This is a genomic window from Actinoplanes sp. ATCC 53533, from assembly GCF_003947245.1.
Map to the genome: position 1 here is coordinate 1 of NZ_QHHV01000032.1, position 49,196 is coordinate 49,196.

44 protein-coding genes are annotated in these 49,196 nt (G+C 71.6%); 19 read left to right on the forward strand and 25 right to left on the reverse strand.

Annotated elements, in window-relative coordinates; all coding sequences use genetic code 11:
- The 4 genes from DMB66_RS12845 to DMB66_RS12860 form a co-directional block, all read right to left on the reverse strand.
- On the reverse strand, window positions 1-664 hold a 664-nt coding region (locus DMB66_RS12845; RefSeq protein ID WP_148112732.1), incomplete at its 3' end, for a substrate-binding domain-containing protein.
- A gap of 23 nt (window positions 665-687) precedes the next feature.
- Window positions 688-1,677, reverse strand: coding sequence for an ABC transporter permease (locus DMB66_RS12850; RefSeq protein WP_125804294.1), 990 nt, complete (start codon window positions 1,675-1,677; stop codon window positions 688-690).
- Window positions 1,670-2,695 carry an ABC transporter permease gene (locus tag DMB66_RS12855; RefSeq protein WP_125804295.1) on the reverse strand — a complete coding sequence of 342 codons (1,026 nt, stop codon included), beginning with the start codon at window positions 2,693-2,695 and terminating at the stop codon, window positions 1,670-1,672. The genes DMB66_RS12850 and DMB66_RS12855 overlap by 8 nt, the downstream gene beginning before the upstream one ends.
- Entirely contained in the window at window positions 2,692-4,218 is a 1,527-nt protein-coding gene (locus tag DMB66_RS12860; RefSeq protein WP_125804296.1) for a sugar ABC transporter ATP-binding protein, read from the reverse strand. Before DMB66_RS12860 ends, DMB66_RS12855 begins: the two co-directional genes overlap by 4 nt.
- A gap of 167 nt (window positions 4,219-4,385) precedes the next feature.
- On the opposite strand from DMB66_RS12860, the gene DMB66_RS12865 reads away from it, so the two are divergent.
- From DMB66_RS12865 to DMB66_RS12900, 8 genes are all read left to right on the forward strand, one after another.
- Window positions 4,386-5,414, forward strand: coding sequence for a LacI family DNA-binding transcriptional regulator (locus tag DMB66_RS12865; protein WP_233624507.1), 1,029 nt, complete (start codon window positions 4,386-4,388; stop codon window positions 5,412-5,414).
- 107 nt (window positions 5,415-5,521) lie between these two features.
- Window positions 5,522-7,552 carry a bifunctional aldolase/short-chain dehydrogenase gene (locus DMB66_RS12870; RefSeq protein WP_125804298.1) on the forward strand — a complete coding sequence of 677 codons (2,031 nt, stop codon included), beginning with the start codon at window positions 5,522-5,524 and terminating at the stop codon, window positions 7,550-7,552.
- Window positions 7,549-8,958, forward strand: a complete 1,410-nt coding sequence (locus DMB66_RS12875; RefSeq protein WP_233624508.1) for a rhamnulokinase family protein — start codon at window positions 7,549-7,551, stop codon at window positions 8,956-8,958. Before DMB66_RS12870 ends, DMB66_RS12875 begins: the two co-directional genes overlap by 4 nt.
- 1 nt (window position 8,959) lies before the next feature.
- Window positions 8,960-9,697, forward strand: coding sequence for a (Fe-S)-binding protein (locus tag DMB66_RS12880; RefSeq protein ID WP_125804299.1), 738 nt, complete (start codon window positions 8,960-8,962; stop codon window positions 9,695-9,697).
- Window positions 9,694-11,112, forward strand: coding sequence for a lactate utilization protein B (locus tag DMB66_RS12885; protein ID WP_125804300.1), 1,419 nt, complete (start codon window positions 9,694-9,696; stop codon window positions 11,110-11,112). The genes DMB66_RS12880 and DMB66_RS12885 overlap by 4 nt, the downstream gene beginning before the upstream one ends.
- Window positions 11,109-11,708, forward strand: coding sequence for a lactate utilization protein C (locus DMB66_RS12890; protein ID WP_125804301.1), 600 nt, complete (start codon window positions 11,109-11,111; stop codon window positions 11,706-11,708). Before DMB66_RS12885 ends, DMB66_RS12890 begins: the two co-directional genes overlap by 4 nt.
- Window positions 11,701-13,122: an L-fucose/L-arabinose isomerase family protein gene (locus tag DMB66_RS12895; protein WP_125804302.1), complete on the forward strand. Its 1,422-nt coding sequence runs from the start codon at window positions 11,701-11,703 to the stop codon at window positions 13,120-13,122. Before DMB66_RS12890 ends, DMB66_RS12895 begins: the two co-directional genes overlap by 8 nt.
- 76 nt (window positions 13,123-13,198) lie before the next feature.
- Window positions 13,199-15,676, forward strand: a complete 2,478-nt coding sequence (locus DMB66_RS12900) for a DUF4118 domain-containing protein (protein ID WP_125804303.1) — start codon at window positions 13,199-13,201, stop codon at window positions 15,674-15,676.
- A 13-nt stretch (window positions 15,677-15,689) separates the two neighbouring features.
- Here DMB66_RS12900 and DMB66_RS12905 read toward each other — a convergent pair whose 3' ends face one another.
- From DMB66_RS12905 to DMB66_RS12915, 3 genes are all read right to left on the reverse strand, one after another.
- Window positions 15,690-17,351 carry a Na+/H+ antiporter gene (locus DMB66_RS12905; protein WP_125804304.1) on the reverse strand — a complete coding sequence of 554 codons (1,662 nt, stop codon included), beginning with the start codon at window positions 17,349-17,351 and terminating at the stop codon, window positions 15,690-15,692.
- A gap of 85 nt (window positions 17,352-17,436) precedes the next feature.
- Window positions 17,437-18,897 (reverse strand): adenosylhomocysteinase, encoded by a 1,461-nt coding sequence (ahcY, locus tag DMB66_RS12910; RefSeq protein ID WP_125804305.1) that lies wholly within the window; start codon window positions 18,895-18,897, stop codon window positions 17,437-17,439.
- 178 nt (window positions 18,898-19,075) lie between these two features.
- The gene (locus tag DMB66_RS12915) at window positions 19,076-20,191 is read right to left on the reverse strand and encodes a phytanoyl-CoA dioxygenase family protein (protein WP_125804306.1); all 1,116 of its coding nucleotides are present in this window, start codon (window positions 20,189-20,191) and stop codon (window positions 19,076-19,078) included.
- 73 nt (window positions 20,192-20,264) lie between these two features.
- Between DMB66_RS12915 and DMB66_RS12920 the strand changes: the two genes are divergently transcribed.
- From DMB66_RS12920 to DMB66_RS12930, 3 genes are all read left to right on the forward strand, one after another.
- Entirely contained in the window at window positions 20,265-21,302 is a 1,038-nt protein-coding gene (locus tag DMB66_RS12920) for a LacI family DNA-binding transcriptional regulator (protein WP_233624509.1), read from the forward strand.
- A 68-nt stretch (window positions 21,303-21,370) separates the two neighbouring features.
- Window positions 21,371-21,706 (forward strand): YciI family protein, encoded by a 336-nt coding sequence (locus DMB66_RS12925; protein ID WP_125804308.1) that lies wholly within the window; start codon window positions 21,371-21,373, stop codon window positions 21,704-21,706.
- Between the two features lies 1 nt (window position 21,707).
- Window positions 21,708-22,898, forward strand: a complete 1,191-nt coding sequence (locus tag DMB66_RS12930) for an RNA polymerase sigma factor (RefSeq protein ID WP_125804309.1) — start codon at window positions 21,708-21,710, stop codon at window positions 22,896-22,898.
- Between the two features lie 33 nt (window positions 22,899-22,931).
- Here the strand turns inward: DMB66_RS12930 and DMB66_RS12935 are convergent, their stop codons facing one another.
- The 3 genes from DMB66_RS12935 to DMB66_RS12945 are packed head-to-tail and all read right to left on the reverse strand — an operon-like array spanning window position 22,932 to window position 25,539.
- The gene (locus DMB66_RS12935; protein ID WP_125804310.1) at window positions 22,932-23,765 is read right to left on the reverse strand and encodes a TIM barrel protein; all 834 of its coding nucleotides are present in this window, start codon (window positions 23,763-23,765) and stop codon (window positions 22,932-22,934) included.
- The gene (locus tag DMB66_RS12940; RefSeq protein ID WP_125804311.1) at window positions 23,762-24,763 is read right to left on the reverse strand and encodes a Gfo/Idh/MocA family oxidoreductase; all 1,002 of its coding nucleotides are present in this window, start codon (window positions 24,761-24,763) and stop codon (window positions 23,762-23,764) included. Before DMB66_RS12940 ends, DMB66_RS12935 begins: the two co-directional genes overlap by 4 nt.
- A 14-nt stretch (window positions 24,764-24,777) precedes the next feature.
- Entirely contained in the window at window positions 24,778-25,539 is a 762-nt protein-coding gene (locus tag DMB66_RS12945) for an SDR family oxidoreductase (protein WP_125804312.1), read from the reverse strand.
- Window positions 25,540-25,744: 205 nt separating this feature from the next.
- On the opposite strand from DMB66_RS12945, the gene DMB66_RS12950 reads away from it, so the two are divergent.
- On the forward strand, window positions 25,745-26,875 hold the full coding sequence (locus DMB66_RS12950) for a M48 family metallopeptidase (protein WP_125804313.1): 1,131 nt from the start codon (window positions 25,745-25,747) through the stop codon (window positions 26,873-26,875).
- 121 nt (window positions 26,876-26,996) lie between these two features.
- Window positions 26,997-27,533, forward strand: coding sequence for a peptide deformylase (def, locus tag DMB66_RS12955; RefSeq protein ID WP_125804314.1), 537 nt, complete (start codon window positions 26,997-26,999; stop codon window positions 27,531-27,533).
- A gap of 419 nt (window positions 27,534-27,952) precedes the next feature.
- Here def and DMB66_RS12960 read toward each other — a convergent pair whose 3' ends face one another.
- Window positions 27,953-29,164, reverse strand: a complete 1,212-nt coding sequence (locus DMB66_RS12960; protein ID WP_125804315.1) for a cytochrome P450 — start codon at window positions 29,162-29,164, stop codon at window positions 27,953-27,955.
- 207 nt (window positions 29,165-29,371) lie between these two features.
- On the opposite strand from DMB66_RS12960, the gene DMB66_RS12965 reads away from it, so the two are divergent.
- Window positions 29,372-29,791, forward strand: a complete 420-nt coding sequence (locus DMB66_RS12965) for a helix-turn-helix domain-containing protein (protein WP_125804316.1) — start codon at window positions 29,372-29,374, stop codon at window positions 29,789-29,791.
- A gap of 29 nt (window positions 29,792-29,820) precedes the next feature.
- On the opposite strand, the gene DMB66_RS12970 is transcribed toward DMB66_RS12965, so the two are convergent.
- The 6 genes from DMB66_RS12970 to nhaA all read right to left on the reverse strand — a co-directional run bounded on the left by DMB66_RS12970 (window position 29,821) and on the right by nhaA (window position 36,053).
- A complete protein-coding gene (locus DMB66_RS12970; RefSeq protein WP_125804317.1) occupies window positions 29,821-30,966 on the reverse strand; it encodes an MAB_1171c family putative transporter in 1,146 nt (381 codons plus the stop codon).
- Window positions 30,963-31,475 (reverse strand): hypothetical protein, encoded by a 513-nt coding sequence (locus DMB66_RS12975; protein ID WP_199752287.1) that lies wholly within the window; start codon window positions 31,473-31,475, stop codon window positions 30,963-30,965. Before DMB66_RS12975 ends, DMB66_RS12970 begins: the two co-directional genes overlap by 4 nt.
- A gap of 99 nt (window positions 31,476-31,574) precedes the next feature.
- Window positions 31,575-33,395, reverse strand: a complete 1,821-nt coding sequence (locus DMB66_RS12980; protein ID WP_125804318.1) for a carbohydrate-binding domain-containing protein — start codon at window positions 33,393-33,395, stop codon at window positions 31,575-31,577.
- Window positions 33,392-34,144, reverse strand: coding sequence for a polyphosphate polymerase domain-containing protein (locus DMB66_RS12985; protein ID WP_125804319.1), 753 nt, complete (start codon window positions 34,142-34,144; stop codon window positions 33,392-33,394). Before DMB66_RS12985 ends, DMB66_RS12980 begins: the two co-directional genes overlap by 4 nt.
- On the reverse strand, window positions 34,141-34,731 hold the full coding sequence (locus DMB66_RS12990; RefSeq protein ID WP_125804320.1) for a DUF4956 domain-containing protein: 591 nt from the start codon (window positions 34,729-34,731) through the stop codon (window positions 34,141-34,143). The genes DMB66_RS12985 and DMB66_RS12990 overlap by 4 nt, the downstream gene beginning before the upstream one ends.
- A gap of 86 nt (window positions 34,732-34,817) precedes the next feature.
- Window positions 34,818-36,053 (reverse strand): Na+/H+ antiporter NhaA, encoded by a 1,236-nt coding sequence (gene nhaA / locus DMB66_RS12995; RefSeq protein ID WP_125804321.1) that lies wholly within the window; start codon window positions 36,051-36,053, stop codon window positions 34,818-34,820.
- 264 nt (window positions 36,054-36,317) lie between these two features.
- On the opposite strand from nhaA, the gene DMB66_RS13000 reads away from it, so the two are divergent.
- On the forward strand, window positions 36,318-36,932 hold the full coding sequence (locus DMB66_RS13000) for a lytic polysaccharide monooxygenase (RefSeq protein WP_233624510.1): 615 nt from the start codon (window positions 36,318-36,320) through the stop codon (window positions 36,930-36,932).
- A gap of 84 nt (window positions 36,933-37,016) precedes the next feature.
- Window positions 37,017-37,586, forward strand: coding sequence for a hypothetical protein (locus tag DMB66_RS13005; protein ID WP_125804323.1), 570 nt, complete (start codon window positions 37,017-37,019; stop codon window positions 37,584-37,586).
- Window positions 37,587-37,597: 11 nt separating this feature from the next.
- Here DMB66_RS13005 and DMB66_RS13010 read toward each other — a convergent pair whose 3' ends face one another.
- From DMB66_RS13010 to DMB66_RS13030, 5 genes are all read right to left on the reverse strand, one after another.
- Entirely contained in the window at window positions 37,598-37,957 is a 360-nt protein-coding gene (locus tag DMB66_RS13010; protein WP_125804324.1) for a VOC family protein, read from the reverse strand.
- 11 nt (window positions 37,958-37,968) lie between these two features.
- On the reverse strand, window positions 37,969-38,772 hold the full coding sequence (locus tag DMB66_RS13015; protein WP_125804325.1) for a MerR family transcriptional regulator: 804 nt from the start codon (window positions 38,770-38,772) through the stop codon (window positions 37,969-37,971).
- Between the two features lie 52 nt (window positions 38,773-38,824).
- A complete protein-coding gene (locus DMB66_RS13020) occupies window positions 38,825-39,571 on the reverse strand; it encodes an alanyl-tRNA editing protein (RefSeq protein WP_125804326.1) in 747 nt (248 codons plus the stop codon).
- Window positions 39,572-39,663: 92 nt separating this feature from the next.
- Window positions 39,664-40,503: an ABC transporter permease gene (locus DMB66_RS13025; RefSeq protein WP_125804327.1), complete on the reverse strand. Its 840-nt coding sequence runs from the start codon at window positions 40,501-40,503 to the stop codon at window positions 39,664-39,666.
- Window positions 40,500-41,414, reverse strand: coding sequence for an ATP-binding cassette domain-containing protein (locus tag DMB66_RS13030; RefSeq protein ID WP_125804328.1), 915 nt, complete (start codon window positions 41,412-41,414; stop codon window positions 40,500-40,502). Before DMB66_RS13030 ends, DMB66_RS13025 begins: the two co-directional genes overlap by 4 nt.
- 145 nt (window positions 41,415-41,559) lie before the next feature.
- On the opposite strand from DMB66_RS13030, the gene DMB66_RS13035 reads away from it, so the two are divergent.
- Genes DMB66_RS13035 through DMB66_RS13045 form a run of 3 tightly spaced genes read left to right on the forward strand, consistent with a single transcriptional unit; the run spans window position 41,560 to window position 44,455 of the window.
- Window positions 41,560-42,804: a sensor histidine kinase gene (locus DMB66_RS13035; protein WP_158647221.1), complete on the forward strand. Its 1,245-nt coding sequence runs from the start codon at window positions 41,560-41,562 to the stop codon at window positions 42,802-42,804.
- Window positions 42,801-43,478 carry a response regulator transcription factor gene (locus tag DMB66_RS13040; protein WP_125804330.1) on the forward strand — a complete coding sequence of 226 codons (678 nt, stop codon included), beginning with the start codon at window positions 42,801-42,803 and terminating at the stop codon, window positions 43,476-43,478. The genes DMB66_RS13035 and DMB66_RS13040 overlap by 4 nt, the downstream gene beginning before the upstream one ends.
- The gene (locus DMB66_RS13045) at window positions 43,475-44,455 is read left to right on the forward strand and encodes a DMT family transporter (RefSeq protein ID WP_125804331.1); all 981 of its coding nucleotides are present in this window, start codon (window positions 43,475-43,477) and stop codon (window positions 44,453-44,455) included. The genes DMB66_RS13040 and DMB66_RS13045 overlap by 4 nt, the downstream gene beginning before the upstream one ends.
- Here the strand turns inward: DMB66_RS13045 and DMB66_RS13050 are convergent.
- The 3 genes from DMB66_RS13050 to ileS form a co-directional block, all read right to left on the reverse strand.
- Window positions 44,449-45,258, reverse strand: a complete 810-nt coding sequence (locus DMB66_RS13050) for a sulfotransferase (RefSeq protein WP_125804332.1) — start codon at window positions 45,256-45,258, stop codon at window positions 44,449-44,451. The two genes, DMB66_RS13045 and DMB66_RS13050, sit on opposite strands and share 7 nt — an antisense overlap.
- A gap of 81 nt (window positions 45,259-45,339) precedes the next feature.
- Window positions 45,340-46,377 (reverse strand): hypothetical protein, encoded by a 1,038-nt coding sequence (locus DMB66_RS13055; RefSeq protein WP_125804333.1) that lies wholly within the window; start codon window positions 46,375-46,377, stop codon window positions 45,340-45,342.
- Window positions 46,377-49,196, reverse strand: a 2,820-nt coding sequence (gene ileS, locus DMB66_RS13060; RefSeq protein WP_125804334.1) for an isoleucine--tRNA ligase, incomplete at its 5' end; no start/stop codon positions are given. The genes ileS and DMB66_RS13055, both read right to left, overlap by 1 nt.

The following is a 49,196-nucleotide window of genomic DNA, read 5'->3' on the forward strand; positions in this document are numbered from 1 at the left end:
CGTTGCCGTACGCCGTCTTGACCAGCTTGAGCTTCGCGTTCTCCGGCTTGGCCAGCTCGGTCTTCATGACCTCGATCCAGGCGTTCTGGTTGGTGGCGTTGGGCGTCGCCGAGAGGATGGCGATCTCGCCCGCGCCGCCGGCCAGCTCGCTGGCCATCTCGACCAGGCTCTTGCCGATGCCCTCGGTGGTGGCCTGGTTGATGAAGGCGTCGCGGCAGTCCTTCGAGGCGTCCGAGTCGAACGCGACGATCTTGATGCCGGCCTGGCGGGCCTGGTTCAGCGACGGGCAGACCGCGTTCGGGTCGTTGGCCGCCACCACGATCACGTCCTGCTGCTGCTGGATCAGCGTGTTGATGTAGCTGACCTGCGAGGAGGCGCTGGCGTCGTTCGGGCCGACCAGCTTGTACTCGCCCTTGAGCTCACCCACGGCGACCTTGCCGCCGCTGACCTCGACGTCGCTGTACGGGTTGTTGAGCTGCTTGGGCAGGTAGGCGATCTTGAGGCCTTCCTTGAGTTTCGCGTTCGGGTCGGCGGCGCCGGACTGCGCGGCGGCGGGAGCGGAGTCGTCGGCGCTGTCCTTGGTGGTGCCGCCGCAGGCGGCGATGCCGAGGACAAGAAGTGATGCTGCGCCTGCGGAGAGTAGGCGTCGGTGGGAAAGAAGCATGGCGAACTCCTTTGAGGGGGAGATTAAACAGCGGCGGCGCGGCGGAGTTTCCGTCTTTGCCAGGTGGAGCGGATCGAGGTAGCGATATTGGGAAGCAGAACGGAGAGCACGAGCAGGGCGCCGGTGACGATGTTCAGCGCCTGCCCCGACACGTCCTGCAGGCGCAGGGCGTTCTGGAGAGCGGCGAGCAGCACCACGCCGGCCAGGACACCGGGGAGGCTGCCCTTGCCGCCGAAGATGGAGACGCCACCGAGCAGGACCGCGGCGACCACGGCCAGTTCGAGTCCGGCGCCGTTGTCGGCCCGGGCGCTGGAGTAGCGCAGCGTCCACAGCACCCCGACCAGTCCGGCGACCGCGCCGCTGACCACGTACAGCCAGAACTTGGTGCGGGCCACCCGGATGCCGGAGAAGTGCGCGGCCTGGGCGTTCGCGCCGATCGCGTACAGCGAGCGGCCGAACGGGGTCGCGTGCAGGATCACCCCGAAGATCGCCGCGAGGACGACGATCAGGATGAGAACGTTCGGGATCGAGCCACCGCCGAGGGTCCCGGTGACCCAGCCGGTGTAGTTGAACGGGAAGTCCGCGACCGCGCCGTCGCCCAGCACCACGAGCGCGAGGCCGCGGTACAGGGCCAGCGTGCCGATGGTGACCGCCAGCGACGGCAGGCCGAGGCCGGTGACCAGGAAGCCGTTGATCGCACCGAGGATCGCGCCGACGATGATGCAGATCGGGATGATCGACTCGATGGACAGGCCCTGGTTCCACAGGTAGCCCATGATCGAACTGGACAGGCCGAGCGTGCTCGCCACCGACAGGTCGATCTCGCCCGTGACGATGATGAACGTCATCGGCAGCGCGACCAGCACGATCGGCAGCAGGTCCAGGATCAGGAAGGTGAAGTTCCGGCTGGTGCCGAAGTTGGTCACCGAGAACGACGCCACCATGAGCACGAAGACGGTCAGCAGGATGATGATGCTGTCCCAGCTTGACAGCTTCCGCCGTACCTCAGACATGGGAGTCCTTCTTCCGCAGCGACCGGGCGATCCGCACCGCGACCAGGCGGTCCGCGCAGATGGCCAGGATGATCAGGGCGCCGATGATGGCCTGCTGCCAGAACTGGTCGATGTCCAGGACGGTGAGGGAGCTGCCGATCACGGTGAGCAGCAGGGCGCCGAGGCCGGCGCCCCAGACCGTGCCGCTGCCGCCGAAGACCGCCACCCCGCCGACGACCACGGCCGCGACGACGTTCAGCTCCAGGCCGGTGCCGGCGGCCGCGTCGACCGTGCCGAACCGGGCGGCGAAGAGCACCCCGGCCAGGCCGGCCAGCGCGCCGCTGACGATGAACGCGCCGAGCAGGTTGCGGGCCACCTTGATGCCCGCCAGCTCCGCGGCCTGCGGGCTGGAGCCCATCGCGTACAGCTCGCGGCCCACCCGGTAGTTGCGCATCAGCAGCGAGACGCCGCCGACCACCACCAGCGCGATCAGCACCAGCCACGGGATGCCCAGGAGCGAGTCGTTGGCGAAGGTCAGGAAATGCCGGGGCAACTCGTCGGCGTTGACCTGCTGGCCGCCGGCCCAGGAGTAGGTGACGCCGCGAAACATGTAGAGCGTGCCCAGGGTGACCACCAGCGCGGGCACCCGGCCGTAGCGGACCAGGACGCCGTTGAGCAGCCCGGCCACGCCGCCGACGGCGAGTCCGACGGCGACCGCGGCGACCATCGGCAGGCCGGGGTTGGCGCTCATCATGGTCGCGACGGTGAAGGCGCTCAGGCCCAGCACCGACCCGACGGAGAGGTCGATGTTGCGGGTGATCACCACGACGGCCTGCCCGGCGGCCATCACCGCGAGGATCGCCGTGTTCAGCAGGATGTCGCGGATGCTCTGCCCGGACAGGAAGCGCGGGTTGCTGGCGGCGGTATAGACGACCAGCGCCACCAGGGCCAGAATGATGCCTAGCTCGCGGGTCTTGACCAGCCCGCCGACGATCCGGCGCGCGGGTGAGGTGGCGGGGGTGGCCAATGCGGCAGTCATGGTGTCACCTGCTGGCCCATTGCCGCGTACATGACGCTCTCCTCGGTGGCTTCTTCGCGGGTGAGCTGGGCGGCCACGTGACCTTCCCGCAGGACGATGATCCGGTCCGCCATGCCCAGCACCTCGGGCAGCTCGGACGAGACCATGACGACGGCGAGCCCGCGGGCCGCCAGCGACGACATCAGCCGGTGCACCTCGGCCTTGGTGCCGACGTCGATGCCGCGGGTGGGTTCGTCGACGATGAGCAGCTTCGGGTTGGTGGCCAGCCACTTGGCCAGCACCACCTTCTGCTGGTTGCCGCCGGAGAGCGTGCCGACCGGGTCGGAGAGCCGGCCGAGCTTGGTCTGCAGCTGTTGCGTCCAGTTGGTCGCCTCGCGCCGCTCGGCCGCGCCGAACAGCAGGCCGAGCTTGGCCAGCGCGCGGCTGCGCGGCAGGGTCACGTTGCGCTCGACGGAGAGCTCCATGACCAGGCCCTGCTGGCGGCGGTCCTCGGGGACCAGCGCCATGCCGGCCGCCATGGCCGCGCGGGGCGAGCCCGCCTTGAGGGGCTTGCCGAGGAAGCGGACCGAGCCGGTGTCGTACTTGTCGACGCCGAACACCGCCTGCATCACCTCGGAGCGGCCCGCGCCGACCAGCCCGGCCAGCGCGACGATCTCGCCGGCCCGGACGGTGAAGCTGATGTCGCGGAAGACGCCCTCGCGGCCGAGCCCCTCGACCTCGAGCACGGTCTCGCCGGCCTCGGTGTCCTGCTTGGGGAAGAGCGTGCTCAGGTCGCGCCCGACCATCCGCCGGATCATGTCGTCGACGCTGAGGTCGGCGACGAGTTCGGTGCAGACGTGCTTGCCGTCCCGCATGATCGTGATCCGCTCGCAGAGCGCGGTGATCTCCTCGAAGCGGTGCGAGATGAACATGATCGCGGCGCCCTCGTCGCGCAGCGCGCGGGTGACCGCGAAGAGCCGGTCGACCTCGACGCCGCTGAGCGCGGCGGTCGGCTCGTCCATGATCAGGATGCGGGCCTCGCTGGAGAGCGCCTTGGCGATCTCGACGAGTTGCTGATCGGCGATCGACAGGCCGCGGGCCGGGCGGTCCGGGTCGATGTGCACGCCCAGCCGGGTGAAGAGCCGGGTCGCGTTGCTGTGCATCGCCTTGCGGTCGATCTGCCGGAGCCGGGTCAGCGGCTGGTTGCCCATCGCGATGTTCTCGGCGACGGACAGGTCCGGGAAGAGCGTCGGCTCCTGGTAGATCACCGCGATGCCGGCGGCTTTGGCGTCGGCCGGGCCGGCGAAGTCGATCTCGGTGCCGTTGACGGCGAGCGAGCCGGTGTCCGGCCGGTGCACGCCGGCGAGCATCTTGACGATGGTGGACTTGCCCGCGCCGTTCTCGCCGACCAGGGCGTGCGCCTCGCCCGGGTAGAGCGGAAAGCTCACGCCCTGCACGGCCGCGACGGCGCCGAAGGACTTGGTCACGTCACGCACTTCGAGCAATGCCGGGCTGGGCCGCGACTTGTCGGGCGTTGCCGCCACGGGCCACCTCCGCAAGGGTGTTTGAAATGTTTCATACGCCGTGAGACGAAGGTAGGTGGCGCCGATCACACGTGTCAAGCATCTGGATGAAACCTTTTAGAAACAACCTGCAAAGTGGTACGAGTTGTGCCGTACGATGTCGCTTCAACGTTTCAAAAGGGGGACCTGTGGTCAACGGCAGGACACCGTCGGTCAAGGACGTGGCCCGCTCGGCCGGTGTCTCCCTGGGCACGGTCTCGAACGTGATGAACCGCCCCGAGGTGGTCAGCCCCAGCACCAGGGAGCGGGTCGAGCGGGCGATGGCCGAGCTCGGCTTCGTGCGCAACGAGTCCGCCCGGCAGCTGCGGGCCGGCACCAGCCGCACCCTGGCGTACGTGATGCTGGACGGCAACAACCCGTTCTTCCACGACGTCGCGCAGGGCATCGAGCTCGCCGCCGAGGAGGCCGACCTCTCGCTGTTCATCTGCAACAGCAACGGCCGGGCCGAGCGCGAGGAGATCCACCTCGACCGCCTCATGCAGCAGCGGGTGCAGGGCATCCTGATCACCCCGGTCAACCCGGAGGCGCCGCATCTCGCGGAGGTCAGCCGCCGCGGCATTCCGCTGGTCATAGTGGACAGGGTGGGCGGCGAGTTCTGCTCGGTGTCCGTGGATGACGTGCTGGGCGGCCGGATCGCCGTGGAACACCTGGTCGAGCAGGGGCACACCAGGGTCGCCGTGGTCGGCGGGCCGGAGTCGCTCGGCCAGGTCCGGGAGCGGCTGGAGGGCGCCCGGCAGATCTGGGCCGAGCTGGGCCTGCCGGCCGAGGACCTGATCTACCTGCCGACTGCCGCGCTGACGGTGGCCGAGGGGCGCTCGGCGGGTGAACGGCTCGCCGGCATCCCGACCCGGCGTCGCCCGACCGCCGCGTTCTGCGCGAACGACCTGCTCGCGCTGGGGCTGCTGCAGCAGACCATCGGCGCGGGCTTGCGGGTGCCGGAGGAGCTGGCCATCGTCGGTTTCGACGACATCGAGTTCGCCGCCGCGGCCGCGGTGCCGCTGACCTCGGTGCGCCAGCCGCGCCAGGAGCTGGGCCGGGCGGCGGCGCAGCTGGTGCTGGACGAGGCGACCAATCCCGAGCACGTCCACCAGCAGCCGTTGTTCGTGCCCGAGCTGGTCGCCCGGGCCTCCACGGTCGCCCGCTCGCGCGCCTACTGAGCCAAGCGGATCCGCCGCGAAGTATTGACCGGGGCGGCGGACAGCCCGTAACCTCCAGGCAATGTATGAAACGTTTCATGGCCGGTAAAGAGCCGATTGAGGAGCCCATGTCCAACCCCGCAGTCAGCGACCTCCTGGCCCGCAGCAATCGCCTCGGTGCCGACCCGCGCAACACCAACTACGCCGGCGGCAACACCTCGGCGAAGGGGACGGAGACCGACCCCGTCACCAACGCGCCGACCGAACTGGTCTGGGTGAAGGGCTCCGGCGGCGACCTCGGCACGCTGAAGGAGCCCGGCCTCGCGGTGCTGCGGCTCGACCGGCTCCGGGCCCTGGCCGGCGCCTTCCCCGGCGTCGAGCGCGAGGACGAGATGGTCGCCGCGTTCGACTACTGCCTGCACGGCCGGGGCGGCGCCGCCCCCTCGATCGACACGGCCATGCACGGCCTGGTGGACGCGCCGCACGTCGACCACCTGCACCCGGACGCGGGCATCGCGCTGGCGACCGCCGCCGACGGCCCGGCGCTGACCAAGGAGATCTTCGGCGACCGCGTGCTGTGGGTGCCGTGGCGCCGGCCCGGCTTCCAGCTGGGCCTGGACATCGCCGCCGTGCAGCGGGCCAACCCGCAGGCCATCGGGGTCGTGCTCGGCGGGCACGGCATCACCGCGTGGGGCGCCACCAGCGCCGCGTGCGAGGCCAACTCGCTGGAGATCATCAACACCGCCGCGGCCTGGATCGCCGGGCACGGCCGCGAGGCGCCGTTCGGTCCGCTGGTGCACGAGGCCCTGACCGATGAGGTACGGCGGCAGCGCGCGGCCGCCCTGTTCCCGATCGTCCGTGGACTCGCCTCCACCGACCGCCCGCAGGTGGGCCACTACACCGACAGCGAGGTCGTGCTCGACTTCGTCCGCCGGGAGCGGATGCCCGAACTGGCGGCGCTGGGCACCTCCTGCCCGGACCACTTCCTGCGTACCAAGGTCAAGCCGCTGGTGCTGGACACCGCGCCGGAGGCACCCCTCGAAGAGGTCGAGGCCCGGCTCAGGGAGCTGCACGCCGCCTACCGCGAGGACTACCGCGGCTACTACGAACGGCACGCCGACCCGGACAGCCCCGCGATGCGCGGCGCGGACCCGGCGATCGTGCTCATCCCCGGCGTCGGCATGTTCAGCTTCGGCGCGAACAAGCAGACCGCCCGGGTGGCCGGCGAGTTCTACGTCAACGCGATCAACGTGATGCACGGCGCCGAGTCGGTCTCGACCTACGCGCCGATTGACTCCTCGGAGAAGTTCCGGATCGAGTACTGGGCCCTCGAAGAGGCCAAGCTGCAGCGGATGCCGAAGCCGAAGCCGCTGGCCACCCGGGTCGCCTTCGTGACCGGCGGCGGCTCGGGCATCGGCAGGGCGATCGCGCTGCGGCTCGCCGCCGAGGGCGCCTGCGTCGTGGTCGCGGACCGGGACTTCGAGGCCGCCAAGGGGGTGGCGGCCGAGATCGGTGGCCCGGATGTCGCGGTCGCGGTGGCCGCGGACGTGACGTCCGAAGCGGAGATCGGTGCCGCGCTGAAGGACGCCGTGCTGGCGTTCGGCGGGGTGGACCTGGTGGTCAACAACGCCGGGCTGTCGATCTCCAAGCCGCTGCTGGAGACCACCGAGGCCGACTGGGACCTGCAGCACGACGTCATGGCCAAGGGCTCGTTCCTGGTCGCCAAGGCGGCCGCCGCGGTCATGATCGCGCAGGGCCTGGGCGGCGACATCGTCTACATCTCCAGCAAGAACTCGCTCTTCGCCGGCCCGAACAACGTCGCGTACGGCGCCGCCAAGGCCGACCAGGCGCACCAGGTCCGGCTGCTCGCCGCCGAACTCGGCGGGCACGGCATCCGGGTCAACGGCATCAACCCCGACGGCGTGGTCCGCGGCTCCGGCATCTTCGCCGGCGGCTGGGGCGCCAAGCGGGCCGCCGTGTACGGCGTACCCGAATCCGAGCTCGGCGCCTACTACGCCCAGCGCACGCTGCTCAAGCGCGAGGTGCTCCCGGAGCACGTGGCGAACGCGGTGTTCGTGCTCACCGGCGGCGAGCTCTCGCACACGACCGGCCTGCACATCCCGGTGGACGCCGGGGTGGCGGCAGCCTTCCTGCGGTGAAGACCTTCGCGGCGGTCGACCTCGGCGCGTCCAGCGGGCGCGTCATGGTCGGCCGGGCCGGGCCGGGTTCGCTGTCGCTGGCGGCCGTCAACCGGTTCGCCAACGAACCGGTCCGGGCCGGCGGGACGCTGTACTGGGACATCCTCGCGCTGTACCGGGGCGTCCTCGAAGGACTGCGGCTCGCCGGGCCGGTCGACGGCATCGGCATCGACTCGTGGGCGGTGGACTACGGGCTGCTCGACGCGACCGGGGCATTGCTCGGCAATCCGGTGCATTACCGGGACGCTCGCACCGACGGCGCGGCCGCCCGGGTCGCCGCGGTTGTCGGCGAGGACAAGCTCTACGCGCTGACCGGCCTGCAGAAGCTGCCGTTCAACACGATCTACCAGCTCGTCGCGGCCGCCGGCACGCCGCAGTTCGAGGCGGCCCGGCAGCTGCTGATGATCCCGGACCTTCTGACGTACTGGCTGACCGGCGAGCGGGGCGCGGAGTTCACCAACGCCTCCACGACGCAGCTGCTGGACCTGCGCACCGGCGAGTGGGCCACGGAGCTGATGAGCTCGCTCGGGATCCGGCCGGCGCTGTTTCCGCCGCTGCGGGCGCCGGGCACGGTCATCGGTCCGGTCCTGCCGTCGCTGGGCATCGGCACGCCGGACGTCATCGCGGTGGGTTCGCACGACACCGCGTCAGCGGTGGTCGGGGTGCCGGCGGCTGCCGAGAACTTCGCCTACATCTCCTGCGGCACCTGGTCGCTGGTCGGGGTGGAGCTGGACGCGCCGGTGCTGACGGAGGCCTCGCGGCTGGCCAATTTCACCAACGAGGGCGGCGTCGACGGGACAGTCCGCTACCTGCGCAACGTGATGGGGCTCTGGCCGCTGCAGGAATGCCTGCGGGAGTGGGGCTCGCCCGACCTGCCCGCGCTGCTCCGCGAGGCCGCCGCGGTGCCCGCCTTCCAGGCCGTTGTCGACCTGGACGACCCGATCTTCCTGGCGCCGGGAGACATGGTCGGCCGCCTGACCCAGGTCAGCGAGCGCGCACCGGCCGGGCCGGCGGAGCTGGTGCGATGCATTCTGGACAGCCTGGCGCTGGCTCACCGGCGTGCGGTGCGGCAGGCCCAGGAGCTGTCCGGGCGGCACGTCGACGCGGTGCACATCGTCGGCGGCGGCGCCCGCAACGAGCTGCTCTGCCAGCTGACCGCGGACGCCTGCGGGCTGCCCGTGCTGGCCGGCCCGGTCGAGGCGACCGCGCTGGGCAACGTGCTGATCCAGGCCCGCGCGGCCGGAGCGATCAGCGGTGATCTCTCGGCACTACGGGCACTGTTGCGGCAGACTCAGCAGATCGTGCGGTATGAGCCGCGCGGCGACCCGGCCGCGTGGCAGGCGCTCGAACGCCGACTGGAGGCCTGACGTGCGCATCGCCTTGTTCGTGACCTGCCTGGCCGACACCATGTTTCCGGCCGCGGCCAAGGCGACCGTGCGGCTGCTGGAGCGGCTCGGCCACGAGGTGGTCTTCCCGGAAGGGCAGACCTGCTGCGGCCAGATGCACATCAACACCGGCTACCAGAAGGACGCGCTCCCGCTGGTCCGCCGGCACGTCAAGACCTTCGCCCCGTACGACGTGGTGGTTGCCCCGTCGGGGTCGTGCGTGGGTTCGGTGCGGCACCAGCACGCGATGGTGGCCCGGTCGGCCGGGGACGAGGGGCTGGCCGCGCGGGCGGAGGACGTCGCCTCGCGGACCTACGAGCTGTCCGAGCTGCTGGTCGACGTGCTCGGCGTGGAGGACGTCGGTGCGTATTACCCGCATCGGGTGACGTACCACCCGACCTGCCACTCGCTGCGGATGATCCGGGTCGGGGACAAGCCGCAGCGGCTGCTGCGGCAGGTCCGCGGGCTGGAGCTGGTCGAGTTGGCCGCGGCCGACCAGTGCTGCGGTTTCGGCGGTACGTTCGCCCTCAAGAACGCCGACACCTCGACCGCGATGCTGGCCGACAAGATGCGCCACGTGCTCGACACCAAGGCGGAGGTCTGCACCGCCGGCGACTCGTCCTGCCTGATGCACATCGGCGGCGGCCTGTCCCGGCTCGACGCCGACGTCCGGACCGTGCACCTCGCCGAGATCCTAGCCGCGACGGAGGCTGCCTCATGAGCACGTTCTTAGGGATGCCGACGACCGCGCCGCGAGGGGTGGGCAACCTGCGCGGCGACGAGTCGTTCCCGGCCGCCGCGCACAAGGCCCTCGGCAACGCCCAGCTGCGCCGCAACCTCGGGCACGCCACCGCGACGATCCGGGCGAAGTCCGGCGCGGTCATCGACGAGCTGCCCGACTGGCAGGAGCTGCGGACGGCCGGCTCGGCGCTGAAGGCCGACACCATGGCCCGGCTCCCCGAGCTGCTGCTGCAGCTGGAGGAGAACGTCACCGCGGCCGGTGGCGTCGTGCACTGGGCCGCGGACGCCAACGAGGCCAACCGGATCGTGGCGGAGCTGGTCCGGGCCACCGGCGAGGACCGGGTCATCAAGGTCAAATCGATGGCCACCCAGGAGATCGGCCTCAACGAGGCGCTGGAGGCGGCCGGCATCGAGCCGGTCGAGACCGACCTGGCCGAGCTGATCGTCCAGCTCGGCCACGACAAGCCCAGCCACATCCTGGTGCCGGCGATCCACCGCAACCGCGCCGAGATCCGCGAGATCTTCCTGCGCGAGATGCCCGGCGTCGACCCCGCGCTGACCGACGAACCGGTGATCCTGGCCGGGGCCGCCCGGCGCTATCTGCGCGAGACGTTCCTGAGCACGAGGGTCGCGGTGTCGGGGGCCAACTTCGCCATCGCGGAGACCGGCACGCTGGCCGTGCTGGAGTCCGAGGGCAACGGCCGGATGTGCCTGACCCTGCCGGAAACGCTGATCACCGTCATGGGCATCGAGAAGCTCGTGCCGACCTGGCAGGACCTCGAGGTATTCCTGCAGCTGCTGCCGCGGGCGTCGACCGGGGAGCGGATGAACCCGTACACGTCGATGTGGACCGGGGTGACACCCGGCGACGGGCCGCAGAATTTCCACCTGGTGCTGCTCGACAACGGGCGCAGCGCGGTGCTGGCCGACGAGGTCGGCCGCCAGGCGCTGCACTGCATCCGCTGCTCCGCCTGCCTCAACGTCTGCCCGGTCTACGAGCGGACCGGCGGGCACGCGTACGGGTCGGTCTACCCGGGCCCGATCGGGGCGGTGCTGTCGCCGCAACTGACCGGGGTCGAGGACAACGCTTCGCTGCCGTACGCGTCGTCGCTCTGCGGTGCCTGTTTCGACGCCTGCCCGGTGAAGATCGACATCCCCTCGATCCTGGTCCACCTGCGGAACGAGGTGCCCCATCCGCGCACCGAGCAGGCGATGATGCGCGCCGCGGCGTACGCGATGGACCACCCGAAGCTCTACGAGGCCGCGCAGCATGCCGCGAAGCTGAGCAAGGTGGCCGGCCGGCGGCTGCCGCCGCCGCTCAGCGGCTGGACGGCCAGCCGGGATCTGCCCGAACCGCCGGCCGAGACCTTCCGCGACTGGTGGGCGAAGCGATGAGCGGCCGGGAGCTGATGCTGAGCCGGATCCGGGCCGCGCTCGGCGACACCGCGCCGCCGGCCACGATCCCGCGCGACTACCGCCGCGGCGACCGGGTGGCCGACCTCGACCTGCTGGTGGAACGGCTGGAGGACTACAAGGCGGTGGTGCACCGCGGCGTCTCGATCGCGGAGACGGTGGCCGCCCTGGCTCCCGCGCCGCTGATCGTGCCGCCCGGCATCGACCCCGGGTGGCTGCCGGACGGGGTGGAGGTGCTGCGCGACGAGGGACTGAGCGCCGACACGCTGGCCGTCGCCGGGGGAGTGCTCACCGCCGCCACCGTCGCCGTCGCGGAGACCGGGACGATCGTGCTCGACGGCTCGCCCGACCAGGGCCGGCGGATCATCTCGCTCCTGCCGGACCTGCACATCTGCGTGGTACGGGCGGACCAGGTCGTCGCCTCCGTGCCCGAGGCGCTGGCCCGGCTCGACCCGCGCCGCCCGCTCACCTGGATCAGCGGCCCGTCCGCCACCAGCGACATCGAGCTCAACCGCGTCGAGGGGGTCCACGGGCCCCGCCGCTTGCACGTCATCGTCACGGAGGCCCGCAATGACTGATCTCCTGCCCGTCAAGCAGCGGCGCAAGACCCGGATCGGGCTGGTCGCGGGCGGACTCGGCACGTACTGGCCGCAGTTCCCCGACCTGCTGCCGCAGTTGCAGGAGTCGGCCCGCTACGTCTCGCAGCGGTTCCAGGACATGGACGCCGAGGTCACCGACGTCGGCTTCATCTCCGACGCGCAGGAGGGCGCCGCCGCCGCGGAGAAGCTGCGGGTGGCCGACTGCGACCTGATCGTGCTGTTCCTGACGACGTACCTGACCGCCTCGATGGTCCTGCCGATCGCCCAGCGCGCCAACACGCCGGTGCTCGTCATCGACCTGCAGCCGACCGAGAAGATGGACCACGCATCCTTCGACACCGGTGCCTGGCTGGCCTACTGCGGGCAGTGCCCGGTGCCGGAGATGGGCAACACGTTCCGCCGGGCCGGGATCCCGTTCCGCTCGGTCTCCGGCTGGCTGCGGCAGGAGTCGGCCTGGCGCCGGATCGGCCAGTGGATCCGGGCCGCGCACGTGCGCGCGGCCCTGCGGCACGCCCGGCACGGCCTGATGGGCCACGTCTACCCGGGCATGCTGGACGTCTCGACCGACCTGACGCTGCTGCCGGTGACCTTCGGCTCGCACGTCGAGGTGCTGGAATTCGACGACCTGCGCCAGCGCGTCGAGAAGGTCACCGAGGCCGAGACGAGGGCCCGGATGGACCTGGCGCGGGAGATCTTCACGCTGGACGACACGGTGCGGGAAGAGGACTTCGCCTGGGGCGCGACCGTCTCCGTCGCCCTGGACCGCCTGGTCGAGGACTTCGAGTTGGACAGCGTCGCGTACTACCACCGCGGCCTCGACGGCGAGCAGCACGAACGGCTGGGCGCCGGGATGATCCTCGGCGCCTCCCTGCTCACCGCCCGCGGCATCCCGGTCACCGGCGAGTACGAGTTGCGCACGACCGTGGCGCAGCTCGCCACCCAGGCCGTCGGCGCCGGCGGCTCGTTCTGCGAGCTGCAGGCGCTGAACTTCGAGGACAACGTGGTGGAGATGGGCCACGACGGCCCGGCCCACCTGGCGGTCAGCGCCCGCGATCCGCTGCTCCGCGGCCTCGGCGTCTATCACGGCAAACGCGGCTGGGGCGTCAGCGTCGAATTCGACGTCCGGCCCGGCCCGGTCACCCTGCTGGGACTCGGCCAGGACCGGGACGGCTCGCTGTCGTTCATCGCCGCCGAGGGCACGGTCGTGCCGGGCCCGCTGCTGGCGATCGGCAACACGACCAGCCGCGTCGACTTCGGCCGCGACCCGGGCGAATGGGTGGACGACTGGAGCGCCTCCGGCGTGGGCCACCACTGGTCGTTGTCGCTGGACCACCGGGCGGCGGACTACAAGGCGGCGGCCAGCCTGCTGGGAATCGACTTCCGGCAGGTGTAGGAGATCCCGCTCGGCCGACCATGTCGTTCCCCGTGCCGCACACTGGTGCGGGAGGTGGCGAGGGAGGCGGCGGGGCATGGCTCGGGGACAACTGAGGATCTTCCTCGGCGCGGCGCCGGGCGTCGGCAAGACGTACACGATGCTCCAGGAGGCCAGCCGGCGCGCCGGGCGCGGCGCCGACGTGGTGGTCGGCCTGGTCGAGACGTACGGGCGCCGGCACACAAGTGCGATGCTGGGCGACCTGGAGGTGCTGCCGCGCCGCACGGTCGCCCACCGCGGGGCCGAGTTCACCGAGCTGGACCTCGACGCGGTCCTGGCCCGCCGGCCGGAGCTGGTGGTGGTGGACGAGCTCGCACACACCAACGTGCCCGGGGCGCGGCACGCCAAGCGCTGGCAGGACGTGCATGAGCTGCTCGACGCGGGCATCGACGTGCTGACCACGGTGAACGTGCAACACCTGGAGTCGCTCAACGACGTGGTCGCGCAGATCACCGGCGTGCGGCAGCGCGAGACGGTGCCCGACGGCGTGGTCCGGGCGGCGGAGCAGGTCGAGCTGGTCGACCTGACCCCGGAGGCGCTGCGGCGGCGGATGGCGCACGGCGACATCTACCGGCCGGAGCAGGTCGACGCGGCGCTGGGAAACTACTTCCGGGCCGGCAACCTGACCGCGTTGCGCGAGCTGGCGCTGCTGTGGCTGGCGGACAAGGTCGAGGAGCAGCTCGACGCCTACCGCGCCGACCATGGGATCAGCGCCACCTGGGAGACCCGCGAGCGGGTCGTCGTGGCGCTGACCGGCGGGCCCGAGGGGGAGACGCTCATCCGCCGCGCCGCCCGGATCGCCGCCCGCGGCAGGGGCGCCGACCTGATGGCCGTGCACGTCACCCGCGACGACGGGCTGGCCGGCGCCGACCCGGCGACCCTGTCCCGGCAGCGGGTGCTGGTGGAGAGCCTGGGCGGTTCCTACCACCAGGTGATCGGCGCGGACGTGGCCCGCGCGCTGCTCGAGTTCGCCCGGGCGGTGAACGCGACCCAGATCGTGCTCGGTGCCTCCAGCCGGGGCCGGTTCGCCCAGCTCCTCGCGGCGGGCGTCGGCGCCACCACGGCCGCGCTGTCCGGCACGATCGATGTGCACCTGGTGGCGCACGAGCGGACCGCGCGCGGCGTCCGAAACCGGCGAGTGCCGGTCGCGTTGTCCCGGGGGCGCCGGCTGGCCGGCTTCGCCACTGCCGTGGTCGGGCTGCCCGCGCTGACCGGCCTGCTGCGGCTCGCGCCGGCGCTGTCGCTGACCACCGACATTCTGCTGGTGCTCGTGATGGTCGTGGGGGTGGCGCTGATCGGCGGCCTGGGGCCCGCGCTGTTCACGGCGGTCGCCGGGTCGCTCCTCCTGAACTGGTTCTTCACCCCGCCGTTCGGCAACCTGATGATCGACGAACCGGACAACCTGCTGGCTCTGGTGATCTTCGTGGTGGTGGCGATCGCGGTGAGCTGGGTGGTCGACCAGGCGGCCCGGCGCACGACGCAGGCGGCCCGGGCCGGGGCGGACGCGCAGACCCTGGCGATGGTCGCGGGCAGCGTGCTGCGGGGCACCCGTCCGCTGCCGGCGCTGCTGGAGCGGCTGCGCGAGACGTTCACCCTGCGGTCGGTGACCCTGCTGGAGGCGGGCGTTGTGGTCGCGTACGCCGGGGACCAGCCGTGCACCAGCCCGGCCGACGCGGATGCCGAGGTCAAAGTGGACGACGACCTGGTGATGCTGCTGCGGGGCCGGCCGCTGGCCGCCGCCGACCGGCGCATCGTGGAGGCCTTCGCGGCGCAGTCGGCGGTCGCCCTGCGGCAGGAGCGGCTGGCGGAGGAGGCCGCCGCCGCGAAACCGCTGGCCGAGACCGACCGGATGCGCACGGCGCTGCTGGCGGCGGTGAGTCATGACCTGCGGACGCCGCTGGCCGCGGCGAAGGCCTCGGTGGCGAGCCTGCGCAGCGCGGACGTGCACTTCGACGCCGACGACCGCGCGGAGTTGCTGGCGACCGCGGACGAGTCGCTGGACCGCCTGACCGGCCTGGTCAGCAACCTGCTGGACATGAGCCGGCTGCAGGCCGGTGCGCTGGGCGTGACGATCCTCGCGGTGGGTGCGGAGGAGGTCGTGCCGCGCGCGCTGGACGACCTCGGCCCGGCCGGCCGGGCCGTGGTCACCCACCTGCCCGGCCACCTGCCCGCCCTGGCCGCCGACCCCGGTCTGCTGGAGCGGGTGCTGGTAAACCTGATCGGCAACGCGCTGCGCTACAGCCCGCCGGACCGGCCGCCGGCCGTCACGGCCGGCGCGCTGGGGGACCGGGTCGAGCTGCGGGTCATCGACCACGGGCCGGGCATCCCCGCGGACCGCTGGGAGCACGTGTTCCTGCCGTTCCAGCGCCTGGGCGACCGTGACAACCACACCGGGGTCGGCCTCGGGCTGGCGCTGTCGCGAGGGCTCACCGAGGCGATGGGCGGCACGGTGGTGCCGGAGGAGACCCCGGGCGGCGGCCTGACGATGGTCATCACCCTGCCAGGCGTGCCGTGACCCGCGAGAACCCCTAGCGTGGGCGGTCGGGGAGCAGCCGCTCCTCGTGGTCGAGTTCGCGTTCGAGCACCCGCAGGCCCTCGTCGGAGAGCCGGTCCGCGTCGCGCCAGCGCAGCAGCTCCTCGCGCTGGGCGTCGATCACCGCGCGGCGCACCCGCAGGCCCGCCTCGTATTGCGGGGAGACCGGCACCTCGTCCGAGTCGGACTGGTCGAGCAGGTCCAGCCGGCGCTGGTAGCGCTCCAGCCGGTGGCCCAGTTGCTTGCGCATCGCCTCGATCGCGACGTCCTCGATGTCGTCGTGCTTCTCGTGGTCGATCTCGTCGATGCGGTCCAGCGCCGCCTGCACCGAGGCCGAGCGGGCCTCGTTGCGCAGCCGCACCTTGTCGGCCTCGTTGGCCCGCAGGCCGAGCATCCGCACCAGCGGGGCGAACGTGAGGCCCTGGCCGACCAGGGTCACCAGCACGACGACGAACGCGCAGAACAGCAGCAGGTTTCGGTCCGGGAAGGGCGCACCGCCCTCGGCCGTCAGGGGCACGGTGAAGATGGCCGCGAGGGTGATGACGCCGCGGGTGCCGGCCCAGCTCAGGGCGGTGATCTCCTTGCCATTGAGCCGGCGTTCCCGTTCCCGGCCGCGCTGTTCGTTCTTGTCGTTGGTGCCGCCGAGCCGGGTGTGCAGGGAGATCGGCAGCATCTGCGTCAGCACCAGGAACAGCGGGCGCAGTAGCAGCACCACGCCGACCGAGACGGCGACCGCGATGACGATCGTCGACGTCTCGTACTGCGACAGCCCCCGGATCACGTTCGGCAGCTGCTGGCCGATCATCAGGAAGACCAGCCCTTCCAGCAGGAAGTCGACCAGCCGCCAGACCGCGCTGACCTGCAGCCGGCTCGCGCCCGAGCCCAGCCTGGGCATGTCGTGCCCGACGATCAGCCCGGCGACCACCACGGCGAGCACGCCGGAGACGTGCACCCGCTCGGCCAGCAGGTAGGCGACGAACGGGGTGACGAGCGAGATGGCGTTGGCGATCAGCGGGTCCTGCATGATCGGACGGGCGGCCCGGACACCGTAGGCGACCACGATGCCGGCGATCACCCCGCCCGCTGCCATGATCACGAACTCGCCCACCGCGGAGGTGAAGGAGAAGCTGCCGTTCGCGGCGGCCGCCAGCGCGACGCTGAGCAGGGTCAGCGCGGTCGCGTCGTTGAGCAGACCCTCGCCCTGGATCAGGGTGACGATGTTGCGGGGCAGGCCGATCCGCTTGCCGATCGCGAGCGCGGCCACCGGATCGGGGGGCGCCACCGCGGCGCCCACCGCCACCCCGGCGGCCAGCGTGGCGCCGGCCACGAAGAAGTGGAAGCCGAATCCGATGAGCAGGGCGGTGAGCAGCACCAGCACCACGGAGAGGCTGATCACCGTCCGCAGGTTCCGGCGGATGTCGACCAGCGACGAGTCCAGCGCCGCGCTGTAGAGCAGCGGCGGGAGAATGAGGGTCAGGACCAGGTGGGGTTGCAGCTCGATGTTGTCACCGGGCAGGACGGAATAGACGATCCCGGTGATCGTCAGCAGCGCGGCGGCGGGCAGACCGGTCTTACCGGCGACCCACCGCATCGCGACCACCGCGGCGACACCGGCGAGAATGAACAGCAACGTCGTCTCGACTTTCACCCGGCACATTCTCCCGGACGGCGGCCGATCCCGCGCTCATGATCGAACGTGGCCCGGGTCTCCCACATCCGCGGAGACCCGGGCCCTCGATCGATCAGTACCGGTAGTGGTCCGGCTTGTACGGGCCCTCGACGTCGAGGCCGAGGTATTCCGCCTGCTTCTTGGTCAGCGTGGTGAGCCGGACGCCGAGCGCGTCCAGGTGCAGCCGCGCGACCTTCTCGTCCAGGTGCTTCGGCAGCACGTAGACCTGCTTCTCGTACGCGTCGGGCTTGGTCCAGAGCTCGATCTGGGCCATCACCTGGTTGGTGAAGGAGTTTGACATGACGAAGCTGGGGTGCCCGGTGGCGTTGCCCAGGTTCATCAGCCGGCCCTCGGAGAGCACGATGACCGCGTGCCCGTCCGGGAAGCGCCACTCGTGCACCTGCGGCTTGATCTCGACCTTCTCGATGCCCGGGACCTTGGCCAGCCCGGCCATGTCGATCTCGTCGTCGAAGTGGCCGACGTTGCCGACGATCGCGTTGTGCTTCATCTGCGCCATGTGCTCGGGCGTGATGATGTCCTGCCCACCGGTGGTGGTGATGAACAGGTCGGCCTCGGCGACGACGTCCTCGATCCGGACGACCTGCATGCCGTCCATCGCGGCCTGCAGCGCGCAGATCGGGTCGATCTCGGTGACCACGACGCGGGCACCCTGGCCGCGCAGCGTCTCGGCGGAGCCCTTGCCGACGTCGCCGTAGCCGCAGACCACGGCGAGCTTGCCGCCGAGCATCACGTCGGTGGCCCGGTTCAGGCCGTCGACCAGCGAGTGCCGGATGCCGTACTTGTTGTCGAACTTGCTCTTGGTGACCGCGTCGTTGACGTTGATCGCCGGGAAGAGCAGCTCGTTCGCCTTGGCGAACTTGTAGAGGCGGGCCACGCCGGTGGTGGTCTCCTCGGTGACGCCGCGGATCTCGCCGGCGATCCGGGTGAACAGCTGCGGGTCCGACGCCAGGCTGCGGCGCAGGGTGTCGAGGATGATCGTGTATTCGTGGACGTCCTCGGCGGTCGTCGCGGGGACCGCGCCGGCCTTCTCGAACTCGACGCCCTTGTGCACGAGCAGGGTGGCGTCACCACCGTCGTCCAGGATCATGTTCGGGCCCTGGCCGTCGGCGAACTTGAACAGCTGCTCGGTGCACCACCAGTATTCCTCCAGCGTCTCGCCCTTCCAGGCGAAGACCGGGGTGCCGGTGGGGGCCTCGACCGTGCCCTCGGGGCCGACGACGATCGCGGCGGCGGCCTCGTCCTGCGTCGAGAAGATGTTGCAGGAGACCCAGCGGACGTCCGCGCCGAGGGCCACGAGGGTCTCGATGAGCACGGCGGTCTGGATGGTCATGTGCAGCGAGCCGGCGATGCGCGCGCCGCGCAGCGGCTTGGTGTCGGCATATTCCGCGCGGATGGACATCAGGCCCGGCATCTCGTGCTCGGCCAGGCGCATCTGGTGGCGGCCGAACTTGGCCAGGGACAGGTCGGCCACGGCAAAGTCGAGGCCGTTGCGCTGCTGAAGACGATCGTTCATGAAGAAGGGCACCCCCCTCATCGGGAGGCGCCCTTGCGACTGTGACCCGGGGGCCGAGCGTGGCGGATCTCCGTGTGCACGGATTCCGTCGCAGCGCCTCTCGGCCGGGGCTGGCGCCGCTTTCGGCGCTCGTCCACCATACCGAACCAGACCCAAGATCGCCTCTGCGACCCGGATCTCAGGCCCGGCGTTCCTCCTGGTCACGCAGGGCCTTTTCGAATTGTGGCGTGTCCCACTTCTCGGAAAGCGCCTGGAGCAGCAGTTCCGCCTGGGTCTGCGGGGCCAGGCCGCCGATCGGCTGGTCGTGGTCGAGGTTGGTGGGGAACGCGTAGCCCTCCGCGGCGGCCGCCACCACGTTCGCCACGTTGCCGGCGAAGTCCCGCAGCACCGGATAGAGGGCCCGGCACATCGCCGTCCGGTCGACCGTCTCCATGGCCCGGCCGAATGCCGAGGACACCTGCAGCAGGTTCGCCATCCGCCGGACGTCCGCGCTGCGGTTGGTGCCCGCGCCGTGGAACAGCGCCGGGTTGAAGAACGCCGCGTCGCCCTTCGCCAGCGGCAGTTGCACGTGGTTGTCCTCGAAGTAGGCGGTGAACTCGGCGAGGTGGAACGCCACGTAGCCGGCCGGATACTTCTGCGAGTGTGGCAGGTACAGCGTCGGTCCGGTCTCCACCGGCATGTCGACGTGTGCGACCGCGCCCTGCAGGGTCAGCGCGGGCGACAGCCGGTGGACGTGCGCGGGGAATTCCTCGGCCTGCTGCTGGGACATGAAGCCGAGGTGGTAGTCGCGGTGGGCGACCTGGGCCTGGCCGCCCGGGTTGACCACGTTGGGCTGGGAGGTGATCTGGTAGCCGCGGCCCAGCCAGGCCGACGAGATCAGCGCCAGGGTGTCGTTGGCGTAGTAGTCGGCGAAGGTCGCCGGGTCGCGGACCGCGAACTTGTCCACCGCGCCCCAGATCCGGTCGTTGGCGCCCGGTTTGGCGAAGTGGTCGCCGCGGACCACGCCGGCCGCCCGCTGCTCGGCGATCATCGCGGTGAAGACCGCGGTGGCGCGGTCGACCACGGCCGGGTCGAAGGCACCCCGGAAGACCACGATGCCGGGGCCGTCCAGCAGGGCCCGGGCCAGCTCGGACCGCACCTCCCGGCGGTCCGCGTCGAGGATCTCCGGGTCGTAGATCAGCACGTTCTGCCGCACCTCGGCGGCGTGCGGGTAGTCGGCCCGGTCGGTCTGCTGCTCGACCAGGGCCCGGAAGTCGTCGAGGCGGCAGTCGGCCGCCGAGAACCAGGTAGTCATGCAGCCAGGCTAGGTCCGCTAACAACATCAAAGTCCCTTGAAAACACCTCAAAGAACCCTCATCGTGTACGGGGTGAAGCATCCGTACCGGATCCGCGAGATCGCCGCCCAGTCCGGCCTGAGCCCCGCCACGGTGGACCGGGTGCTGCACGCCCGTGGCGGCGTCCGGTCGAGCACGGTCCGCGAGGTCGAGCAGGCCATCGCCGATCTGGACCGGCAGCAGTCGCAGCTGCGCCTCGGCGGCCGCACCTTCATGGTCGACGTCGTCGTGCACGCGCCGCAGCGGTTCTGCACAGCCGTGCGCACCGCCCTCGAGGCCGAGCTGCCGACGATGCGCCCGGCCGTCATCCGGTCCCGTTTCCACTTCCTCGACAGCCCGGCGGTCGGTGACCTGGTCGGCGTGCTCGACCGGGTGAGCCGCAAGGGTTCGCACGGCGTCATCCTCAAGGCCCCCGATGTGCCCGAGGTGGTCGCGGCGGTGGCCCGGCTGACCGGGCGCGGCACGCCGGTCGTGACCCTGGTGACCGACCTGCCCACCAGCGCGCGGGCCGCGTACGTGGGCATCGACAACCGCGCGGCCGGCGCGACCGCCGCCTACCTGGTGCAGCAGTGGCTCGCGGACCGGGCCGGCGAGGTGCTGGTGGTGCGCGGGCACAGCTCGTTCCGGGGCGAGGACGAGCGGGAGATGGGCTTCCGGGCCGAGATGCGGGCGCGCAACGCGGGGCGGCGGCTGCTGGAGGTCGTGGACGCCGAGGACCGGGCGGACGCCGTACGCATCGGCACCCGGGAGGTCCTGGCCGCGAACCCGGCCGTCCGCGCGGTGTATTCGCTCTATGCCGGCGCCGGCGGCAACGCCGCGGTCGTCGACGCCTTCGACCGGCAGGGCCGCTCCTACGACGTGTTCGTCGCGCACGACCTCGACGGGGAGAACACGGCGCTGCTGCGCGAGCGCCGGCTCTCCGCGGTGCTGCACCACGACCTGCGGATGGATCTGCGCCGGGCCTGCCAGGTGGTGATGCAGGCGCAGGGCGCGCTGCCCGGCCCGGTGCGCTCCAACCCCTCCGCGATCCAGGTGATTACGCCGCACAACGCGCCGCCGGCGGAATTTTGACCCGGCTGTCCGGAACGGCGCTGCCCGTTCGTCACGGTGGTGACATCACGACCAGAGGGAGCACTGACATGAAGTACATGATGTTCGTCTGCACCGACACCGAGCCGGAGACCGACGAGGCCCGGATCCCCGACATCCACGGCTGGGTCGCGGAGAACGACGCCGCCGGGCGGCGGGTGCAGGGCAGCGTGCTCGGGTCGGCCGCGGCGGCCACGACGGTCCGGGTACGCGGCGGCGAACTGCTCGTCTCCGACGGCCCGTTCGCCGAGACGAAGGAGGTCATCGTGGGCTTCGACATCCTCGAATGCGCCGACCTGGACGAGGCGATCGAGGTGGCCCGCGCCCACCCGATGGCCTGGACCGGCCGGATCGAGCTGCGGCCGTTCGTGGACCTGGACGACTGAGTTGCCCGACGCCAGGCAGACGGTCGCCGACGCCGGTGCGGATTCGTACCCGCGGATCGTCGCCGCGCTGATCCGGATCACCGGCGACTGGACCCTGGCCGAGGACTGCGCCCAGGAGGCGCTGACGCACGCCCTGGAGCGCTGGCCGCGAGACGGGGTGCCGGCGAACCCGGGCGGATGGCTGATGACGGTCGCGCGCAACCGGGCGATCGACGTGCTGCGGCGCGCGACGGTCGAACGCCGCAAGCTGCGGGACCTGGCCCTGCTGACGGCACCCGTCGCCGACCACGGGGAGGAGGAGGTCGTGGACGACCGGCTGCGGCTCATCTTCACCTGCTGCCACCCCGCGCTGGCGCTGGAGGCCCGGGTCGCGCTGACCCTGCGGACCATCGCCGGCGTGCCGACCGCCGACATCGCTCGCGCGTTCCTGGTCACCGAATCGACCATGACCCGGCGCCTGACCAGGGCCAAAGCCAAGATCGCCACGGCCGGCATCCCGTACCGGGTGCCGGCCGGGCGGGCGCTGGCCGAGCGGCTGCCGGGGGTGCTGGCCGTGCTCTACCTGCTCTTCACCCGGGGGTACGACGCGGACGGCGAACCGGCGTTCGCGGCCGAGGCCATCCGGCTGACCAGGCTGCTCGCCGCGCTGATGCCCGAGGAGCCGGAGATCGCCGGGCTGCTCGCGCTCTGCCTGCTCCAGCACTCCCGGCGGGCCGCGCGCCGGGACGCCGACGGCAACCTGCGCACGCTCGACCAGCAGGACCGCTCCCGCTGGGATCACGCGGCGATCGCCGAGGCACGCGCCCTGCTGCCCGCGACCGCCGGCCCGTACGCGTTACAGGCCCGCATCGCCGCCTGCCACACCACGACGCCGACCGACTGGCCGGCCGTGGCGGGGCTGTACGACCGGCTGTTCCTGCTGCTGCCGACGCCGGTGGTCGCGCTGAACCGGGCGGTGGCACACGGGTACGCCTACGACCCGGCGGCCGGTTTACGGCTGCTGGCCGAGGCGCGCTTCGGTGGTGGGCTCGACGGGTACCCGTACGCCGTGGCCGCGGAGGCCGACCTGACCGCGCGGGCCGGGAACACCGCCCGCGCGGTCACGCTCTTCGAACAGGCCGCCGCGGCGGCGCCGTCCGAGCCCGAGCGGCGGGCCTTGCTGGCCCGGGCCGAGGAACTCAGCTCCCCGTGACGAGCTCGCACGGGGCTTCCGCCGCGGCTGGGCTCAGCCGAGGATCGCGCGTAGCCGCTCGGCGCTGCGGCGTACGTCGGCGACCGGGCCCTCGTCGCTCGGCTCCGCGGTCAGGATCGTGTCCTGTTCGAGCACCCACCAGCCGTCGTAGTCGTGGCGCCGCAGGGCCGCCGCGACCGCGGCGAAGTCGATGTCGCCGTCGCCGATCGGCCGGTACATCCCGGCGGCCACCGCGTCGGTGTAGGTGCGCTGCCCGGACCGGACCTGCGCGGCGATGCTGTCGTCGACGTCCTTGGCGTGCACGTGCGCGATCCGGTCGCCGGCGCGCTCGGCCAGCGCCACCGGGTCGGTGCCGCCGATCAGCAGATGCCCGGTGTCCAGGCAGAGCCCGATGCCGCTGCCGGCCAGGACCCGTTCGACCTCGGCGGTCTGCTCGACCATCGTGCCGACGTGCGGGTGCAGCACGGCCGTGAGACCGCGCTCCCGGGCCTGCGCGTCGAGCTTGTCGAGGTTGGTGAGCAGCAGCTGCCAGCCCGCGGCGTCCAGCTCGGGACGGGTGTCGTAGCCGTCCTGGCCGGTCGCCGCCGCCAGCACCACGGTGTCCGCCCCCGCCGCCACGAACCGGTCGAGATCCAGCACCGGCTCGTGCCCGGGGTCGTGCAGGACCACCGGGACGAACCCGCCGACCGCACCCAGGCCCAGCTCCCGCAGGATCTCGTCGGTGGGCAGGAAGCCGTCCGGGCCGAACTCCGTGGCGGTCAGACCCACCTCGCGCATCTCCCGCAGGACCCGTGGGGCGTCGAGCTGGTATCCCCAGCCCGGCACCTCGCAGACACCCCAGGAGATGGGCGCTCCGGCGATCTTCATGCTGCACTCCTCACTTCGCTCAGACGTACGGGCCGGTGTTCCCGCAACGACAACGTGCAGGCCTCGGCGATCCAGCCGGCCTCGACCGCGTCCGCGACCGTGCACGGGCTTTCCCGCGTGCCGGCGACGACCTCGGTGAAGGCGGCCAGTTCGAGCCGATAGGCCGTGGTGAACCGGTCCATGAAGAACGTGTGCGGCGGGCCGGCCGGGAACGCGGCACCCGGCTCGACCGAGCGCAGCGGCAGCTTGTCCTCCAGCCCGACCGCGATGCTGTCGGCGGTGCCGTGCACCTCCAGCCGCACGTCGTAGCCGCGGCCGTTGTACCGGGTGTTGGACACGACGGCGAGGGTGTCGTCGTCCAGCGTCAGGATCGCGGCGGTGGTGGCCGCGTCGCCGATCTCCGCGAAGAGGGCGTCGCCGCGGGTGCTGCCGGTCGCGTACACCTCGACCACTTCGCGGCCGGTCACGTACCGGATGATGTCGAAGTCGTGCACGCTGCAGTCGCGGAAGATTCCGCCGGATCCGGCGAGATAGCCCGCCGGCGGCGGCGCCGGGTCCATGGTCGTCGACCGTACGGTGTGCAGCCGGCCCAGCTCGCCGCCGACGACGGCGGCCCGCGCCGCGGCGAAGCCGGGGTCGAAACGGCGGTTGTAGCCGATCTGCACCGTGGCGCCCGCGCAGTGCCGCAGCACCTCCGCCGCCTCGACCGCGCCCCGGGCCACCGGCTTCTCGCAGAAGACCGGCAGGCCCGACTCGACGGCCGCGAGGATGAGCTGCGGATGCGCGTCCGTGGCGGCGGCGATGACCACGCCGTCGACGCCGCTGCCGAGCAGGGCGGCCGGATCGGCGGCCGGCTCGGCGCCGTACTTCTGGGCGATCCGCTCGGTCACGGCCGGTACGGCGTCCGTGACGACCAGCTCGGTGACCGCGGGCAGCCCGCTCAGCGTCTCGGCGTGGAACGCGCCGATCCGCCCGAGCCCGATGAGTCCGATTCGCATGCTCAAGCCCTTTCTCAGTCCAGTCCACCCTGGACGTTCTGGTCCCAGTCGAGGACGGACCCGGTCACCACGCCGCTGCGCGGGGAGAGCAGGAAGACGACGAAGTCGGCGATCTCGTCGGCCTGTCCGAGCTTGCCCATCGGCAGGGTCTTGGCCGCGCGCTCGCGCCAGCCGTCGTCGGCGGCGTGGAAGGCCCGCTGGGTGGCGTCCTCGCCCTCGGTGTCGGTCCAGCCGATGTCCAGGCCGTTGATCCGGATCCGGTCGAAGCGGTGCGCGTGCGCGGCGTTGCGGGTGAGCCCGGCCAGCCCGGCCTTGGCGGCCACGTACGGCGCCAGGAAGGGCTGCCCGCCCAGCTCCGAGGACGAGATGATGTTGACGATCGTGCCCGGGGCACCCCGGCGGAGCAGGTCGCGGACGACGGCCTGCATCAGGAAGAAGGGACCGCGCAGGTTCACCGCGATGTGCTGGTCGAACAGCTCGGGCGTGGTGTCGAGCAGGGTGCCGCGCGAGGTCAGCCCGGCGGCGTTGACCAGGCAGTCGATCCGGCCGTAGCGGTCGATGGCGGCCTGCACGGAGGCCCGCGCGCTCGCCACGTCGGACACGTCGGCGGGCACGTACGCGCCGCCGAGCTCGGCGGCCAGGGGATCGCCGAGCTCCGCCCGGCGGCCGGTCACGACGACGGTCGCACCCTCGCGGGCGGCGGCCCGCGCGACTGCCGCGCCGACGCCCTGGGTGCCGCCGCTCACCAGGACGACCCGATCACTCAGTAGCGTCACGCCTCTGAGAATGAGCTGGTAACGAGACCGTAACAAGGCGCCGCTTCCATCAAAAACACCTCAAACGATGGCCCGCCGGCGAGCGGGCGGGTCGGCCGAAAGTCTGATTCGCGCGCGCGGAAGTCCCGCTCCGAGCCGATGCGCCGGGACGCCGCATTGGCGAAGCTCATTTTGGATCAGGAGACCGAGGCGCGGAGGGACCACCATGACGATCGACGACGAGAATCGGCCGGCCCGGCAACGGGTCACGCTGACCGACATCAGCTCCCGGGCCTGGGAGCACCCCGCCGACCGTGGCGCCCTGACCGCCCTGCGGGAGCTGCGCGGCTTCGACGACGTGGTGAAGGCCTTCTTCGGCATGTGGAACGAGCGCGGCTTCCGCCTGCAGTATCTGGCCGGCTCGATCCGGGTCGACCACCGCCAGTACCCCCGGGTGTTCCAGCGCTTCACCGAGGCGGCGACGACCCTGGACGTGGCCGAACTGCCCGGCCTGTTCGTCACCCAGTCGCCGATGATCCACGGTCAGGCGATCGGGATGGACAAGCCGTTCATCGTCATCACCAGCGCGGCCGTCGAGAAGCTGGACGACGACGAGCTCCGCGCGCTGCTGGGCCACGAGATCGGGCACGTGCGCAGCGGCCACGCCGTCTACAAGACGATCATGATGATCCTGACGAAGTGGGCGACCAACGTCAGCTGGCTCCCGATCGGCGCCATCGCCCTGCGCGCGATCATCGCGGCGATGTACGAGTGGTGGCGCAAGGCCGAGCTGTCCGCCGACCGTGCGGGCCTGCTCGCCGGCCAGGACCCGGCCGCGTCGACGCGCCTGCTGATGAAGCTGGCCGGCGGCGGCGACCTCAGCCAGATCGACACGGCCGCGTTCCTGGAGCAGGCCGCCGAATACCAGGGCGGCGGCGACCTGCGGGACAGCGTCCACAAGATCAGCATGACGGCGTGGAGCAGCCACCCGGTGCCCGTGGCCCGCGCGGCCGAACTGCGCCGCTGGGTCGACTCGGGCGAGTACAGCCGGATCCTCGGCGGCGACTACCCGCGGCGCGACTCCGACGGCAACGCCTCGGTGACCGGCGACGTGAAGGCGGCGGCGAGCCATTACCGGGAGTCGTTCCAGAACTCCCAGGACCCGCTGGTGACGCTGGCCCGCCGGGTGTCCGGCGGGGCGGCCGACCTCGGCGACTGGGCCGGCACCCAGGCCGGCAAGGCACGGGCCTGGGCGAGCTCGGCGGCGGACGCGGCAGGACGGGCGGCGCGCCGGGAGAGTCGCCCGGCCGACGACGCTCCGGCCGACCGTCCGAACGGCGAGAACCCGCCGGCCTGACCAGGAATGCCCGCACACCGGTCCCCGCACCGGCCGCGCGGGCACTCCTCGCCCGCGCGTCCKRWAYCCSACGCCGCCGCGCGGGCGCTCCGCAGCCTCGCCCGCGTCCTAAAATCGAGCCGTGCAGACTCGTGCCGGAACCCCACGACCCATCACCCGCTACGGGCATCCCGTCCTGCATCGGCGCTGCGCCGACGTGACGGTCTTCGACGAGGAGCTGCAGCGGCTCGTCGCCGACATGTTCGCCTCGATGGCCGCCGCCGAGGGAGTCGGGCTGGCGGCCAACCAGATCGGCGTCGACGCGCGGGTCTTCGTCGTCGACTGCCCCGACGCCACCGACACCAACGTCGTCGCCCACGTGATCAACCCCGTGCTGCACCTGCCGGACGGCCGTGACCTGGAAGTCGACAGCGAAGGCTGCCTCTCGGTCCCCGGCGTCCGCGCCGACGTCGGCCGGCCCACCACCGCGTACGTGACGGGTGTCGACATGTTCGGCAAGCCCGTGCGCATCGACGGCACCGGGTTGCTCGCCCGCTGTCTGCAGCACGAGAGCGACCACCTCGACGGCCTGCTCTACGTCGACCGGCTGCCGACCAAGAAGCGCAAGCGGCTGCTCGCCGAGAGCACGGAAGCGCCGGGCGTGGGCGTCGCCGAATAGCCACGGCGCGGCATTCAGGCTGCTGGATGGCTGGGGGAGCGCTCCACCGCGCCGCGTACCGATGGGCGTCAATGCTGTGGATCGCGCCGGGCGATGTTCCGCCCGGCCCGAGCGGTGGACGGGCCTCGGCCGACCGGAGGCCCGGGCCGTCGCGATGGCCCTGTGTGGCACCGTTTTCGCCGAGCCGGTCCTGCTGACCGGGGAGTGGGCCATCGGCGGTTCGGCTCTTCGGTGATGATCGGCGGTACGGATGGACAACAACCGCTGCGGTCGATACTCTTTGTACGACGCCGTTGCGAGTTCTTCCCCCGTGGAATTCGCAGCGGCGCTCCTATTTTCCGGCCGTGACCGTCTTTCCGGCCGCCGGCGGTGCCGTGGCTCAGATAGCGAACTTGCCTGGCTTTCCGCTGTGGGTCGGCTCAGCTGACCGAGATCGGAAGCTTCGTGTAGCCGCGGATCGCCAGGCTGTCCCGGCGGCCCGGTGCGCCGGCGAGGGCCAGCCGGGGAAAGTGGGCGAGCAGCGCCGGGATGGCGATCTGGGCTTCGAGCCGGGCCAGGGGCGCGCCGAGGCAGTAGTGGATGCCGCCGCCGAAGGACAGCGGCGCGTTGTCCGGCCGGGCCAGGTCGAGCCGGTCCGGGTCGGTGAAGCGTTCCGGGTCGTGGTTGCCCGCGCCCAGGTAGGCCACGATCCGCTCGCCGCCGGACACGGGCACCCCCGCGATCTCCAGGTCGTCCCAGGCCACCCGGCTCAGCAGTTGCACCGGGGTGTCGAAGCGCAGCAGTTCGTCGACCGCCGAGGCCGCCAGCCCGGGCTGCCGGCGCAGCAGCTCCAGCTGATCCGGGTGGTGCAGCAGGGCGACCACGCTGTTCGCCAGCAGGTTGGTGGTCGTCTCGAAGCCGGCCGCGAACAGCAGCGCCGCCATGGTGAGCAGCTCGTCCTCGGTGAGCTTCTCACCGTCTTCCTCGGCCGCGACCAGCGCGCTGATCAGGTCGTCGCCGGGCTTGCGGCGGCGCTCGGCGGCCAGGTCGGCGAGGTAGGCACGGATCGTGGCCGCCGCCGGGTCGGCCGTCGCCAGCACCTCCGCCGAGATCACCTCGATGACCTGGGTCCAGTCCCGGACCAGGCCCTGGAACTGGGCGCGGTCCGGCTCGGGGATGCCGAGCAGCTCGCCGATGACGTTGACCGGCAGCGGGAACGCGAACGCGTCGACGAAGTCGACCTCGCCGTCCATCCGTACCAGAAGATCCTGGACCATCTGGGTGATCCGTGGCCGCAGCGCCTGCACCCGGCGGGCGGTGAACGAGGAGCTGACCAGCCGGCGCAGCCGGGTGTGGTCCGGCGGGTTGAGCGCCAGGACGCTGGTGAAGAGCTGGTGCAGCGCGGGGTGGTCGGCCCAGCCGGGGCTGACGAACTCGAGCATGTGGGCCGGCATGTGCCCGAGCCGGGGATCGCGGGTGACTGTGACGCAGTCGGCGTGCCGGGTGACCACGAGCGCGCCGTCGTCGGCGCGCACCACCGGGGAGATCTCGCGGAGCCGCCGATAGCGAGGATAGGGATCCTCGCGGCCGGTCAGGCGGGTCAGCTCATCGAGCAACGTCGAGACTTCTGGACTCTCCACAATGTCCGTCACGGTGAGAAGGATACCGGCGGGTTGAGCGGAAACCACCCATCGTTTACGCTCTGGCCGAACATCATAAATCTGAGTTTACGGTCGTTGAGCGATGCCCCTACATCGGGGGATGTGCAGCTTTGGTTGCTCATGGGTGTCGATGCGACGACCGGTTTTCGTCGGTATGATCCGCATGTCCCATCTTGGCCCGGCGACGAGGGGAGTGCGGTGTCCAGCGAGTTCTCCATCGCCGAGAAACTGGACCACCTCTTCACCCAGGTCCGGTCCGCCGGCCAGGGTGAGGCCAGCTACATGACGGTGGCCGAGGCCATCCGGGCGCAGCAGGGCATTCAGATCTCGCACACATACATCTGGCAGCTCCGGACCGGCCGCCGCACCAACCCGACCGTGCAGCATCTGAAAGGCCTGGCGACCTACTTCGGCGTCCCGGTCGCCTACTTCCTGGACGACGACGAGGCCCGCAAGATCGACAGCCAGCTGGCGTTGCTGGCCACGCTGCGCGACGCCAAGGTGAAGGAGATCGCCCTGCGGGCGGCGGACGTCTCGCCCAGCAGCAGGGACACCATCGGCGAACTGGTCCGTAAGGTGTGGGAGCTGGAACAGGCCCGCGGCAAACCCGACGCTTGAGCCCACCCGATCCGTCGGTGGGCCGCGGGCTACGTCCGATCGTGGGCGAACGCCGCCGGCTCCTCGCGGCGGAAGGCGGCGCCGACGGCGCTGAGCCAGGCGACCTCGTCGGCCACCTCGCCGCCGATGTCCGCCCAGCGGTCGTTCTCGCCGGCCGCGACGGCTCCCGACCGGTGCCGCCGCAACGCCAGGGCGATGCCGCAGGCTTCGATCAGTGCCGGACGCTCACCCACGTACTCTCGTGCCGCCGCGAGCGTGCCGGCCGGCAGATAGTCGCGCAACGTCAGCATGCCGTCCCTGATCTCGATCACCCGGCGATAGAGCCGCAGCTGCACCTCGTCCACCCCGGCCAGTTCGAGCAGGGCCCGCCGCCGGGGAAAGAGGATGACGTCGGGAAACGTCCGCCGCATCACCTGCCACAGCGGACGGAGCGCCCACAGGGAGCGGTAGGTGCGGATGACGGAGCGCAGTTTGCCGGCGGCCGGCACCGCCGCGCCGATCACGCAGATGATGATGCCGAGGTTGCGTACGGCGTTGGCCGCCGGCTCGATCCGGTCGACCGAGAGGCTGGCGCCGAAGCCGTGCAGCACGATCACCCCGGTCTTCAGCGCCGCGTACAGGGAGATCAGGAACGTCCCGGTCGCGAGGGCGCGCAGCCCGTCGCGCAGCGGGCCGGCCGGTGCCGAGCGGCCGATCCGCCAGAACAGCGCGGTGGCGATGGCGAGGACCGCGCCCAGGTAGCCGTTGAGGACGACCCAGTAGCCGGCCGCGGCCGGCGCGATGGCCGTACTCATCAGCTCGGTGCCCCTGGTCCTGATGCCGCCGGGCGTCGCGGCCATCAGGATGATCAGCGTGCCCAGCACCGCCACGGCCAGGAGCAACTGCCGGCGGGCCGCATGCGGGTGGGCCTGGTCGTAGTCGGTGATCAGGGAGAGGAAGCGCACCAGGAAGAACGCGGCGGCGACGGCGAACAGGTGGGGGATGACCTGCGGTTCCGGGACAAGCTCGCCGACCAGCGCGTTGGCGCCGGGCGTGGCCACCGTCTTGGCCAGGGCGACCGAGGAGAGCGTGGCCCACATGGCTCGTTGCCGGGCGTCGCGCCAGAGGGTGGGCAGGCGGGCCAGGACTGTGCCCCAGAGCAACACGAGCAAGGTGCCGGTGAGCGCGCCGTTCAAGTCGGAAAATTCAGGACGTCGGCGACCCGGCCGAGGGTGTCCCTGGGCTGGCGGCCGGTTGCCGGGCCCAATGCCGAGCGCGCCCGGATCAGCGAGGCCAGCATCTCGGCCTCGCGCTCCTGGGCCGTGGTGTAGCTGACCCGGCCCAACATCGTGTCGATCGTCTTGGGGTCGAGGTCGGGGACCAGCCGGCCGACCGCGCCGTCGCTGACCTCCGGGCCCGCGTCGATGCCGGTGGTATGGCCGCTGATCATGTGGCTCAGCTCGTGTAACACGATGTGCTCGGCATGCAGCCGCGACGTCCCCGGGTCGTAGAACACGTAGTCGGCGGCCGGCACGGAGATCCACAGCCCGCACGGCGCGCCCGCGCTGAGCCCGGGCATCGGCTGCAAGGTGAGCGGCCGTCCCCGATGGACGGCCAGCGCGGCGGAGAAAACGTCCAGATCGAACGGATTCGGGACAGGGATGTCCTTGAGACGGCGCTCGCAGCGCCGGCGCAGCCGGCTCACCTGGTCTCCCCGGTCTAGGTCCGGCCGCCAAGGCTACCCGGACCGCACGGCGGCAGCCCGCCGGATCGTGATGACCCGGCGGGCTGCCTGTGTGCTGGTTCAGCGGCCGCCCTGCCGGCCGAATCCGCCGCCGGCCGGGGCCTCGCCCGCGGTCGCCGTCGCCACCGCCGCGGCGGAGCCGAGCGATCCCGACGCGGCCAGCCCGCCGACGCTGTCCCCGGAGGCTGTTCCGCCGGTGTAGATCTGGTACTCGGCGCCGGTGGTGATCGCGGACGAGGAGTAGACGATGTTCTGCGCCTGCTTCGAGGTGACGAAGGAGGCCACCACCTTGCCGTCCGCGTCGACGATCTGCACGGTCGTGCCCGCCGGCAGCGCCGAGTCCAGCGTGGCGGACAACCATCCCTGCTTCGAGTCGGTGGCCGGGGTCACCACCATGCCCGAGCTTCCCGCCGCGAGCAGGACGCCGCCGCTGATCTCGAACGTGCCGTTGACGTCGAGGGCGCCGTTGCCGTTCTGCTCCGGCCCGTTGACCACGACCGTGCCGCCCGTGATGGCGGCGTTGCCGTTGGAGTCCAGGCCGTCGCCGCCGGAGTTGATGACCAGGGTGCCGCCGGTCACCGTCACCGAGGCGTCGGCAACGGACTCGCCGCCGCCGGGGCCACCGCCCGGGCCGCCGCCGTCGGCGTCGGTGTCGGCCGAGTCGGTGTCGGCCGAATCGGCGGCGGACGCGTTCACGCCGTCGTCGCTGGAGACCACCCGCACCGAGCCGGCGTTGATGACGATGTCCTTGGCCTCCAGGCCCTCGACCGACGCCGTGACGTCGACGGTGCCGCCGTCGACCTGCAACGTCTGCTCCGCGTGCACGGCGTCGTCGCCGCTGGCCGCGGTCAGCGCCGTCGACACCAGGTGCACGGTGCCGTCGCTGTGCACCGCGTCATCGGAGGAGTCCACCTTGGCCGTACCGCCCTCCAGGACGGTGGTGATGCCCGACTTGAGGCCCTTGGTCGACACCGTGTCGGCCGGCTTGGTGGTGTGCCCGCCGCCGCTGGCCACGGTCACCGTGCCGCCGGTCATGACCAGGTCCGTGTACGCGTCCACGCCGTCGCCGCCGGACTCGACGGAGACCGTGCCGCCGGCGATCGAGATGAAGCCCGCGTCCGCGTCCGCGTCGTTGTCGGCCTTCACGCCGTCGCCGCCGGAGGTGATCGTGAGCTTCCCGTCATTGACCACCACGTAGTCCTTGCCGCGGACGCCGTCGTCCACCGCGTCGACCGTGATCGTCCCGGAGTCCACGACCAGGCCGTCCTTGCTGGCGATGCCGTCGTTGCCCTGGCCGTGCACGGTCAGCGCGCCGGTGCCGGTGATCGTCAGGTCGCCGGCGCTGAACAGGGCCGCGTTGACGTCGGCGTCCTCGGCGTAGGTGGACGTGTCGGTCAGCGTGTTGGTGCTGCCGTCCGCGAGGATCACGGCGAGCTCGCCGATCTCCGTCGCGGCGATCGCCGCGCTGCTCGTGCTGGTGATGGTGACGCCGTTCAGGATCAGCCGCACCGTGGCATCGGGCGCGTTGACGACGATCTGGCCCGCGCTCAGCGTGCCGGACAACCGGTAGGTGCCGGCCGCGGTGATCGTGACCGTGCCGCCGTCGACCTTCGCGCCGTCACCGTCGACGGTCGCCGACGTGCCGGTCAGCTTGATGTCGACGACCTCCGACTCGGTGACCGTGGCGGCGTCCGCGGTGGCGTGGACCTCGGTGTTCGCGTCGAGGACCGCGGCGGCCGAGAGCGCGCTGGTCGCGGCGACGGTGGTCTGGGCGGCCGAGCTGGTGGCGGTGGAAGTGGTGCCGTCACCGCACGCTGCCAGCGCCGCCGTCGCGAGGATGGCCGAGGTGATCGCGGCGGCGAAGCGCTTGCGGAGTCTCATCGGGAAGCCTTTCCAGGGGTCGGAGCGGTGGGGAAGATGCGCAGCACCGGGTGCCAGCGGTTCGAGGGCAGCTCGGGGCGGAGGGCGGCCAGGCCGGTGCCGTACTTGGACACCACCCGGGGGCGGTGATGCAGCGACCAGAGCAGGCGATCGGCCGCCGAGGCGCCCGCAACCGACTTCGTCTCCACGACCGCCCACTGCGGGGTGCGTACCCCCGGGCCGTCCGGGAGTTCCCACGCCAGCCGGGTGTCCACGGTGAGCCGGGTGCCGCCCTCCGGCAGGAAGAACGTCTTTCGGCGGTACCGGGTGGTCAGCACGTGGTCGAGGTCGAGCCGCACGCCGAGGACCTCGGCCGCGTACTCCGCCGCGGCCGGGGACAGCGTCGGCTCACCGCCGTACGGGATGCGCTGTTTGGTGGTCGTGCCCCTGCTGCCCCGGGTCTTCACTTCGAAGAAGTGCACGTCGGAGTCGACGTAGCTGCGGGTGCGGAGCTTGAAGCGGTGCCGCCGGCCGCGGGCCGCGGCCAGATAGCTGTGCAGCGCCGGGGTGTCGAAGTACGCCGACCGGTACGCGAAGTCGCGCCGGCCGTCGATCTCGAGCACCCGGGTTCCGTCGGGCAGGCCCGCCAGCACGGCCGGCAGTTCGGCGACCGGCACGAGGTACTTGCGGTCGACCCGGGTGAGCAGTTCGGCCTCTTCGACCAGCTCGGCCAGCGAGATCGGTGGCCGTTCCACGAGGGCGCTGGTCATGCCGGGATCCGCTCGATGTCGGGGCTGGCGGCCCGCCGCGACCCGGTCGCCGCCACGTAGCGGACCTCGACCAGCGTGGTGTCGTTCACCAGGTCGACGTGCTTGACCAGCAGATTCACGATCCTGCCGTTGAGCAGCACGGCCAGGTGCGCGCTCAGCGCCCGCTCGTCGGTGTAGGCGACGTCCAGATGCATCGTCTGCTGCCGGTAGCGGCGGAACAGGCCCGGGTGATCCGAGACGAACAAGGTGACCAGGATCAGGGCCATCAGCGCCATCGCCAGGACCGTCGGGGCGCTGCTCAGCCCGGCCAGCAGCCCGAGCGCCAGCGCCGCGAAGTAGTACGCGATCTCGTGCTGCGCGATCTCGTCGGATCGGAGCCGGATGATCGACAGCACGCCGAACAACCCGAGTCCCAGCCCGGCGCCCACGGTCGTGGAGCCGAGCACCATCGAGACGGCGAGCACGCCGATATTCACGCCGAGGAAGGCCACCACGAGGTCCCGCCGGTGGTGGCGCGGGAAGTAGATGCCAAACGCCAGGATGGCGATGGCGGTGACATCGGCGGCCACGACCAGTAGTTCATTCACGGAGATCCTTCACCCTTCAAGTGGTCGGATCTCCATTGAGCCCGGCTTTGCTATGCGTCAGCTGAGCGCGGGCTGTGCCGGCGGCGTCAATCCGTTCGGCGCTGGTAGACGTCCGGGATGCCGTCGTCGTCGGCGTCCTCGGCCTCCTGCGCGGCGATCAGCCGGTAGTGCCTGTCCCGCAGCCGCAGCACCACCGCCGCCAGCAGCGCGGCCAGCAGCGAACCGGCCAGGATGCCGATCTTCGCGTGGCCGTCGCGGACCGTGCCCGGTCCGTAGGCGAGCTCACCGATCAGCAGCGACACGGTGAACCCGACCCCGCCGAGCAGGGCCAGCCCGACCACGTCCCACCAGCTCAGGCCCGGGTCCAGGCGGGCCCGGGTGAACCGCTGCACGAGCCAGGTCGCGCCGGTGATGCCGATCGCCTTGCCGGCGACCAGGCCGGCGATGACGCCGAGGGTGACCGAGTCGCGCATGCTCGCCCCGAAGCCGCCGGCCGCGGTGACCGAGACACCGGCGGCGAAGAACGCGAACACCGGTACGGCCAGGCCGGCCGACAGCGGCCGGAGGCGGTGCTCGAAGTGCTCGGCCAGCCCGCGTTTCCGCACCGGCACTGTGAACGCCAGCAGCACCCCGGCCACGGTGGCGTGCACGCCGGACTCGTGCACGAGAGCCCAGGTCGCCGCGGCCACCGGCAGCAGCAGCCACCACCTGCGCACCCCACGCTGAACCAGCGCCCCGAAGATCCCCAGCGGGAGCACGGCCAGCACCAGCGGCAGCACATGCAGCGCCGAGGTGTAGAAGATCGCGATGATGGTGATCGCCAGCAGGTCGTCCACCACCGCCAGGGTCAGCAGGAACGTGCGCAGCGCGGTCGGCAGGTGGGTACCGATGACCGCCAGGACGGCCAGCGCGAAGGCGATGTCCGTCGCGGTCGGGGTCGCCCACCCGGCGAGGCCGCCGCTGTCCAGGTTGATCAGGGCGAAGATCGCGGCAGGCGCGATCATGCCGCCGACCGCGGCGATCACCGGCAGCGCCGCACGGCGCGGGTCGCGCAGGTCGCCCGCGACGAACTCGCGCTTGAGCTCCAGCCCGGCCACGAAGAAGAAGATCGCCAGCAGGCCGTCGGAGGCCCAGGCGGCCAGGCTCAGCGGCCCGATCTCCCAGGCCGAGAGCGAGCCGTACGCGTCAGCCCACGGCGAGTTGGCCCAGCCGAGCCCGATGAGCGCGGCGACGAGCAACAGGACCCCGCCGACGGTCTCGGCACGGAGCAACTCGCCGATGCGGCGGGCTTCCGGCCAGGTGCCACGGCTGAAAAGGGACATCGGGCGCCTCCGGAGGGGTCGACGAAATCATCGCCGACCAGACTTCCCGGCACACCTGAATCGACCCTATCGGCGGCGAGGTCGGCTGACCAGCCCTCGCGAAGGAGTCTATAGACGTTGGTTGATATCTGTTCACATTGGTGTAATGCTGCTTGGGAGCGCTCCCATCCCCCTACGCCGAAGAATGGAGGACATACCGTGCCCCCACACGAGTCCCAACAGTCCGGCCGGAAGTCCCGCTCAGCCGTCCGTCAGCCCGTCCGGGTGCTTGTCGTGCTGCTCGCCATGGTGGCCAGCATGCTGCCCTGGGCCGGTGCGGCCCAGGCCCACGGCACCATCATCAACCCGGCATCCCGCGCCTACCAGTGCTGGAAGACCTGGGGAAACCAGCACACGAACCCGGCCATGCAGCAGCAGGACCCCATGTGCTGGCAGGCGTTCCAGGCCAACCCCGACACCATGTGGAACTGGATGAGCGCGCTGCGGGACGGCCTCGGCGGTCAGTTCCAGGCCCGCACCCCCGACGGGCAGCTGTGCAGCAACGGCCTCGCCAGGAACGACAGCCTGAACCAGACCGGCGCCTGGAAGACGACCCCGATCAGCAGCAACTTCACCGTCCATCTGTACGACCAGGCCAGCCACGGCGCTGACTTCCTGCGGGTCTACGTCAGCAAGAACGGGTTCAACCCGGCCACCCAGCGCCTCGGCTGGGGAAACCTCGACCTGATCACGCAGACCGGCAGGTACGCGCCGGCGCAGAACATCTCGTTCAACGTCTCGACCTCCGGATACACCGGACAGCACATCGTCTTCGTCATCTGGCAGGCCTCGCACCTCGACCAGGCCTACATGTGGTGCAGCGACGTGACCTTCACCTGATCGGCACGACCCGCTGCTGCGGCCCGGGATCGTTGACTGACGGTCCCGGGCCGGAGCAGCCCACCGACGAGGTGAGAGGCGATCATGATTTCCCGGGAGAGCTTCGCGGGGTGGTACCGGAACCGCTTCGTATGGGTGGCGGTGATCCTGCTGGTGACGGCCGGCGCGGTCGTACTGGTCAACTCGGCGGAGCCGGCGGATCTGCAGGGGCAGATCGTGACCCGGGTGCGCGCCACGCTCGAACAGTCGAACCCAGAGCAACACAACCACGCCGGGCACCCTGGCCAGCAGGTCGCCACCGAGGAAGCGGCGAAGCCGGCGGTAATCTGCGGGGTCCGCATCTACGGCTACGAGCCGGCCGAGGCCACTGCGCTCGCCGAGGTGCGGACGGTCTATGCCTTCCACCTCTGCGGGGTCGCCGAGCGGAAGCGCCCCTGGGACGTGGCGGTGAAGTTGGCCGGCCCGGTGGCTATGGACATGTCCACCGATCCTCCGGGCATCCAGGTGGTCGAGGCGACCGCCGACGTCAAGTTCGCCGACCGGCTGCGCGAGATGTTCCCGGCCAAGTACGCGGACCTGGCGACCACGGAGGCGCTGGCCGACTCGGAGATGACCGACCTGCGCAGCCGGTACGAGGCCGCGGCCGATCTCTGATCCTCCTGGATTCAGCCTTCGCCGGTGCCGATGTCGAAGAGGTTGCCCTCGGGATCGGTCATGGTGGTCCATACCGCGCCGTACTCGTCGAAGTCAGCGACCGGCTTTGCGCCCAGGGCCGCTGCCCGGGCGACGCCGGCCGACACGTCCGGCGTGTGCAGATCCAGGTGGATGCTGTTCTTGCCCGGTGTCCGGTCGGGCACGCTGATGAACATCAGCACGGGCTGGGCACCGGTCGAGCGCCCGATGGTGGCGAAGTGTTCCGATGCCCCGTCGTCCACCTGGCGGTCGAGCAGCGCGGCGTAGAACGCGGCGAGGTCGGCGGCGTGGGCACAGTCCACGGTGACGTGGGCGATCACGAGTCCGGTCATTTCGGTGCTCCTCATTGGATGGGCCAGCAGATCTCGGTCCGGTACTGGTTGGGGTCGTTCGTGTGGTCGGGTCCGACGAGATAGACCTCGACGATGGGGCTTGCGAGTCCGACGTCATGCTCGGCGACGTGGCTGCCGAGCTGTCCGTAGGTGAGGTCGCAGTCGGTGAACGGCCCGGCGTGGATCGCCACGGCGAACCGTTGCTGCGGCAGCACCGCGAACCGGTCGTCGGCGGCCGGCACCGTCTCCGGCAGCACCGGCACGAACGCCACGACGTGTCCCTCGTCGCGTTCGAAGAACTCGGTCGAGTACGTCGCGCCGGCCGCGCCCGCCGGGTCGACGCCGTGCTCGGCAAGAATCCCGTACAGCAGCGGATAGGCCTGCCCGCACCAGTCGGCCACCGCCGGGCGGGCCACCTGGGCGCTGATCCGGAGCACGGCCGACGGCGGCGACATCCGATGCGTTACCGGGACCGCCGGCTGCGTCCGCAGCAGCCGTCGCAGTGACACCACTACGTCGTGGGTACGGGTGAGCTCGCTCTCCATCCGGTCCAGGTGCCGGGCCAGCGCGTCCTCCCGCGACTCGGGGTCCGGTTGGGCCAGCAGGCGACGGATCTCCGCGAGCGGCATGTCAAGCCCGCGCAGCCGCCGGATGAGATGCGCGTCGCCGACCTGTCGCGTCGAATAGCGCCGGTGTCCGGTCGTCTCGTCGACCGCGTCCGGCACCAGCAGGTCGATGTCGTGGTAATACCGCAGCGTCTTCGCGCTGAGGTGGCACAACCGCGCGAACTCGCCGATCGCGACTTCCTGTGTCATGCGCCCAGTGAAGCCCTTCCAGTAGCTGGAAGTGCAAGAACCGCTCGTGAGGTCAGCTGGCCAGCCTGATGCGGACACGGCGGTTCTGGCGGCCCTTGCTCTCCACCTTCACCACCTGGACGCGGCCGACCTGGGCGGTCGACGCGACGTGCGTACCGCCGTCGGCCTGGACGTCCAGGCCGACGATGTCCACCACGCGGATCTCCGGGCTTTCCAGGGGTGGCAGGGCGTCCTGGGTGCGGACCAGGTCCGGGATCGCCAGCGCCTGCTCGCGGGGGAGCACCCGGGCGACGATCTTGCGGTCGGCGGCGATCTCCGCGTTTACCGCGTCCTCCAGCGCCTGCTTGAAGCCCGGCGGCACCTCGGGCAGGTTGAAGTCCATCCGGGCCTCACCCGGTTGCATATTGCCGCCGGTGACCAGCGCGCCGAAGTCGCGGAACACCGTGCCGCAGAGGATGTGCAGCCCGGAGTGGGTGCGCATCAGAGTGGTGCGCCGGTCGTCGTCGACCGCGCCGCGCACGGTCGCGCCGGCGGGCGGGACCGGGTCGCCCGGTGCCGGGATCAGGTAGTGCTCGTCGCCCTTGCGGGTGTCCACGATCCGGGTCTGCACGCCCTGCCAGATGAGGGCGCCGTGGTCCGGCGGCTGGCCGCCGCCGCCCGGGTAGAACGCGGACCGGTCGAGCACGATCCCGGCTTCCGGATCGGCCGGATCGGACCAGACGACGGTGCAATCCCATTCGCGGATGGTCGGATCGACCCAGTCCAGGCGGTGGGTGTGTCCGTGCTGCTCGAAGGCCATCGTCCGAGGGTAAACCCGGGGACCGGTCACATGGCGGCGGCCGGCCGCCTCCCGGGGGAGTGGCCGGCCGCTGCTGTGGGCCGCCGGAGCCGTCAGGCGTCGGAGCGCTTCAACCGCCAGGCGCCGCCCACGACCACGGCCGCGACGTAGGCCACGAAGACCGCGAGTCCGGCCCAGGGCCCCAGCGCGTCCGCCCCTTGGGTGACCGCCGTGAACGAACTGCCGGCGTTCGCCGGGAGGTACTGCACGACACTGTCCCGCCAGGATTCCGGGAGCAGCAGCTGAGCGACGCCGCTGAGCAGGAACATCGCGCCGAACAGCGTGCTGATCGCGGCCGGCGTCGAGCGCAGCAGCGCGCCCAGGGCGAGACCTAGCACGCCGTAGCCGGCCAGGACGACGGCCGAGCCGAGCACCGCGCGGGTCACGCCCGCGTCGGACCAGGATGCCGCGCCGTCGCTGATCAGGGCCTGGCCGCCGGTGAAGGCGATCGCCGAGGCCGCGAGGCCGATCACGAAGACCACCACCGCGAAGACGGCGATCTTGCCCCAGAGCACCGGCAGGCGCTTCGGTACGGCGGTCAGCGACGACCGGATCATGCCGGTGCTGTACTCGCTCGCCATGAACAGCACGCCCAGGGTGCCGAAGGCCAACTGGGCGAACGTGAGACCGGCCAGGCTGGCGTCGATCGGGCCGAGGTCACCCGGCCCTCCGCCCGGTCCGCCGGCCGCGGCACCGGAGTCCAGCATCGATGAGGCGAGCAGGCCGATACCGACCAGCAGGGCTACCGCGGTGGCCAGGGTGATCACGGTCGAGCGCAGCGACCAGAATTTGATCCACTCGGAGCGGATCACCCGGGTCTGGGTGACCCGGAGCTTGGCCGGGGACGGCGGCGCCGGGGCCACTCTTGACGGGGTCAGGGTCGCGGTGCTCATGCGGCTGCTCCTACGGTCTGGTACTCGACGGCGTCCTTGGTCAGCTCCATGAACGCCTCCTCCAACGACGGGCGCTGCACGGTGAGTTCGTGCAGCGCGATGCCGGCCGCGGCCGCGCGGTCGCCGATCTTCTCGGCGGACAGGCCGGTCACCTCGAAGGCGCCGCGCTCGACGCTGAGCACGGTGACACCGGGGGCGGCCAGCAGGCCGTGCAACTCCGCCGCGCGCGGCGAGCGGACCAGGACCGAGTCGTGCGCGGCCTGCTCGATGAACTCCGCCACCGAGACGTCCGCGATGAGCTTGCCGCGGCCCACGACCACCAGGTGCTCGGCGGTCAGCGCCATCTCGCTCATCAGGTGCGAGGAGACGAAGACCGTGCGGCCCTGCGCGGCCAGGCCCTGCATGAGGTGCCGGATCCAGAGGATGCCCTCCGGGTCGAGGCCGTTCACCGGCTCGTCGAGGATCAGCACCTCCGGGTCGGCGAGCAGGGCCGAGGCGATGCCCAGCCGCTGGCCCATGCCGAGCGAGAAGGCGCCGGCCCGCTTGCGGGCGACCTCGTGCAGACCGACGATGTCGATCACCTCGTCGACCCGGGCGCGGGGGACGCCGGTGGTCGCGGCCATGGCCAGCAGATGGTGGTACGCGGACCGTCCGGTGTGCACGGCCTTGGCGTCCAGCAGCGCGCCGACCTGCTTGAGCGGCGCGGTGTGCTCCGCGTACGGGCGTCCGTTGATCGTGGCCGTGCCCGACGTCGGCCGGTCCAGCCCCAGGATCATCCGCATCGTGGTGGATTTTCCGGCGCCGTTGGGCCCCAGGAAGCCGGTGACGATGCCCGGCTTGACGGTGAACGTCAGGGAGTCGACGGCGGTCTTGGCGCCGTACCGCTTGGTCAGTTCATGAACCTCGATCATGGGGCATAGCCTGGTCCGACCGCGAGGTAATCCGCGTCGTCCGACGGTGGGCAGATCCGAGTACTGCGAGCGCGGTATCCGAGCTCACTTACTTACCGCGCGGAGACGACGCTTCGCAGGTACGCCCACGCGTAACGTGATCGTCATGGAGCTGGGCGAGGTGCGCGAGACACGGATGTGGCAGGCGGTACGCCGGCATCCGCAGCTCTGCGACGCCGCCCTGGCCCTGGCGCTGGTGGTGCCGGCGATCATCGCCATCCGCATCGGCAGGCACGGCGAACAGCCCCGCATGCTGGACACCTTCGACGTGGTCGCCCTCGTGGTCGCCTTCGGCGCGGTGACCTTTCGCCGCCGGCACACCCGGGTCGGCCTGATCGTCACCACGCTCGCGTGGATCGTCACCCTGCTCCAGCAGAACGACCGGCAGGCGATCCTCATGGTCGCCCTCATTCTGCTCTTCTTCACCCACGCCAACCGGACAGACCGGCGCACAGCCTGGATCACCGCCGCATGCCTCGGGACGGTCTTCTACCTGTCCGGCGTGCTGTGGGCGGGCGGCGGTTGGTGGGCGCCGGAGAATCTCGGCGCGCTCGCCTGGATCGGCATGGCCACCGCGGTCGGCGACGCCGGCCGCAGCCGGCGGGCGTACGTGGCCGAGGTCGAGGAGCGCGCCCGGCGGGCCGAGCAGAGCCGCGACGAGGAGGCCCGGCGCCGGGTCGTCGAGGAGCGCGTGCGGATCGCTCGCGAGCTGCACGACGTCGTCGCCCACCACATCGCGGTCATCAAGGTCCAGGCCACCGGCGCGAAGCACATTCTGCAGCACCGCCCGGAGCTGGTCGGCCCGGCGCTGGACCACATCAGCCGCTCCTCCGACGCGGTGCTGAAGGAGATCGCCTCGGTGGTCGGCCTGCTGCGCAGCTCGGACGAACTGGACGGGGGCGAGGCGTCGGCCACCGAACCGACCCGGGGACTGGCCCGGCTGTCGACGCTGCTGGACGACCTCGCCGCCGCCGGCCTGCGGGTGGATCACCACCAGGTCGGCATGGCCCGGGAGCTGCCCGCGCTGGTCGATCTCGCGGCGTTCCGGATCGCCCAGGAAGCACTGACCAACGCCCAGAAGTACGGCGACGGCACGGCCCGGCTCACCGTGGAGTACACCCCGGACGGGGTGCGGCTGGAGATCGCCAACCAGATCCGGCCGGATGCGCCGCGGTCCGGTTCGGGCTACGGCATCATCGGCATGCGGGAGCGCGCCACCTCGACCGGTGGCCTGCTCACGGCGGGCCCGGAGACGAACGGCCGCTTCGCGGTACGCGCCGAACTGCCCAGCGCGGATCTGGGCGGTGCGGATCTGGGCCGTGTGGAGCTCGCGGGGCGGACCGGGTCATGACCATTCGCGTGCTGCTGGCCGACGACCAGCCGTTGATCCGGGCCGGCTTCCGGATGTTCGTCGAGCCCGATCCCGAGGTCGAGATCGTCGGCGAGGCCGGCACCGGTCGCGAGGCCGTGGCGCTGGCCCGCTCGGAGCGTGCCGACGTGGTGCTCATGGACATCCGGATGCCGGACATGGACGGCATCGAGGCCACCCGCCGGATCGCCGCGGCCGAGGATCTGGCCGGCGTGCGGGTGCTGGTGCTGACGACCTTCGAGAACGACGACAACGTGGTGCTCGCGCTGCGGGCCGGCGCGAGCGGCTTCCTCGGCAAGCACGTCGACCCGGTGGATCTGCTGCACGCCATCCGGGTCGTCGCCGCCGGCGAGGCGCTGCTCTCCCCGGCCGCCACCCGCGGCCTGGTCACCCGCTTCCTGAGCCAGCCGGTGCCGAGCGCGCTGCCGGCCGCGCTGGAACTCGGCGGGCTCACCGACCGCGAACGCGAGGTGCTGGCGCTGGTGGCGTACGGACTGTCGAACGACGAGATCGCCGAGCGGCTGCACCTGTCGCCGCTGACGGTGAAGACGCACATCAACCGGGCGATGACCAAGCTCGGCGTCCGCGACCGCGCGCAACTGGTCGTCATCGCGTACCAGAGTGGTCTGGTCCGGCCCGGGGAGCAGCAACCGTGAGCGAGTTGGTCCTGGCCGTGCTGCTCTGCATCGTGTCGGCGGCGGGCTATGCGGGCGCGGCCGTGCTGCAGGAACGCCTGGCGCAGCGACCGCTCGGCGTGCTGATCCGGACGCCGCTGTGGTGGGCGGCCATCGCTCTCAACGGGGCCGGCGCGGGCCTGCACGTGGTGGCCCTGCGCTTCGGCCCGCTGTCGCTGGTCCAGCCGCTCGGCGTGCTGACCCTGGTGCTGGCGGTGCCGCTCGCGGCGATGCTCGCCCGGCGGGCGGTCACCCGGCTCGAAGGCCGGGGCATCGGCCTGGCGGTGGCCGGCCTGGTCGGCATCCTGCTGCTGGCGGGTACGACGAGCAGCATCGCGGTGCTGACCAGCACCCAGCTCATCGGCCTGTTGCTGGTCACCGCGGCGCTGCTGACCGCGCTGGGCGGATGGAGCGCGGTGCCCGGCGCCTCGGGCCTGTGGGCGGCGGCCGCCGCGGGAGTGTCGTTCGGTGTCTCGTCCGCCCTGACCCAGACCGTCGCGGTGCACCTCACGGACGGCGGGCTCGGCGCTCTGATCGACCCGACGGTCGCCGTCGCCGCCCTGGCGATCGTCGCGCTGTCGACCGCCGGGACGCTGTTCACCCAGCGCTCCTACCGGAACGGCCTGGGCGCACCGCTGGCGGTGAGCACACTGGCGAACCCGGTCGCGGCGGCGACGATCGGCCTGGTGCTGCTGGGCGAGCAGATCACCGGCGGCGCGCTCGGCGCGGTGGTCGCCCTGGCCAGCGCGGGGATCGCGGCGGTCGGCGTCACCCTGCTGACCCGTGCTCAGGTACGGGAGGCGGCGTCTGTGCCGGCCCCCGCAGACCGGCCTGCGCTGCCCCGGATGACGGCGGTCACCGCGACCAGCGCCCCCGCGCAGCCTGTGCCAGCGATGGCGGCCAGCAGCAGGGTCGCCCGGGTGCCCAACACGGCCAGCAGTATGCCGCTCGCTCAGTAGCCGAGGTTGGCGGCGAGTGTTCGCAGGCGTTCCGGCAGTTCGATGGCCGGCATCGGCCGGGCGGACTGCACCGAGCCCGACTTGATCTTCTCCTGCCAGTCGCCGAGGCCGGCCACCAGCGGGCCGTGGTCGGTGTTGCCGTATTCGACCATCGCGGGTTCGAAGTCGACGCCGAGGAACTCGCACAGCCGCCGCGCCTCCCGGGCCGGGTCCGCGGTCAGATCCTCGTACCGCACGGTGATCCCGGGTACGGCGGCGCGGGCCTCGCACAACTTGCCGAGATACCGGGCGACGCTGGCGATCGCCTGTTCCTCGGTCTGTGCGGTCCGGGCCCGCTGCCACGAGTCGAGGATCGCCGCCGGGTGCCGCAGCAGGTAGATGAGCCGGGCGTCCGGCCAGGCCCGGGCCACCTGGTCCCAGTGGAGGACCAGGTTCGGCGTCTTCTCGACCAGGACCGACTTGCCGCTGCGCCGCAGGGCCGTGGTCAGCAGCCGGTCCCACGTCATGGCGGTCAGTTCGCCCTCGTCGAGATCGAGGGCGGCCATGGCCTTGCGGGCCGCCGGGATCTCGAACGAGACCTTGACGTGGGCCAGGTGCAGTTCGTGCGGCGCGTAGATCTGCGAATGGCTGTTGAGGATCATCCGCAGCAGCGTGGAGCCGGAGCGCACCGAGGAGAAGATGAACCCCGGCGCGCGCAGTTCCCGCTGCGGATTGCGGATCACCCGGAGGCGGCCGTCCCGCTGCACCACTCGCATCCCGGTGCTGCGGGCCAACCTGATGTTGACCTGCTGTCGCCACGCCATGAATCCGGACCTTAACGGTGAAGATCGTGGAGATCATGGCTGTGAGCTGGGAGGAGGCTATGAATCACCCGAAAGTTACGGTCACACCCCGTGAGCGAGCCAGGCCCGGTCGCCGGCGATCAGCAGGACGTGGTCATCGCGGCCGGCGACCGCCGACAGCGGCCTCGCGCCGCGCGGAGTGGTGACGGTGAGCCAGGACCGGCCGCCGTCCACGGAACGCCACAGGCCGCCGGCCGCCGCGTACAGCCGTTGCCCCGCGACGGTCAGCGACCGGACGCCGGTGGCGTCGACTTTGCCGAAGCGGCCGGCCGCGGCCCACTCCGGGCCGCTCCAGGCGCTGTAGGTGTCACCGCGCGGCCCGACCGCGATCAGCCGCGCGCCCAGCCGGACCACGCGTTGCAACTCCGCGAAGCCGTCCCCGTCCGGCACCTCGGCGCGCCGCCACGAGGCGCCGTCGGCGGACGTCCAGGCGGCGGGCGCGTCGCCGAGGCTGCCGACGAGGACGAACCGATCGTCCAGGACGGCGCCGTCCCGCGCGAAGGCCCGGGCCAGGCCGGGCGCGTTCTCGAAGAGCCGGAAGCTCGTGCCGTCGGCGGACAGCCAGGCGGCCGCGCCGCTGGTGCGGTTGCCGGCGAGGAGGAAACCCGACGGGCCGCCCGCGATCCGGCCGACATCGACCGCGGTGCCGCCGCCGTAGGTCTCGAAGGTCGCCGCCGCCTCGGCCAGCGAGCCGTCCGGGCGTTGATACCAGGTGCTGACCCGCGGGTTGCCGTGCGCGCCGCCGCCGCGCGAGCCGATCGCCGCGATCCGGTCGTGTGCGCAGGACACGGCGTACAGGACGCTGCGCGGGCCGTAGTAGCTTCCGGGCAGCGGGGCCAAGGCGAGGCTGCGCCAGGCGTGGCCGTCGACGCTGTCCCAGGCCGCCGGGCTGGTCTCGCCGTCGGGGCCCGACCGGCCGCCGACGACGTACCAGTGCCCGCCGCAGGCGACCGCGTCCCGCAGCAGGCGGGTGCCCGGTCCCGGCAGGGACAGCTCCGTCCAGGCGTTCCCGGGCCCGCCCGCGCAGGCGCCGAGCAGCGCGAGCGCGGCGAGCACGCGCAGCACGCGGGCCGGGCCCATCAGGCCTTCCGCAGCCAGAAGGTGAGCCCGATCGCCTCCTCGCGGAACGGTGCTGCCTCGGGCCAGGACGGCTCGCCGGGCGCGTAGTCCGTCGCCAGCACCTCGTCGGCGACGAGCTCGGCGTGCTCCCCGAGCGCCGCGGCGGTGTCGTCGCGGGTGGTCGCATATCGCAGCACGATCCGGTCGGAGACCTCCAGCCCGCTGGACTTGCGGGCCTCCTGGATCAGCCGGATCGCGTCCCGGGCCAGCCCGGCCCGGCGCAGCTCGGGCGTCAGGTGCAGGTCGAGGGCGAGGGTCGCGCCCGCCTCGGCGGCGACGGCCCAGCCCGCGCGCGGCGTCTCGGTGATGATCACCTCGTCCGGGCCGAGCGCGACGGTCTCGCCGGCCACGACCACCGTGGCGCTGCCGGTGGACCGCAGCGACTGCTTCAGCGCCGTCGCGTCCGCGGCGGCGACCGCGGCCGCCACCTGCTGCACCGCCTTGCCGAACCGCTTGCCCAGCGGCCGGAAGTTGGCCTTCGCCGTGGTGTCCACCAGCGAGTCGCCCGCGGCGCCCACCGAGAGCACCACGCCGACGTTCAGCTCGGCCGCGATCTCGGCCAGCAGCTCCGGGGAGAGCTCGGCGAAGCCGCGCACCGATGCCAGCGCCCGGGACAGCGGCTGCCGCGTCTTCATGCCCGAGTCGGCCCGGGCCGCCCGGCCCAGCTCGACCAGCCGGCGCGCGGCGGCCATCTGGGTCGACAGCGCCGGGTCGATCAGCGCCTCGTCGGCGACCGGATAGGCGGCCAGGTGCACCGACAGCGCGGCGGTGGGCGTCACCGGCGTGACCATGTCCTGCCAGACCCGCTCGGTGATGAACGGCGTGATCGGGGCCATCAGCAGGGTGACCGTCACCAGCGCCTCGTGCAGCGTGGCCAGGGCGGCCGGGTCGCCACGCCAGAAGCGGCGGCGGCTGCGGCGCACATACCAGTTGGACAGGTCGTCGATGAACGCCGCGAGCAGCTTGCCGGCCTCGTGGCTGTCGAACCGGGCCAGCGCCGCGTCCACCCCCCGGACCAGGGTGTGCAGCTCGGACAGGACCCAACGGTCGAGGACCGGCCGGTCGGCCGGCGCCGGGTCCGCCTCCGACGGCGTCCAGCGGGCGGTGCGCCCGTACAGCGCCTGGAAGGCGGCGGTGTTCCAGTAGGTCAGCAGGGTCTTGCGGACCACGTCCTGCAGCGTGGTGTGCCCGACCCGCCGCGACGACCACGGTGAGCCGACCGCGGCCATGAACCAGCGCATCGCGTCCGCGCCGTGCCGGTCCAGCAGCGGCAGCGGTTCGAGGATGTTGCCCAGGTGCTTGGACATCTTGCGGCCGTCCTCGGCCACGATGTGTCCCAGGCAGACCACGGTCTCGTACGCGGAGCGGTCGAACACCAGCGTGCCGATCGCCATCAGGGTGTAGAACCAGCCGCGGGTCTGGTCGATCGCCTCGGCGATGAACTGGGCGGGATAGCCGCGCTCGAACAGCTCCTTGTTGCGGTACGGGTAGCCGAACTGGGCGAACGGCATCGCGCCGGAGTCGTACCAGGCGTCGATGACGTCGGGCACCCGGGTGGCCGTGGCGCCGCAGTCGCAGGCGAAGGTGACCGCGTCGATGAACGGCCGGTGCGGATCCAGCCCGGACAGGTCGTCGCCGGTGCGCTCGCTGAGCTGCTGAAGCGAGCCGATGCAGGTCAGGTGGCCCTCGGGGCAGCGCCAGATGGGCAGCGGGGTGCCCCAGTAGCGCTGCCGGGAGAGCGCCCAGTCGACGTTGTTGGTCAGCCAGTCGCCGTACCGGCCGTGCTTGATCGTGGGTGGCTGCCAGGTGGTGCGCTCGTTCTCGCGCAGCAGCTGCTCGCGGACGGCCGTGGTGCGGACGTACCAGGACGGCTGCGCGTAGTAGATCAGTGGCGTGTGGCAGCGCCAGCAGTGCGGGTAGCTGTGCTCGTATGGAGCCTCGCGGAAGAGCAGGCCCCGGCTCTTCAGGTCGGTGACCAGCGTCGCGTCGGCGGTCTTGAAGAACACGCCGCCGACCAGCGGCACCTCGGGCGCGAACGTGCCGTCCGGCCGTACCGGATTGACCATCGGCAGCCCGTAGGCCCGGCAGCTGGCCAGGTCGTCCGCGCCGAAGGCGGGGGCCTGGTGCACCAGGCCGGTGCCGCTCTCGGTGGTCACGTATGGCGCCAGGATGACGATGTGCGCGTCCGGCACCTCGACCAGGTCGAACGGGGCCGCATAGGTCCAGCGTTCGAGCTCCTTGCCGGGGAAGGAGGCCACTACCGTCCAGGCGGCACCGAGCACCTGTTCAAGCAGATCCGCGGCGATGACGAGCTGCGAACCGCCGTCGGTCGCCACCACATAGGTGACCTCCGGGTTGACCGCGACGGCCGTGTTGGAGACCAGCGTCCACGGTGTGGTCGTCCACACCAGCAGCGACGCGCTCCCGGCGAACGGGCCGGAGGTCAGCGGGAAGCGCACAAAGACCGACGGGTCGACGTCCTGCTCGTAGCCCTGGGCCAGCTCGTGGTCGGAGAGCGCGGTCTGGTCGCGCGGGCACCAGGGCGCGACCCGGAAGTCCTCGACCAGCAGGCCCTTGTCGAAGATCCGCTGCAGCGACCACCAGACCGACTCGATGTAGCCGGGGTCCATGGTCCGGTATGCGTCGTCCATGTCGACCCAGTAGCCCATCCGCTGGGTGAGCTCGGCGAACGCGTCCGTGTGCCGGGTGACCGACTCGCGGCACTTGACGTTGAACTCGGCGATGCCGTACGCCTCGATGTCCTGCTTGCCGGTGAAGCC

Coding starts and splice junctions, on each gene's coding strand:
- DMB66_RS12850 (WP_125804294.1), bottom strand. CDS start 1,677: ATGTCTGAGGTACGGCGGAAGCTGTCAAGCTGGGACAGCATCATCATC.
- DMB66_RS12855 (WP_125804295.1), bottom strand. CDS start 2,695: ATGACTGCCGCATTGGCCACCCCCGCCACCTCACCCGCGCGCCGGATC.
- DMB66_RS12870 (WP_125804298.1), top strand. CDS start 5,522: ATGTCCAACCCCGCAGTCAGCGACCTCCTGGCCCGCAGCAATCGCCTC.
- DMB66_RS12885 (WP_125804300.1), top strand. CDS start 9,694: ATGAGCACGTTCTTAGGGATGCCGACGACCGCGCCGCGAGGGGTGGGC.
- DMB66_RS12890 (WP_125804301.1), top strand. CDS start 11,109: ATGAGCGGCCGGGAGCTGATGCTGAGCCGGATCCGGGCCGCGCTCGGC.
- DMB66_RS12895 (WP_125804302.1), top strand. CDS start 11,701: ATGACTGATCTCCTGCCCGTCAAGCAGCGGCGCAAGACCCGGATCGGG.
- DMB66_RS12900 (WP_125804303.1), top strand. CDS start 13,199: ATGGCTCGGGGACAACTGAGGATCTTCCTCGGCGCGGCGCCGGGCGTC.
- DMB66_RS12905 (WP_125804304.1), bottom strand. CDS start 17,351: ATGTGCCGGGTGAAAGTCGAGACGACGTTGCTGTTCATTCTCGCCGGT.
- ahcY (WP_125804305.1), bottom strand. CDS start 18,897: ATGAACGATCGTCTTCAGCAGCGCAACGGCCTCGACTTTGCCGTGGCC.
- DMB66_RS12915 (WP_125804306.1), bottom strand. CDS start 20,191: ATGACTACCTGGTTCTCGGCGGCCGACTGCCGCCTCGACGACTTCCGG.
- DMB66_RS12925 (WP_125804308.1), top strand. CDS start 21,371: ATGAAGTACATGATGTTCGTCTGCACCGACACCGAGCCGGAGACCGAC.
- DMB66_RS12935 (WP_125804310.1), bottom strand. CDS start 23,765: ATGAAGATCGCCGGAGCGCCCATCTCCTGGGGTGTCTGCGAGGTGCCG.
- DMB66_RS12940 (WP_125804311.1), bottom strand. CDS start 24,763: ATGCGAATCGGACTCATCGGGCTCGGGCGGATCGGCGCGTTCCACGCC.
- DMB66_RS12950 (WP_125804313.1), top strand. CDS start 25,745: ATGACGATCGACGACGAGAATCGGCCGGCCCGGCAACGGGTCACGCTG.
- DMB66_RS12980 (WP_125804318.1), bottom strand. CDS start 33,395: ATGAGACTCCGCAAGCGCTTCGCCGCCGCGATCACCTCGGCCATCCTC.
- DMB66_RS12985 (WP_125804319.1), bottom strand. CDS start 34,144: ATGACCAGCGCCCTCGTGGAACGGCCACCGATCTCGCTGGCCGAGCTG.
- nhaA (WP_125804321.1), bottom strand. CDS start 36,053: ATGTCCCTTTTCAGCCGTGGCACCTGGCCGGAAGCCCGCCGCATCGGC.
- DMB66_RS13005 (WP_125804323.1), top strand. CDS start 37,017: ATGATTTCCCGGGAGAGCTTCGCGGGGTGGTACCGGAACCGCTTCGTA.
- DMB66_RS13010 (WP_125804324.1), bottom strand. CDS start 37,957: ATGACCGGACTCGTGATCGCCCACGTCACCGTGGACTGTGCCCACGCC.
- DMB66_RS13015 (WP_125804325.1), bottom strand. CDS start 38,772: ATGACACAGGAAGTCGCGATCGGCGAGTTCGCGCGGTTGTGCCACCTC.
- DMB66_RS13020 (WP_125804326.1), bottom strand. CDS start 39,571: ATGGCCTTCGAGCAGCACGGACACACCCACCGCCTGGACTGGGTCGAT.
- DMB66_RS13025 (WP_125804327.1), bottom strand. CDS start 40,503: ATGAGCACCGCGACCCTGACCCCGTCAAGAGTGGCCCCGGCGCCGCCG.
- DMB66_RS13030 (WP_125804328.1), bottom strand. CDS start 41,414: ATGATCGAGGTTCATGAACTGACCAAGCGGTACGGCGCCAAGACCGCC.
- DMB66_RS13035 (WP_158647221.1), top strand. CDS start 41,560: ATGGAGCTGGGCGAGGTGCGCGAGACACGGATGTGGCAGGCGGTACGC.
- DMB66_RS13040 (WP_125804330.1), top strand. CDS start 42,801: ATGACCATTCGCGTGCTGCTGGCCGACGACCAGCCGTTGATCCGGGCC.
- DMB66_RS13050 (WP_125804332.1), bottom strand. CDS start 45,258: ATGGCGTGGCGACAGCAGGTCAACATCAGGTTGGCCCGCAGCACCGGG.
- DMB66_RS13055 (WP_125804333.1), bottom strand. CDS start 46,377: ATGGGCCCGGCCCGCGTGCTGCGCGTGCTCGCCGCGCTCGCGCTGCTC.